Source organism: Streptococcus sp. HMSC067H01 (genome assembly GCF_001814775.1).
Lineage (GTDB): Bacteria > Bacillota > Bacilli > Lactobacillales > Streptococcaceae > Streptococcus.
The window spans coordinates 25342-80864 of sequence record NZ_KV817777.1; the positions used below are offsets into that span (position 1 = coordinate 25342).

Annotated in this window: 70 protein-coding genes and 1 pseudogene (1 of these 71 running past the window's edge); 65 read left to right on the forward strand and 6 right to left on the reverse strand. The window is 40.7% G+C overall.

Annotated features, from left to right (window positions below):
• Together HMPREF2987_RS11190 and HMPREF2987_RS01040 are read right to left on the reverse strand one after the other, a co-directional pair.
• Positions 1 to 616, reverse strand: a pseudogene (locus HMPREF2987_RS11190) (hypothetical protein); the annotation flags it as partial.
• A gap of 212 nt (positions 617 to 828) precedes the next feature.
• Positions 829 to 1995, reverse strand: a complete 1167-nt coding sequence (locus tag HMPREF2987_RS01040; protein WP_075228975.1) for a CynX/NimT family MFS transporter — start codon at positions 1993 to 1995, stop codon at positions 829 to 831.
• A gap of 213 nt (positions 1996 to 2208) precedes the next feature.
• Here HMPREF2987_RS01040 and HMPREF2987_RS01045 point away from each other — a divergent pair, with 213 nt between their 5' ends.
• The 4 genes from HMPREF2987_RS01045 to HMPREF2987_RS01060 all read left to right on the forward strand — a co-directional run bounded on the left by HMPREF2987_RS01045 (position 2209) and on the right by HMPREF2987_RS01060 (position 6168).
• Positions 2209 to 3039 carry a glycosyltransferase gene (locus HMPREF2987_RS01045; RefSeq protein ID WP_045762450.1) on the forward strand — a complete coding sequence of 277 codons (831 nt, stop codon included), beginning with the start codon at positions 2209 to 2211 and terminating at the stop codon, positions 3037 to 3039.
• A gap of 69 nt (positions 3040 to 3108) precedes the next feature.
• The gene (locus HMPREF2987_RS01050) at positions 3109 to 4959 is read left to right on the forward strand and encodes a polysaccharide biosynthesis protein (protein WP_075228976.1); all 1851 of its coding nucleotides are present in this window, start codon (positions 3109 to 3111) and stop codon (positions 4957 to 4959) included.
• A gap of 163 nt (positions 4960 to 5122) precedes the next feature.
• A complete protein-coding gene (locus tag HMPREF2987_RS01055; RefSeq protein WP_075228977.1) occupies positions 5123 to 5563 on the forward strand; it encodes a DUF805 domain-containing protein in 441 nt (146 codons plus the stop codon).
• Positions 5564 to 5754: 191 nt separating this feature from the next.
• Positions 5755 to 6168 carry a DUF805 domain-containing protein gene (locus HMPREF2987_RS01060; RefSeq protein ID WP_075228978.1) on the forward strand — a complete coding sequence of 138 codons (414 nt, stop codon included), beginning with the start codon at positions 5755 to 5757 and terminating at the stop codon, positions 6166 to 6168.
• Positions 6169 to 6260: 92 nt separating this feature from the next.
• Here the strand turns inward: HMPREF2987_RS01060 and HMPREF2987_RS01065 are convergent, their stop codons facing one another.
• Genes HMPREF2987_RS01065 through sdaAB form a run of 3 tightly spaced genes read right to left on the reverse strand, consistent with a single transcriptional unit; the run spans position 6261 to position 8478 of the window.
• A complete protein-coding gene (locus HMPREF2987_RS01065) occupies positions 6261 to 6902 on the reverse strand; it encodes an HAD hydrolase-like protein (RefSeq protein ID WP_075228979.1) in 642 nt (213 codons plus the stop codon).
• 23 nt (positions 6903 to 6925) lie between these two features.
• Positions 6926 to 7798, reverse strand: a complete 873-nt coding sequence (gene sdaAA / locus HMPREF2987_RS01070) for an L-serine ammonia-lyase, iron-sulfur-dependent, subunit alpha (protein WP_075228980.1) — start codon at positions 7796 to 7798, stop codon at positions 6926 to 6928.
• An 8-nt stretch (positions 7799 to 7806) separates the two neighbouring features.
• On the reverse strand, positions 7807 to 8478 hold the full coding sequence (gene sdaAB / locus HMPREF2987_RS01075) for an L-serine ammonia-lyase, iron-sulfur-dependent subunit beta (protein WP_075228981.1): 672 nt from the start codon (positions 8476 to 8478) through the stop codon (positions 7807 to 7809).
• Positions 8479 to 8719: 241 nt separating this feature from the next.
• On the opposite strand from sdaAB, the gene HMPREF2987_RS01080 reads away from it, so the two are divergent.
• Positions 8720 to 9343, forward strand: coding sequence for an aggregation-promoting factor (locus tag HMPREF2987_RS01080; protein ID WP_075228982.1), 624 nt, complete (start codon positions 8720 to 8722; stop codon positions 9341 to 9343).
• Between the two features lie 92 nt (positions 9344 to 9435).
• On the opposite strand, the gene HMPREF2987_RS01085 is transcribed toward HMPREF2987_RS01080, so the two are convergent.
• Complete coding sequence (locus HMPREF2987_RS01085) at positions 9436 to 10263, reverse strand: hypothetical protein (protein WP_075228983.1); 828 nt, start codon at positions 10261 to 10263, stop codon at positions 9436 to 9438.
• A gap of 304 nt (positions 10264 to 10567) precedes the next feature.
• Between HMPREF2987_RS01085 and mnmA the strand changes: the two genes are divergently transcribed.
• From mnmA to gap, 60 genes are all read left to right on the forward strand, one after another.
• Positions 10568 to 11689 (forward strand): tRNA 2-thiouridine(34) synthase MnmA, encoded by a 1122-nt coding sequence (gene mnmA / locus HMPREF2987_RS01090; RefSeq protein WP_075228984.1) that lies wholly within the window; start codon positions 10568 to 10570, stop codon positions 11687 to 11689.
• Positions 11690 to 11829: 140 nt separating this feature from the next.
• The gene (locus HMPREF2987_RS01095) at positions 11830 to 12285 is read left to right on the forward strand and encodes an NUDIX hydrolase (RefSeq protein WP_075228985.1); all 456 of its coding nucleotides are present in this window, start codon (positions 11830 to 11832) and stop codon (positions 12283 to 12285) included.
• 8 nt (positions 12286 to 12293) lie between these two features.
• Positions 12294 to 12725 (forward strand): NUDIX hydrolase, encoded by a 432-nt coding sequence (locus HMPREF2987_RS01100; protein WP_075228986.1) that lies wholly within the window; start codon positions 12294 to 12296, stop codon positions 12723 to 12725.
• Positions 12715 to 14631 carry a tRNA uridine-5-carboxymethylaminomethyl(34) synthesis enzyme MnmG gene (gene mnmG / locus HMPREF2987_RS01105; protein ID WP_075228987.1) on the forward strand — a complete coding sequence of 639 codons (1917 nt, stop codon included), beginning with the start codon at positions 12715 to 12717 and terminating at the stop codon, positions 14629 to 14631. Before HMPREF2987_RS01100 ends, mnmG begins: the two co-directional genes overlap by 11 nt.
• Before the next feature lie 88 nt (positions 14632 to 14719).
• Positions 14720 to 14854, forward strand: a complete 135-nt coding sequence (locus tag HMPREF2987_RS11195) for a hypothetical protein (RefSeq protein WP_257374856.1) — start codon at positions 14720 to 14722, stop codon at positions 14852 to 14854.
• Between the two features lie 44 nt (positions 14855 to 14898).
• A complete protein-coding gene (locus HMPREF2987_RS01110; protein ID WP_075228988.1) occupies positions 14899 to 16452 on the forward strand; it encodes a damage-inducible protein CinA in 1554 nt (517 codons plus the stop codon).
• Between the two features lie 118 nt (positions 16453 to 16570).
• Complete coding sequence (gene nrdD, locus HMPREF2987_RS01115) at positions 16571 to 18778, forward strand: anaerobic ribonucleoside-triphosphate reductase (RefSeq protein ID WP_075228989.1); 2208 nt, start codon at positions 16571 to 16573, stop codon at positions 18776 to 18778.
• Between the two features lie 11 nt (positions 18779 to 18789).
• A complete protein-coding gene (locus tag HMPREF2987_RS10575; protein WP_000521609.1) occupies positions 18790 to 18930 on the forward strand; it encodes a hypothetical protein in 141 nt (46 codons plus the stop codon).
• Positions 18931 to 18967: 37 nt separating this feature from the next.
• Complete coding sequence (locus HMPREF2987_RS01120) at positions 18968 to 19468, forward strand: GNAT family N-acetyltransferase (protein ID WP_075228990.1); 501 nt, start codon at positions 18968 to 18970, stop codon at positions 19466 to 19468.
• Positions 19469 to 19473: 5 nt separating this feature from the next.
• Positions 19474 to 20070 (forward strand): anaerobic ribonucleoside-triphosphate reductase activating protein, encoded by a 597-nt coding sequence (gene nrdG / locus HMPREF2987_RS01125; RefSeq protein WP_075228991.1) that lies wholly within the window; start codon positions 19474 to 19476, stop codon positions 20068 to 20070.
• Positions 20067 to 20690 carry a uridine kinase family protein gene (locus tag HMPREF2987_RS01130; protein WP_075228992.1) on the forward strand — a complete coding sequence of 208 codons (624 nt, stop codon included), beginning with the start codon at positions 20067 to 20069 and terminating at the stop codon, positions 20688 to 20690. Before nrdG ends, HMPREF2987_RS01130 begins: the two co-directional genes overlap by 4 nt.
• Positions 20691 to 20954: 264 nt before the next feature.
• Positions 20955 to 21263: a 30S ribosomal protein S10 gene (gene rpsJ / locus HMPREF2987_RS01135; protein WP_003009585.1), complete on the forward strand. Its 309-nt coding sequence runs from the start codon at positions 20955 to 20957 to the stop codon at positions 21261 to 21263.
• A 216-nt stretch (positions 21264 to 21479) separates the two neighbouring features.
• Entirely contained in the window at positions 21480 to 22106 is a 627-nt protein-coding gene (gene rplC, locus HMPREF2987_RS01140) for a 50S ribosomal protein L3 (protein ID WP_000160197.1), read from the forward strand.
• Between the two features lie 24 nt (positions 22107 to 22130).
• Entirely contained in the window at positions 22131 to 22754 is a 624-nt protein-coding gene (gene rplD, locus HMPREF2987_RS01145; RefSeq protein ID WP_000024549.1) for a 50S ribosomal protein L4, read from the forward strand.
• Positions 22754 to 23050: a 50S ribosomal protein L23 gene (locus HMPREF2987_RS01150; RefSeq protein WP_075228993.1), complete on the forward strand. Its 297-nt coding sequence runs from the start codon at positions 22754 to 22756 to the stop codon at positions 23048 to 23050. Before rplD ends, HMPREF2987_RS01150 begins: the two co-directional genes overlap by 1 nt.
• A 17-nt stretch (positions 23051 to 23067) precedes the next feature.
• Positions 23068 to 23901 (forward strand): 50S ribosomal protein L2, encoded by an 834-nt coding sequence (gene rplB / locus HMPREF2987_RS01155; RefSeq protein WP_075228994.1) that lies wholly within the window; start codon positions 23068 to 23070, stop codon positions 23899 to 23901.
• 104 nt (positions 23902 to 24005) lie between these two features.
• The gene (rpsS, locus tag HMPREF2987_RS01160) at positions 24006 to 24287 is read left to right on the forward strand and encodes a 30S ribosomal protein S19 (RefSeq protein WP_000533766.1); all 282 of its coding nucleotides are present in this window, start codon (positions 24006 to 24008) and stop codon (positions 24285 to 24287) included.
• 11 nt (positions 24288 to 24298) lie between these two features.
• Positions 24299 to 24643: a 50S ribosomal protein L22 gene (gene rplV / locus HMPREF2987_RS01165; protein ID WP_000818137.1), complete on the forward strand. Its 345-nt coding sequence runs from the start codon at positions 24299 to 24301 to the stop codon at positions 24641 to 24643.
• A gap of 12 nt (positions 24644 to 24655) precedes the next feature.
• The gene (gene rpsC, locus HMPREF2987_RS01170) at positions 24656 to 25309 is read left to right on the forward strand and encodes a 30S ribosomal protein S3 (RefSeq protein WP_000529936.1); all 654 of its coding nucleotides are present in this window, start codon (positions 24656 to 24658) and stop codon (positions 25307 to 25309) included.
• 3 nt (positions 25310 to 25312) lie between these two features.
• Positions 25313 to 25726 carry a 50S ribosomal protein L16 gene (rplP, locus tag HMPREF2987_RS01175; RefSeq protein ID WP_000960948.1) on the forward strand — a complete coding sequence of 138 codons (414 nt, stop codon included), beginning with the start codon at positions 25313 to 25315 and terminating at the stop codon, positions 25724 to 25726.
• 9 nt (positions 25727 to 25735) lie between these two features.
• Complete coding sequence (gene rpmC / locus HMPREF2987_RS01180) at positions 25736 to 25942, forward strand: 50S ribosomal protein L29 (protein ID WP_000772918.1); 207 nt, start codon at positions 25736 to 25738, stop codon at positions 25940 to 25942.
• A 24-nt stretch (positions 25943 to 25966) separates the two neighbouring features.
• Positions 25967 to 26227 carry a 30S ribosomal protein S17 gene (rpsQ, locus tag HMPREF2987_RS01185; RefSeq protein ID WP_000440801.1) on the forward strand — a complete coding sequence of 87 codons (261 nt, stop codon included), beginning with the start codon at positions 25967 to 25969 and terminating at the stop codon, positions 26225 to 26227.
• A gap of 25 nt (positions 26228 to 26252) precedes the next feature.
• Positions 26253 to 26621, forward strand: a complete 369-nt coding sequence (gene rplN, locus HMPREF2987_RS01190) for a 50S ribosomal protein L14 (protein WP_000616548.1) — start codon at positions 26253 to 26255, stop codon at positions 26619 to 26621.
• 77 nt (positions 26622 to 26698) lie between these two features.
• On the forward strand, positions 26699 to 27004 hold the full coding sequence (gene rplX / locus HMPREF2987_RS01195; RefSeq protein WP_000497691.1) for a 50S ribosomal protein L24: 306 nt from the start codon (positions 26699 to 26701) through the stop codon (positions 27002 to 27004).
• Between the two features lie 23 nt (positions 27005 to 27027).
• Positions 27028 to 27570: a 50S ribosomal protein L5 gene (gene rplE, locus HMPREF2987_RS01200; protein WP_000013542.1), complete on the forward strand. Its 543-nt coding sequence runs from the start codon at positions 27028 to 27030 to the stop codon at positions 27568 to 27570.
• Positions 27571 to 27587: 17 nt separating this feature from the next.
• On the forward strand, positions 27588 to 27773 hold the full coding sequence (locus HMPREF2987_RS01205) for a type Z 30S ribosomal protein S14 (RefSeq protein ID WP_001085697.1): 186 nt from the start codon (positions 27588 to 27590) through the stop codon (positions 27771 to 27773).
• A 212-nt stretch (positions 27774 to 27985) separates the two neighbouring features.
• The gene (gene rpsH, locus HMPREF2987_RS01210) at positions 27986 to 28384 is read left to right on the forward strand and encodes a 30S ribosomal protein S8 (RefSeq protein ID WP_000245504.1); all 399 of its coding nucleotides are present in this window, start codon (positions 27986 to 27988) and stop codon (positions 28382 to 28384) included.
• 188 nt (positions 28385 to 28572) lie between these two features.
• Positions 28573 to 29109, forward strand: a complete 537-nt coding sequence (gene rplF / locus HMPREF2987_RS01215) for a 50S ribosomal protein L6 (protein ID WP_075228995.1) — start codon at positions 28573 to 28575, stop codon at positions 29107 to 29109.
• 82 nt (positions 29110 to 29191) lie between these two features.
• Positions 29192 to 29548 (forward strand): 50S ribosomal protein L18, encoded by a 357-nt coding sequence (gene rplR, locus HMPREF2987_RS01220; protein ID WP_000624044.1) that lies wholly within the window; start codon positions 29192 to 29194, stop codon positions 29546 to 29548.
• A 17-nt stretch (positions 29549 to 29565) separates the two neighbouring features.
• Positions 29566 to 30060: a 30S ribosomal protein S5 gene (gene rpsE, locus HMPREF2987_RS01225; protein WP_061863917.1), complete on the forward strand. Its 495-nt coding sequence runs from the start codon at positions 29566 to 29568 to the stop codon at positions 30058 to 30060.
• Positions 30061 to 30073: 13 nt separating this feature from the next.
• A complete protein-coding gene (gene rpmD, locus HMPREF2987_RS01230) occupies positions 30074 to 30256 on the forward strand; it encodes a 50S ribosomal protein L30 (protein WP_000057241.1) in 183 nt (60 codons plus the stop codon).
• Positions 30257 to 30402: 146 nt separating this feature from the next.
• Positions 30403 to 30843: a 50S ribosomal protein L15 gene (rplO, locus tag HMPREF2987_RS01235; RefSeq protein WP_000766078.1), complete on the forward strand. Its 441-nt coding sequence runs from the start codon at positions 30403 to 30405 to the stop codon at positions 30841 to 30843.
• A gap of 12 nt (positions 30844 to 30855) precedes the next feature.
• Complete coding sequence (secY, locus tag HMPREF2987_RS01240; RefSeq protein ID WP_075228996.1) at positions 30856 to 32166, forward strand: preprotein translocase subunit SecY; 1311 nt, start codon at positions 30856 to 30858, stop codon at positions 32164 to 32166.
• A gap of 155 nt (positions 32167 to 32321) precedes the next feature.
• Positions 32322 to 32960, forward strand: a complete 639-nt coding sequence (locus HMPREF2987_RS01245; RefSeq protein ID WP_049548845.1) for an adenylate kinase — start codon at positions 32322 to 32324, stop codon at positions 32958 to 32960.
• A gap of 117 nt (positions 32961 to 33077) precedes the next feature.
• Positions 33078 to 33296, forward strand: coding sequence for a translation initiation factor IF-1 (gene infA / locus HMPREF2987_RS01250; RefSeq protein ID WP_001029883.1), 219 nt, complete (start codon positions 33078 to 33080; stop codon positions 33294 to 33296).
• 24 nt (positions 33297 to 33320) lie between these two features.
• Positions 33321 to 33437 (forward strand): 50S ribosomal protein L36, encoded by a 117-nt coding sequence (gene rpmJ, locus HMPREF2987_RS10195; protein WP_001808836.1) that lies wholly within the window; start codon positions 33321 to 33323, stop codon positions 33435 to 33437.
• 17 nt (positions 33438 to 33454) lie between these two features.
• Complete coding sequence (gene rpsM / locus HMPREF2987_RS01255; RefSeq protein ID WP_049510052.1) at positions 33455 to 33820, forward strand: 30S ribosomal protein S13; 366 nt, start codon at positions 33455 to 33457, stop codon at positions 33818 to 33820.
• Between the two features lie 17 nt (positions 33821 to 33837).
• Positions 33838 to 34221 carry a 30S ribosomal protein S11 gene (gene rpsK / locus HMPREF2987_RS01260; protein WP_001118385.1) on the forward strand — a complete coding sequence of 128 codons (384 nt, stop codon included), beginning with the start codon at positions 33838 to 33840 and terminating at the stop codon, positions 34219 to 34221.
• A gap of 42 nt (positions 34222 to 34263) precedes the next feature.
• Positions 34264 to 35199: a DNA-directed RNA polymerase subunit alpha gene (locus HMPREF2987_RS01265; protein ID WP_075228997.1), complete on the forward strand. Its 936-nt coding sequence runs from the start codon at positions 34264 to 34266 to the stop codon at positions 35197 to 35199.
• An 11-nt stretch (positions 35200 to 35210) separates the two neighbouring features.
• Positions 35211 to 35597, forward strand: coding sequence for a 50S ribosomal protein L17 (gene rplQ, locus HMPREF2987_RS01270; RefSeq protein ID WP_000331493.1), 387 nt, complete (start codon positions 35211 to 35213; stop codon positions 35595 to 35597).
• Between the two features lie 479 nt (positions 35598 to 36076).
• Positions 36077 to 36343, forward strand: a complete 267-nt coding sequence (locus HMPREF2987_RS01275; protein WP_075228998.1) for an ACT domain-containing protein — start codon at positions 36077 to 36079, stop codon at positions 36341 to 36343.
• An 8-nt stretch (positions 36344 to 36351) separates the two neighbouring features.
• Positions 36352 to 37689 (forward strand): PFL family protein, encoded by a 1338-nt coding sequence (locus HMPREF2987_RS01280; protein ID WP_075228999.1) that lies wholly within the window; start codon positions 36352 to 36354, stop codon positions 37687 to 37689.
• Positions 37690 to 38020: 331 nt separating this feature from the next.
• Entirely contained in the window at positions 38021 to 38392 is a 372-nt protein-coding gene (gene rnpA / locus HMPREF2987_RS01285; RefSeq protein ID WP_075229000.1) for a ribonuclease P protein component, read from the forward strand.
• Positions 38367 to 39194, forward strand: coding sequence for a YidC/Oxa1 family membrane protein insertase (locus tag HMPREF2987_RS01290; RefSeq protein ID WP_075229001.1), 828 nt, complete (start codon positions 38367 to 38369; stop codon positions 39192 to 39194). The genes rnpA and HMPREF2987_RS01290 overlap by 26 nt, the downstream gene beginning before the upstream one ends.
• Before the next feature lie 20 nt (positions 39195 to 39214).
• Complete coding sequence (gene jag, locus HMPREF2987_RS01295) at positions 39215 to 40171, forward strand: RNA-binding cell elongation regulator Jag/EloR (RefSeq protein WP_075229002.1); 957 nt, start codon at positions 39215 to 39217, stop codon at positions 40169 to 40171.
• A 55-nt stretch (positions 40172 to 40226) separates the two neighbouring features.
• On the forward strand, positions 40227 to 40850 hold the full coding sequence (locus HMPREF2987_RS01300; RefSeq protein ID WP_075229003.1) for a ribonuclease P: 624 nt from the start codon (positions 40227 to 40229) through the stop codon (positions 40848 to 40850).
• A 130-nt stretch (positions 40851 to 40980) separates the two neighbouring features.
• Positions 40981 to 42438, forward strand: a complete 1458-nt coding sequence (locus HMPREF2987_RS01305) for a PTS ascorbate transporter subunit IIC (protein ID WP_049548841.1) — start codon at positions 40981 to 40983, stop codon at positions 42436 to 42438.
• Between the two features lie 23 nt (positions 42439 to 42461).
• On the forward strand, positions 42462 to 42743 hold the full coding sequence (locus tag HMPREF2987_RS01310) for a PTS sugar transporter subunit IIB (protein WP_000241466.1): 282 nt from the start codon (positions 42462 to 42464) through the stop codon (positions 42741 to 42743).
• A gap of 75 nt (positions 42744 to 42818) precedes the next feature.
• A complete protein-coding gene (locus HMPREF2987_RS01315; protein WP_075229004.1) occupies positions 42819 to 43304 on the forward strand; it encodes a PTS sugar transporter subunit IIA in 486 nt (161 codons plus the stop codon).
• 16 nt (positions 43305 to 43320) lie between these two features.
• Positions 43321 to 43986 (forward strand): 3-keto-L-gulonate-6-phosphate decarboxylase UlaD, encoded by a 666-nt coding sequence (locus HMPREF2987_RS01320; RefSeq protein WP_049548839.1) that lies wholly within the window; start codon positions 43321 to 43323, stop codon positions 43984 to 43986.
• A 3-nt stretch (positions 43987 to 43989) separates the two neighbouring features.
• A complete protein-coding gene (locus tag HMPREF2987_RS01325; RefSeq protein WP_075229005.1) occupies positions 43990 to 44853 on the forward strand; it encodes an L-ribulose-5-phosphate 3-epimerase in 864 nt (287 codons plus the stop codon).
• Position 44854: 1 nt separating this feature from the next.
• Positions 44855 to 45562, forward strand: a complete 708-nt coding sequence (locus HMPREF2987_RS01330; RefSeq protein ID WP_006153388.1) for an L-ribulose-5-phosphate 4-epimerase — start codon at positions 44855 to 44857, stop codon at positions 45560 to 45562.
• A gap of 166 nt (positions 45563 to 45728) precedes the next feature.
• Positions 45729 to 47402 (forward strand): BglG family transcription antiterminator, encoded by a 1674-nt coding sequence (locus HMPREF2987_RS01335; protein ID WP_075229006.1) that lies wholly within the window; start codon positions 45729 to 45731, stop codon positions 47400 to 47402.
• Positions 47403 to 47518: 116 nt separating this feature from the next.
• Positions 47519 to 48610 (forward strand): L-ascorbate 6-phosphate lactonase, encoded by a 1092-nt coding sequence (gene ulaG / locus HMPREF2987_RS01340; RefSeq protein ID WP_006153413.1) that lies wholly within the window; start codon positions 47519 to 47521, stop codon positions 48608 to 48610.
• A gap of 114 nt (positions 48611 to 48724) precedes the next feature.
• Entirely contained in the window at positions 48725 to 50701 is a 1977-nt protein-coding gene (gene tkt, locus HMPREF2987_RS01345; protein WP_060956295.1) for a transketolase, read from the forward strand.
• 141 nt (positions 50702 to 50842) lie between these two features.
• The gene (gene yajC, locus HMPREF2987_RS01350) at positions 50843 to 51163 is read left to right on the forward strand and encodes a preprotein translocase subunit YajC (protein ID WP_049548835.1); all 321 of its coding nucleotides are present in this window, start codon (positions 50843 to 50845) and stop codon (positions 51161 to 51163) included.
• 48 nt (positions 51164 to 51211) lie between these two features.
• Positions 51212 to 51667, forward strand: a complete 456-nt coding sequence (locus HMPREF2987_RS01355; RefSeq protein WP_075229007.1) for a low molecular weight protein-tyrosine-phosphatase — start codon at positions 51212 to 51214, stop codon at positions 51665 to 51667.
• Complete coding sequence (locus HMPREF2987_RS01360) at positions 51642 to 52055, forward strand: MORN repeat-containing protein (protein ID WP_075229008.1); 414 nt, start codon at positions 51642 to 51644, stop codon at positions 52053 to 52055. The genes HMPREF2987_RS01355 and HMPREF2987_RS01360 overlap by 26 nt, the downstream gene beginning before the upstream one ends.
• 300 nt (positions 52056 to 52355) lie before the next feature.
• Positions 52356 to 55007 carry a bifunctional acetaldehyde-CoA/alcohol dehydrogenase gene (gene adhE, locus HMPREF2987_RS01365; RefSeq protein WP_060956407.1) on the forward strand — a complete coding sequence of 884 codons (2652 nt, stop codon included), beginning with the start codon at positions 52356 to 52358 and terminating at the stop codon, positions 55005 to 55007.
• Between the two features lie 265 nt (positions 55008 to 55272).
• Positions 55273 to 55523, forward strand: partial view of a type I glyceraldehyde-3-phosphate dehydrogenase gene (gene gap / locus HMPREF2987_RS01370; protein ID WP_049492462.1) — the beginning only. The gene runs 760 nt beyond the window's last position; 251 of the gene's 1011 nt are visible here — the first part of the coding sequence; the start codon lies at positions 55273 to 55275; the stop codon falls past the right edge of the window.

Below are 55523 nucleotides of genomic sequence, written 5' to 3' on the forward strand. Positions count from 1 at the left end.
TTAAAGCTTCTAGTTCAGATATAGTTTCTTTACGTTGTTTGATATCATTTTGCTGGTTTGAAAGATTGAATAAAGCCATAGCATATCGTAAAGCAATGAGTTCTGAATTGTGAAATTTTAAGGTTAAAGCTTCTAGTTCAGATATAGTTTCTTTACGCTTTTTGATGTCCTTTTGTAAGTTTGAAAGATTGAATAAAGCCATAGCATAACGTAATGCAATGTCTTCAGAATGCTTGAATTGGTCAAAGATTTCTTTGACCAATTCAGCGGTCTTCAATCTGTCCTCAACATTTTCTTGCTTAGCTGACAAATTGACTAAAGCCATAGCATAATGTAAAGCAATATCTTCAGAGTGCTTGAAAAACTCAAAAATTTGTTTGACAGAATTAACAGTGTTCAGTACATCCTCAACATTTTCTTGTTCAAACAATAAATTAACTAAAGTCTTAGCATAACGTAAAGCTATCTCTTCAGATTCTGGAAATTGCTCATAAATTATTCTTGCCTTTTCTGCTAGATCTTCACAGGCAGTCTTATCTGTCTGATCTGCTGATAAGTCAAGGAGCTTATCTAACTCCGCTATACTTTGTTCCAAATTGTATTTCTGTTCATCCATACTATGCCCTCACTTTGAAATAGTAATTATTGCTAGTTCAAACTAATCTGCCTTTTCGTTTCATAATTAGTTTCTACATATTTTATTATATCAAAAACCATATTTTTCTCCTAGTATATGTATGATGCTTTTTAAACATATACTCATATAAAAAACCAGACTCAGTCTGGCTTTCAAAGTGTATTTATTTGTGGCAAATCCTAAAAACCTTTTTAGAGGATTTTCTCAGTTTTATCCACCATAAAGAGGGAGATTATCATGATTATATGGATGACGAGGAGGGCCAGAACAGCTGGGATCCAAGAATGGAACATGTCAAAGCTGTAACCAAAGAGAGTTGGTCCAAAGGCTGCTAGGATGTAACCACCTGTCTGGGCAAGACCAGACAATTGGGCTGTTTTTTCAGGAGAGCTGGTTTTGATGGAGAAGCAAACCATGAGATAAGGAAAGAGGGCGCTGCAGGCAGTTCCAATCAAGAGATGCGCTACTAGCCAGTAAAGGAAACTCTTGCTCGGGTATAGGAGCATAGCAATTCCAAGCATTCCAGCAAGAGAGATGACTGTCAGCATGATTTGGCGGTTGTGGTCTGATAAACGAGTTGTGAGACTTGGAATGGTCATCGAGAAGGGAATACTAATCAGTGAAAAGATAGAAGCCAGAAGTCCGGCATCTGTGTGAGAAAGACCAGCACTAATAGCCATGGTTGGTAACCAAGTCATGCTAGTATAAAAGAGGAGGGATTGAAGTCCACCAAAAACGATGATGGCCCAGACATTTTTATTTTTTAAGATATTCTCTTTCTCTTGTTTTTTCTCATGCCCTTCAAGAAAATGATTGTGACCATGGTTGGGTAACCAAACGAAAAAGGTTAGCAAGCAGAGGAGGCTTAGACAAAGGATTAAGCCTTTCCAAGAAGTTGCTTGAGTGATGGGGACAGCGATGTAAGAGGAGAGGGCAGTTGCAATCCCCATGGACGTTACATAAAGTGTTGTCAGAAAACTGATTTTTTGCGGATAGTTGGCCTGAATGGCGCTAGGAAGGAGTACGTTAAAAATAGCGACACTTGCTCCGATGAGTAGGGTTCCCAGATAAAGCAATGGGAGATTGAAGATACGAATGACTGAGCCGATTGTCAAGACAAGGAGGCTGTAGGTAAAAAGGTGCTCGAGTCCAATCTTTTGAGCTAAACGGGTCGCAAAAGAGGAAAAAAGAGCAAACATTAAGAGAGGAAGGCTGGTCAAAACACCAAGTGAGCTGACCTCAACTCCTAAACCTTGAGCAATGTCCCCTAAAATAGTCGGTAAGGCTGTAAAAGGAGCTCTTAAGACCGCTCCGATTAAGACAATTCCTAGAATAAAAAAGAGTGATCGTTTTTTCATGTGAACCTCAATAAACTGATTTTGATAACAGCTTATTTTAAGGCTTTTTCCTATAGATGTCAAGATAGAGAGAATCCGTTACTTAGCTCAGCGAAATCATTGGAAAAAGAAGGATAGATTTACTAGTTTTTTTCTGGGATTCAAATAAAAATAGGAAAGTCTGGAAATTTGTGATAAAATAGTGGAAGAAAATCTATACATTGGAGAAAAACTGTGTCTGAAAATCGGAAATTTAGTGTCTTGATGTCAGTCTATATCAAAGAAAATCCTACCTTTCTAGAAGAAGCAGTAGAGAGCATCTTACATCAAACACTCAAACCTAGCGAAGTGGTAATCGTCGAAGATGGTCCGCTGACACCTGAACTCTATCAAGTTTTGGATAAATTGACAGCACAGTCAAGTATTCCAATTAAACGTTGTCCACTTGAACAAAACCGTGGGCTGGGCTTAGCGCTTCAGTATGGTGTCTTACAGTGCCAATATGACGTTATTGCCCGTATGGATACTGACGATATCGCTGTCGAAGATCGTTTCGAACAACAGTTTGATTTGATGGAAAAGGAAAACTTGGACTTGCTGGGAGGTCATATCGCAGAATTTATTGACCAACCTGATGAAATAGTGTCCTATCGTCGCGTTCCTATCAAGCACGAAGAGATAATCGCCTACCAACGCATGAGAAGTGCCTTCAATCACATGACGGTCATGTTCAAAAAAGAGATGGTTTTAAAAGCAGGCAACTATGAAGATGGCCTTTATATGGAAGATGACCTGCTTTGGCTCAATATGATTAGCGCTGGTGCTCGGACTGGGAATGTGGATCAGATTCTTTGTAAGGTGCGCGTGGGAGCGGGGATGTTTGAACGCCGCGGTGGTCTTCGCTATCTCAAACTCTATCGCCAAGCACGCCAAAGAATGCACGCGCGTGGACAGATTTCTTATGGTGAATATCTGAAAAGTGTTTTAATCCAAGTTGTCGTTGCCCTCTGTCCAGGATTTGTACGACAGTTTATATTTTTAAAACTATTGAGAAAAAGCAAATAGCTCATCAGTTTAAAAAAATGTCTTGTAATTACTAGAAAATGTGATTTTGTGTAGGAGGATTCCATTCACATGAACAAAAAAATGACAGATTATGTAATTGATCTGGTTGAAGTACTAAATAAACAACAAAAACAAGTCTTTTGGGGGATTTTTGATGCTACCAGCATGATTTCCTCTATCATTGTTTCTTATATTTTATTTTATGGATTGATCAATCCAGCACCTGTGGACTATGTCATCTATACTAGCCTGACCTTCTTGTTCTATCAGATTATGATTGGATTTTGGGGGCTCAATGCCAGCATCAGTCGCTATAGCAAAATCACAGACTTTATGAAGATATTCATCGGAGTAAGTGTCAGCAGTGTCTTGTCTTATCTTATTTGCTACGCCTTCTTGCCACTTTTCTCTGTGCGTTTCATTGTCCTCTTTATCTTGCTCAGCACCTTCTTGATCTTACTTCCTCGTATCACTTGGCAGTTGATCTATTCTAGACGTAAAAAGGGTGATGGAGAAGGGGAACACCGTCGTACCTTCTTGATTGGTGCTGGGGACGGTGGAGCTCTCTTTATGAACAGCTACCAACATCCTACGAGTGATCTTGAGTTAGTCGGTATTTTGGATAATGATGAAAAGAAAAAAGGTCAGAAGCTCGGTGGTATTCCAGTTTTAGGTTCCTATGATCAGTTGCCAGAATTGGCCAAACGTCATCAGATTGAGAAAGTCATTGTTGCGATCCCTTCCCTTGATCCGTCAGAATATGAGCGCATCTTGAAAATGTGTAACCAACTTGGCTTGAAGTGTTATAAGATGCCCAAGATTGAGTCGGTTGTCCAAGGTATCCATCCGCAAGTGGGTGGCTTCCAAAAGATTGATATTACGGACCTTTTGGGACGTAAAGAAATTAAACTTGATGAGTCACGCCTAGGGTCAGAAATTACTGGTAAAACTATCCTGGTGACAGGTGCAGGAGGCTCCATCGGTTCTGAAATTTGTCGTCAGGTTAGTCGCTTCAATCCAGAGCGCGTGGTTCTTTTGGGGCACGGGGAAAATTCGATTTATCTGATTTATCATGAATTGATTCGTAGCTTCCAAGGAATTGACTATGTTCCTGTGATTGCAGATATTCAAGACTATGATCGCTTGCTTCAAGTATTTGAGAAGTATGAACCAGCTATTGTTTACCATGCTGCTGCCCATAAGCACGTGCCGATGATGGAACGTAATCCCAAAGAAGCCTTTAAAAATAATATCCTCGGAACTTATAATGTTGCCAAGGCAGTTGACGCCGCTAAGGTGCCGAAGATGGTCATGATTTCGACAGATAAGGCTGTTAATCCACCGAACGTTATGGGGGCTACCAAACGTGTGGCAGAGTTGATTGTTACAGGATTTAACCAGCGTAGCCAGTCTACCTATTGTGCGGTACGTTTTGGGAATGTTCTTGGTAGCCGTGGTAGTGTGATTCCTGTCTTTGAGCGTCAGATTGCAGAGGGTGGTCCAGTGACCGTGACAGACTTCCGTATGACTCGTTACTTTATGACCATTCCAGAAGCTAGTCGTTTGGTTATACATGCAGGAGCTTATGCCAAAGATGGAGAAGTCTTCATCCTTGATATGGGGCAACCTGTTAAGATTTATGATTTGGCCAAGAAAATGGTTCTTCTCAGTGGACGTACTGAAAATGAAATTCCAATTGTAGAAGTGGGGATCCGTCCAGGTGAAAAACTCTATGAGGAGTTGCTAGTGTCAACCGAATTAGTGGATAATCAAGTCATGGATAAGATTTTTGTGGGCAAGGTTAATGTCATGCCACTTGAAGTCATCAATCAAAAGATTGAAGAATTCCGTGCCTTGCGAGGTTCTGAGTTGAAGCAAGCCATTATCGGTTTTGCCAATGAAACAACTCACACTGATTAAAAACAAAACTAAGGTATTATCCCTGGAACTCTTTTTGACAGGAGGGAAGGGATAGTATCTTTTTTTCTAGATTTGGAGAGATTTTCAGAGTTTTTTGAACAAACTTGTTATTAGTGAACAGATATGATAAACTATAGTAAATAAAAAAATTAGGGAGTAACTTATGATTAACGCATATAAAAGTTTCTTTAAAGGTTATGTAGATTTCACAGGCCGTTCAACACGTTCAGAGTATTGGTGGATTTGGCTAACAAACATACTACTTCTTATCCCTCTTTATTCAGCATACTTTAATGCTATATTTAGCGAAGGAGAAGAGGGTGCTTTTCTTGCCTTGGGTGGACTCGCTATTGTCTATATGATTTTCGGTCTTGCCCTAATCTTACCTATGTTAGCTTTGACAGTTCGCCGTCTCCGTGATGCTGGTTTTCACTGGGCTCTGATTTTTGTACATTTTATTCCCGTGGTTGGAGGAATTGCTTTACTAGTCTTGTTAGCTATGCCAAGCAAGGAAGTAGAGGTAGTAACCCTTAATAAAGCTGAAGAAGTTGAAGTTGAAGAAGTTGTGGAAGTTTCACCTTTCGAAGAACCAGACAATAAATAGGATAGCCAAACTTCACCATCTATTTAGCTGACTAGCATTTTAGCTGACTAGCATTCTTCCTACTATTAGGTAAACCACTAACACTCCCATATCCATTTGTGGATTGAGGAGTGTTTTATTTTTTAAATATTTGTGATTTCTAGCAGTATCTGATAGACTAACATATACAACTAAACAATTAGGAGCAACTTATGATTCAGGCATATAAAAATTTCTTTAAAGGCTATGCAGATTTTACAGGTCGTTCAACACGTTCAGACTTTTGGTGGGTTTGGTTGATGAATCATATTTTGTTCCTACCCCTTTATATATTCTGGTTTCAAATGGCCTTGAAGGATGCCGGAGGAACAGATCCTATTTTAGGAGTAGCAATCATAAGTGTTTATATGATTTTAGCTATCGTGCTATTTACACCAAGTCTTGCTGTAAAAGTTCGTCGGCTAAGAGATGCAGGTTTTCACTGGGCCTTCATCTTCCTTCACTTCGTTCCAATGGGTGGTATCGCTCTTTTGGTCTTGCTAGCTATGCCCACTAAGGAAGTAGAAACAGTCGCTATCGATAGATCTAAAGAAGGTGAAGCCGAAGAAGTTTCCCCCTTTGAATAATGTAACCAGTGTGGTGAAAGGCATTTTTCCTAGTCAAGTACAGATAAAAAGACTCCCAAGTCTAGGATGTGCTAGATTTGGGGGTCTTTTGATTAATCTTTCTTCTGTAAATGATTTAAAATATCTTCTGTTTGGTGAGCAATCCAGTCAGGGTGATAGTCCATGAGGTCTTTCTCCTCACCGAATCCCCAGGTTACTGCTAGTTTTTTAAGGCCAGTTTCTTGGGCACCAATCATATCAAACTTGGTATCTCCGATAATAACAACCGTTTCAGGAGCTAGATGATGAGTTTCCAGAGCCTGACGAATGACATCGGCCTTGTGCAGGGCTTGAGGACTTGAACCATAGATGCCGTCAAAGAAGTGGTCAATCTCAAAATTACTAGTCATATCAACTGCTGTTGGTGTATTCTTCGTAGTGGTGATATAGAGAGGAAACTGTTTAGCTAGTTCTACCAGTAAATCTTTGATATGAGGATAAAGCTGAGCTTCGTACACACCTTTTTCCTTATAATAAGAACGATAGAGCTGGATGGCTTGCTCAATCTGCTCAGTTGGTAAGCAAGTGGCAAAGCTGGTTTCTAGCGGAGGCCCCATAAAACCACGAATAGTCTTGGCATCAGGACTTGTCACTCCCAGTTGCTCAAAGGTATAGGTGAAACCATTGTGAATGCCGATAGAACTATCCACGAGCGTTCCATCTAAATCGAAAAAAATAGCAGAAATTGATGACATATACTCTCCTAATGATTTTGAAATTATTCGCCGAAGATTTCTTTTTGAAGGCGACGACCTGTCGGTGTGGCGGCAAGGCCTCCCTCAGCTGTTTCACGGAAGGCAGTTGGTAGGCTAGAACCTACTTGGTACATGGCATCAATGACTTCGTCAACTGGGATTTTGGATTCAATTCCAGCCAGAGCCATATCGGCTGCGATGAAGGCAAAGCTTGCTCCCATAGCGTTACGCTTGACACAAGGAACTTCAACCAAGCCTGCAACAGGGTCACAAATGAGACCAAGCATATTTTTAATGACAAAAGCCAAGGCCTGGCTAGCTTGATAGGGACTTCCTCCAGCAGCTAAGGTCAGGGCAGCGGCACTCATGGCAGAAGCAGAGCCAACCTCTGCTTGGCAGCCTCCTTCAGCTCCTGAGATAGAAGCGTTATTAGCAATGACAAGCCCGAAAGCGCCAGCAGCAAAGAGAAAGTCTAGTTGTTGCTCATGAGTTAAATTCAACTTTTCAATAGCAGCAGTGAGAACGGCTGGAAGACAGCCGGCACTACCAGCGGTAGGGGTTGCACAAACGAGTCCCATCTTGGCGTTGTGTTCATTAACGGCGATAGCATTCCGAGCAGCAGACAAAACAGTGAAGTCTGATAAGGTCTTTCCTTTTTTGATGTAGTGGTCTAGTTTGGCTGCGTCTCCACCTGTTAAGCCACTACGAGATTTTTTTTCACTGAGACCAAGCTCAACTGAGGCTTTCATGACTTCAAGGTTACGCTCCATGAGGAGGAGAACTTCCTCACGCTCACGACCAGTTAGCTCATACTCAGTCCTAATCATGAGCTCAGCAACATTTCCTTGAAAATCTAAGTCGGCTTGTTGAACTAATTCTTTGATAGAATAAAACATAGTTCCTCCTATTGAAAGAAATTGACATTGTGCAGATGAGGAATTTTACGAATTTCTTCAATAGATTCGTCACAGTTGCGACTATCAACTTCGATAATCATAATGGCTTTCTCACCAGCCTTTTCTCGGGTCACATTCATCTGAGCGATGTTGATATCAAAGCGAGAGAGGGCCTCTGTTACGTGAGCAATCATACCAGGAACATCCTGATGGACAATGATGATAGTAGGAGTATTCATATTAAGGGATACCGCAAAACCATTTAATTCGGTAACCTGGATATTTCCACCGCCGATTGAAATTCCTGTTACACTGATAGTCTTACGATCGTTTTTAACAGTGATTTTCGTAGTGTTTGGATGAGGTGCGTTGCTATCTTTTTGGATGGTCCAGACGATTTTGATGCCACGCTTGTGGGCGATTTCTAAACTGTTAGGGATTTCTGGATCATCTGTATCCATTCCTAAGATTCCAGCGACAAGGGCAAGGTCAGTTCCGTGTCCGCGATAGGTTTTTGCAAAAGAGTTAAAAAGTTGGAATTCGACCTCGGTAGGAGTATCGTCAAAGATAGATGAGACGATTTTCCCGATTCGAACAGCTCCTGCTGTATGACTACTAGACGGCCCAATCATGACTGGCCCAATAATATCAAAGACAGATTGAAAACGAAGTGATTGCATCTGTTTCCCCTTCAAAAGATTCTTACCTCTATTATATCAAAGATTAGATGCAAGCGCTCAATTCCATTATCAAATATCTAGAATCCCCATAAAGACTATAAAATCAAGCCTTTTGTAACAAAAAAAGGCTATTTAAGTGAAATAAAACATAGTCTTGTAATATTTCTACATAAAAACGTCAAGAAACAGTAATAATAGTAGGGTATGATGGAAATATAAGAAAGAAGGAGAAACTTTTTAAATGAAATCAACTATTAAAACAAAATTTGCAGGATTGGCAGTCGTACTTGCTTTCCTTGCACCATCACTAACTTTTGCGCAAGAGACAACGACTTACACAGTTAAAGCTGGTGACACTCTTTCAGAAATTGCAGAAACACACAACACAACTGTTGAAAAATTGGCTGAATTGAATAATATTGAAAATACTGACCTTATCTTTGTAGACCAAGTCTTGATTATTGATGGTCCAGCTGCTGCAGTAGCTGCAACGACTTCAACAACCTATGAGGCTCCAGCTACAACAGAGGCAACTACTGAAGCTGTAACTTACGAAGCAGAAGCAACTGAAACAACATATGAAGCACCAGCAGCACCAGTTGTGGAAGAAAGCTACACTGCTCCAGCAGCAACAGTAAGCGGATCAGAATCAGAAGCTAAAGAATGGATTGCTCAAAAAGAATCAGGTGGTAGCTACACAGCTACAAACGGACGTTACATCGGACGTTACCAATTGACAGATTCATACTTGAACGGTGACTACTCAGCTGAAAACCAAGAACGTGTAGCAGATGCCTACGTTGCAGGACGTTACGGTTCATGGACTGCAGCTAAGAACTTCTGGCTTAACAACGGTTGGTATTAAGATGATATAGAAAAGAGCCTTAAACGGCTCTTTTTGTGTGCTTACATCTGATGAGAGGTCATTATAAACATTGGTGATGAGGGCTTACAAGTTTATGGATTTTCTACACCTGAATTAGTAGGTTGATGACTATTTGTATTGCTATTAGACTCTGATTGAGAACCTGAAGAATCAGCAGTTTGTTCTCCTGTATTAGCGCTATTATCTCCTCCACTACTAGTACTACCAGATGAAGACTGCTCAGCTGCAGGTGCTTGGGAATTATTCAGGTTTCCATATGATTCAGAGTAGGTTGGAGTGTAGTTGCTATCTTCTGAATTGTAGGTTTCTCCTCTCTGAACGCTACTAGTCGTTTCAGTCTGGTTAGACTTTTGTTCCTCTTTTTTGGTCAAGACTTCAACTTGTTTTTGAAATTTAGAGATTAGTTCTTGAATTGGTTTAATCTTTTCCTCAAGAGCAGTTTGATCGTTTGCAGAATTGATATTTTTAATGATTTCTAGTATTTTTTGTAAGGAAGTGATGGTCGTTTCAAGTGTTTGTTTATCTTGAAACTGGCTATCAGAATCTTTTATATCTAGTTTTAAAGCTTTTTCACTATAGTGGTTTGTCACTTTATCGGCAGTAGAAGTAAGAAAGTCTGCTAGTGTCTTTTTGCCTTCATCAGTAGTTGGTTTTAATTCTTGAATTTTTTTCCAATCTTCTATAATGGTTTCAGAATCGATATTGAAGTTTTTAATAGCGTTTTTTACTTGTTCAACATCTTGATGATTTTTTTGTTGTTTGATGAGAGCAACGTTCCCTCTCTCTGCTTGGATTTTTTCTTGATGAAGGACTAAGCCTGTCAAAAGTCCAATACCTGCAATAAGTGTAATAATAAAAATAGTATTTTTTGATATTAGAATATCTTTGTAGTTGTTCACATTAGTCCTACGCACATGGATGATGGTGTATATATGGAATCATGTGCGCATTCCTCCTTATTAAAGTATATCATTTTTAGTTGATTTTAAAAATAAGTTTTTAAAGAGAATAGAGATTTAGGGATGAATTGATTTCTTTTGTATCCTGATTTTCATGTATTGACAGAAGAGGTTGGTAGATTATCAGCCTCTTCCTTGTCTTCTCTATCTAAGCATGTTATAATGAAAACTGCTCAAACGACCTTCAATCGTTAAGCACACACGACCTTCAATCGTGAATAAACGAATAGATGGGAGAACTACCATGAGTGATAACTCTAAAACACGTGTTGTCGTGGGGATGAGTGGTGGTGTTGATTCGTCGGTGACGGCTCTCTTGCTCAAAGAACAGGGCTACGATGTGATCGGTATCTTCATGAAGAACTGGGACGACACAGATGAAAACGGCGTCTGTACGGCGACCGAAGATTACAAGGATGTGGCTGCAGTGGCAGACCAACTTGGCATTCCTTACTACTCTGTCAATTTTGAAAAAGAGTACTGGGACCGCGTTTTTGAGTATTTCCTAGCGGAATACCGTGCAGGACGCACGCCAAATCCAGACGTTATGTGTAACAAGGAAATCAAGTTTAAGGCCTTTTTGGACTATGCTATGACCTTGGGAGCCGATTATGTAGCGACTGGGCACTATGCCCGTGTGGCGCGTGATGAGGATGGCATTGTTCACATGCTTCGTGGCGTGGACAATGGCAAGGATCAGACCTATTTCCTCAGCCAACTTTCACAAGAACAATTACAAAAGACTATGTTCCCATTGGGACATTTGGAAAAGCCTGAAGTTCGCAGACTAGCAGAAGAAGCAGGCCTTGCGACTGCTAAGAAGAAAGATTCAACAGGAATTTGCTTTATCGGAGAAAAGAACTTTAAAGAATTTCTCAGCAACTACCTACCAGCCCAGCCTGGTCGAATGATGACTGTGGATGGTCGCGATATGGGTGACCATGCTGGTCTGATGTACTATACGATCGGTCAGCGTGGCGGACTCGGGATCGGTGGACAACACGGCGGTGACAATGCTCCTTGGTTCGTTGTCGGAAAAGACCTAAGTCAGAACATTCTCTATGTAGGCCAAGGCTTCTACCATGATTCGCTCATGTCAACCAGCCTAGAAGCCAGTCAGGTCCACTTTACTCGTGATATGCCAGAGGAATTTACATTAGAATGTACGGCTAAATTCCGCTACCGTCAGCCTGATTCTAAGGTGACCGTCTATGTCAAAGGAGATAAGGCAGAGGTCATGTTTGCAGAACCGCAACGCGCCATCACACCAGGACAGGCAGTTGTCTTTTATGATGGCGATGAGTGTCTAGGTGGCGGTTTGATTGACAATGCTTACCGCGATGGACAAGTTTGTCAGTACATTTAGATTGACAAATTTTCTCAATTTGCTACAATAATAAAAGCAATAGAAATGATGGTCAAAGCTCATGGATGTTGCAGGCTTTTTTGTCCTGCACTTCTTTGGAGTTTTGACTGTTTTTGTGTCGTTTAAGGGAAAGGACAAGAATGACTCAGCAAGACTTTCGGACAAGAGTAGGAAATACGGTTTTTGGAGTTCGGGCGACAGCCTTGATTCTCCAAAATCGCAAGCTTCTAGTCACCAAAGATAAGGGCAAGTATTACACAATCGGCGGTGCGATTCAAATTAACGAAAAAACGGAAGACGCGGTAGTCCGTGAAGTGAAGGAAGAACTGGGTGTCAAAGCTCAAGCTGGTCAGCTAGTTTTCGTAGTTGAAAATCGTTTTGAACAGGACGGTATTTACTATCACAATATCGAGTTTCATTATCTAGTGAATTTGCTTGAAGATGCCCCATTGACCATGCAGGAAGATGAAAAATCGCAGCCCTGTGAATGGATTGACATAGACAAGCTTGAGGGTATCAATCTAGTCCCAGCCTTTTTAAAAACAGCTTTGACAGCTTGGGACGGCCAACTAAGACACATTCATTTTGAGGAATAGGAGAGAAAATGATGGTTAAGCTTATTGCCCATGTGCTTGTTCATAGTGGTGGTGATTATTTGCTCATTCAGCGTTCGGAAATTAAAAGAGGACAACCCAACGTTTATCCAACTTACTGGGATATTCCTGGTGGCGGGGTTGAAAAGGGTGAACTTCCGCGAGATGGAGCTCTTAGAGAATGTGTTGAAGAAGCGGGAGTTAGGCTAGACAGCAGTTCGCTCAAGCTTCTTCACGAAGATAGTCAACTGGATACCTCTAAGGATACTGTCTTTACTCGCTTAGTTTATAAAGCAGAGTGGGTTGGGGAGAAGCCAATTATCAGATTGGATCCTGAAGAGCATACGCTCTTTAAATGGGTTACTATGGCTCAAGCTCTAGAGGAGGAGAAGTTAGTTCCTTATTTGCGAGAAATTTTTGAAAGGTTAAGAAATGACTTATAATTTTACGGAAGAATATGATATTATTGTAATCGGTGCGGGACATGCGGGGGTTGAAGCTTCCCTAGCTGCGAGCCGTATGGGTTGCAAGGTCTTGCTTGCGACTATCAACATTGAAATGTTGGCTTTCATGCCATGTAATCCGTCTATTGGTGGTTCTGCCAAGGGGATTGTCGTGCGTGAGGTAGATGCCCTTGGTGGCGAGATGGCTAAGACCATTGACAAGAGTTACATCCAGATGAAGATGCTCAACACTGGGAAGGGACCAGCTGTCCGTGCCCTTCGTGCGCAGGCTGATAAGGAACTTTACTCTAAAGAGATGCGCAAAACCGTTGAAAACCAAGAGAATCTGACCCTTCGTCAAACCATGATTGATGAGATTTTGGTGGAAGAAGGCAAGGTTGTCGGTGTTCGTACAGCTACCCATCAGGAATATGCTGCCAAGGCTGTTATCGTGACCACAGGAACAGCCCTCCGTGGGGAAATCATCATCGGAGATCTCAAGTATTCATCAGGTCCAAACCACAGTCTGGCTTCTATTAACCTAGCTGATAATCTCAAGGAACTTGGACTTGAAATCGGTCGTTTCAAGACAGGAACGCCTCCACGTGTCAAGGCTTCCTCTATCAACTATGATGTGACAGAGATTCAGCCAGGAGATGAAACACCAAATCACTTCTCTTACACTTCACGTGATGAAGATTATGTCAAAGATCAAGTGCCGTGCTGGTTGACCTATACCAATGGTACCAGTCATGAGATTATCCAGAATAACCTCCACCGCGCGCCTATGTTTACAGGCGTGGTCAAGGGAGTGGGGCCTCGCTATTGTCCGTCGATTGAGGATAAGATTGTTCGCTTTGCGGACAAGGAACGCCATCAACTCTTCCTTGAGCCAGAAGGTCGCAATACAGAGGAAGTTTATGTCCAGGGACTTTCAACTAGCCTTCCTGAGGATGTCCAGCGTGATCTGGTTCATTCTATCAAAGGTTTGGAAAATGCAGAAATGATGCGAACTGGTTATGCCATTGAGTACGACATGGTCTTGCCTCATCAATTGCGTGCAACTCTGGAAACCAAGAAAATCTCAGGACTTTTCACAGCTGGTCAAACAAATGGTACATCTGGATATGAAGAGGCAGCAGGCCAAGGGATTATCGCGGGTATCAACGCAGCGCTGAAAATCCAAGGCAAGCCTGAGTTAATTCTAAAACGAAGTGACGGTTATATCGGAGTGATGATTGATGACTTGGTAACTAAGGGTACCATTGAACCTTACCGTCTGTTAACTAGTCGTGCAGAATACCGACTCATCCTCCGTCATGACAATGCCGATATGCGTTTGACTGAGATGGGGCGCGAGATTGGTCTTGTTGACGATGAACGTTGGGCTCGTTTTGAAATCAAGAAAAATCAATTTGACAATGAGATGAAGCGTCTAGACAGCATCAAACTTAAGCCAGTCAAGGAAACCAATGCTAAGGTTGAAGCGATGGGATTCAAGCCGTTGACAGATGCGGTGACAGCCAAGGAATTCCTTCGTCGCCCAGAAGTCTCTTACCAAGATGTGGTGGCTTTCATCGGACCTGCTGCTGAAGAATTGGATGACAAGATTATCGAACTGATTGAAACAGAGATCAAGTACGAAGGCTATATCTCAAAAGCCATGGATCAGGTTGCCAAGATGAAACGCATGGAAGAAAAACGCATTCCAGCCAACATCGACTGGGATGACATTGATTCCATTGCGACAGAAGCTCGCCAGAAGTTCAAACTCATCAATCCAGAAACCATCGGCCAAGCCAGCCGTATTTCGGGAGTAAACCCAGCAGATATTTCTATTTTGATGGTGTATCTTGAAGGTAAAAATCGTAGTATTTCAAAAAATTTAGAAAAAAAGGCTGACTAAAGACAAAGTGCTGAATTCTCTTTTAGGGAATTCAGTTTTTTTAATAGATTGCTTCTCTTTTTTTCGAATAAAGAGAAAAGGAGAAGAGATGATAACAGTAGAAGAAAAAAATTTTTTAGAAGCCTATAAAAAGGCGTCTTTTCACCGTTTTTATGAGATTGAACGCTTCGCTAGTCTCTATAAAAAGCTGAATAAATGTCCTCAGCAGGCTGACAAGAACTAGACTTTTTGATATACTAGAACAAATCAAAATCTAGGAGAGAATGAATGAACGTATATGGCAGATTAGAAGACGAACCAACTCCAACTTGGACTGGAAATCAAGAAAATTCAGCTGGGGGAGAGGAGCGAGAAGAGTTTGAAACACGACAATCTGCTCGCTTACCATTGTTTAAAATCTTAATTTGGAGCACTTTAGCGGTACTTGTATCTGTAGTTCTTCCTTTTGTGCTAGGATTGACCAGTCCAGAGCAGGCTCAGGATTTCTATATTGGATGGGCCATGCACCAAGGTGGAGAAATCTACACAGACTATTTTGGAACGAGTGGTCTCCTCTATTATTTCCTACAGTATCTAGCTAAAGGTAGCCTTTTATTTGCGACCTTTAATTGGCTTGCTTTAGTGGGCGCTGGAATTTTTCTTTTCCGTTCAACCTATGACTTGACGAAAGAGGACGAGCAGTCTCGACAAGTATTGACGATTTTTTACCTTCTTGCGGGAGGTCTTAGCTTTGGTGGTGGCTATGCCACAATTCTTGCCCTTCCATTTTTATTCTACGCCCTAAACTTCGTCACAACCTATTTGGCAGAATCTAATCATGATAAAGGTTTCTTGCGTATCGGGATGAGTTTGGCGCTTGCCTTCTTCTTGGCGCCTCTAGTCACAGTTCTATATACTCTTGTCTTGTTTTTAGCCTTACTAGCCTTTAATATCGGACGCGGCTACTTGGCTCGTGGCTTTTATCAATTTCTTGCGATTTGTCTAGGATTTTCACTCTTCTTTTATCCAATCGGTTACTACACAGTTTATAAAGGGAGCTTCGGGAGTGCTATTAGTCAAATTCTCTATCCAATTGATAGTTTGAATTTTATGTCCAACCCAGGTCTGCTAGATAATCTCCTCTTTTATGGATTATTAGCAATCGGTCTCGGAGGATTGACCCTTGTGTTTGCAGGCTTTTTCCAGTCTAAACCAAGCAAGCAATACGTCCTATCTATATTTGCTGCGCTTGCTCTTGTACTATCACTAGGCTTGGAAATTTTCTCTACCGAACCGATCCATGGCAGTCGTCTAGCTGAGTTGCTTCCTTTCATGTCCATTTTGTTATTGACTCGAATTCGTGCCAATAATGCAGAGGGAGTGAGTCGTAGTAGAAGATATAGCGAAGCCCCTTCAGTATGGGCAATCTTCCTCAAAGGAAATGTTTACCTGCCTATCTTGGCCCTTGCTTACCTATTCTTGGCCCCTCTAGTAGCGCGCTATGTCCTTCACTCGGAACAATATCAAGAACGAACTCGTATAGAAACTACGGTTAAAGGACAAACACAGGCAACAGATCGTATTTATATATGGGATGATCTTACTAATGGTTATAAGACTAGTGAACGTTTAGCGGCTAGTCAGTTGCTATCACCAAAATTATATACTGGCCTTGATGCAAATCGTAGCAAACTTGTCAATGATTTACGTGATAATCAGCCTAAAGTGATTGTGGTCAATACAAAAACAGCCCTCTGGACGGAAGTAGAACAGCTTCTAGCAGAAAGATATCAACCAGTTCAAAGTGAATTCAAAGACTTTAAACTTTACAAATTAAAATAAAACAATCAATATCTTGTGTAATTTTAAAAAAATTTTATTTTTTAACACAAGATATTGATTTTTATTTTTTTAGTGATATAATACTTTTTAGATACTAGTTTTAGAAAAGAGCCTGGATATGATTGTATTAGAAGAGAAAACAAACCCTGATCCAACCTTATTCGTCGAAAAGCGTGACGGCAGACGCGTCATTTTTGATGTAGACAAGATTGACAAAGCCTTGCATAAGGCTGCGGAAAAAGTCATGGATGTAACCCCCTTGGTAGAAAAGCGTCTTAATACTCTAGTTGAACGTATTGTAGAAGAGATTCATAGTCGCTTTCCTCAAGGTGTAAAAATCTATGAAATCCAAAATATCGTAGAGCACGAGTTATTGGAAGCCAAAGAATATGCCTTAGCAGAGGAATATATCACTTATCGAACTCAAAGGGATTTTGAGCGCTCAAAAGCAACAGATATCAACTTCAGTATCCATAAACTTCTCAACAAAGACCAGGCAGTTGTCAATGAGAATGCTAATAAAGATAGTGATGTTTTTAATACCCAGCGTGATTTGACAGCGGGGATTGTTGGGAAATCAATCGGTCTTCAAATGCTTCCTAAGCATGTGGCTAATGCCCACCAAAAAGGGGATATCCACTATCACGATTTGGACTATAGCCCTTACACCCCGATGACCAACTGCTGTCTGATTGATTTCAAGGGCATGTTGGAAAATGGTTTTAAGATTGGGAATGCTGAGGTAGAAAGCCCCAAATCTATCCAAACTGCGACAGCGCAGATATCACAAATCATCGCCAACGTTGCATCAAGTCAGTATGGAGGCTGTTCGGCAGACCGTATAGATGAAGTTTTGGCTCCTTATGCAGAGAAAAATTACCAAAAACACCTTAAAGATGCTGAGGAATGGGTCCTACCTGACAAGCGTGAGGAGTACGCTTGGAAGAAAACTCAAAAAGACATTTATGATGCCATGCAATCTCTAGAGTACGAGATTAACACCCTCTTTACATCAAATGGACAAACACCTTTTACTTCTCTTGGTTTCGGTCTAGGAACCAATCGTTTTGAACGTGAAATTCAAAAGGCTATCTTGAATATTCGTATCAAGGGGCTTGGTTCAGAACACCGTACAGCCATCTTCCCGAAACTTATCTTTACTCTTAAAAGAGGTCTTAACTTAGAGGAAGGTTCTCCTAACTACGATATTAAACAATTGGCTCTCGAGTGTGCAACCAAGCGCATGTACCCAGATGTCTTGTCTTACGATAAGATTGTCGAGTTGACAGGTTCTTTCAAGGTTCCGATGGGATGCCGTTCATTCCTTCAAGGATGGAAGGATGAAAATGGAGTTGAAGTTAACTCTGGCCGTATGAACCTAGGTGTGGTAACGGTCAATCTTCCTCGTATCGCCCTCGAGTCTGAAGGCGACCTGAACAAGTTCTGGGAAATCTTCAACGAGCGCATGAATATCGCTGAAGATGCTCTAGTTTATCGTGTGGAAAGAACCAAGGAAGCCACTCCAGCTAATGCTCCTATCCTTTATCAATACGGAGCTTTTGGCCGTCGTCTTGGTAAAGAAGAAAGTGTCGACGAGCTCTTTAAGAATAGACGTGCCACAGTTTCGCTTGGCTACATTGGACTTTATGAAGTAGCGACAGTATTCTTTGGCAACAATTGGGAAACCAATCCAGAAGCTAAAGAGTTCACCCTTGATATCATTCGAGACATGAAACATCGAGTAGAAGAGTGGTCAGACCAATACGGTTACCACTTCTCAATCTACTCAACACCATCTGAAAGTTTAACGGATCGTTTCTGTCGTTTGGACACAGAGAAATTTGGTTCTATTCCAGACATCACAGATAAAGAGTACTACACAAATTCCTTCCATTATGATGTGCGTAAAAATCCAACTCCTTTTGAAAAATTGGACTTTGAGAAAGTCTACCCAGAAGCGGGTGCGTCAGGTGGCTTTATCCACTACTGTGAATATCCAGTTCTTCAACAAAATCCAAAGGCCTTGGAAGCTGTTTGGGACTATGCTTATGATCGAGTAGGTTATCTCGGAACTAATACTCCGATCGACCGCTGTTACAAGTGTGATTTTGAAGGAGATTTTGAACCTACCGAGAGAGGATTTGCGTGTCCTAACTGTGGCAATAGTGATCCTAAAACAGTAGACGTGGTTAAACGAACCTGTGGCTATCTTGGGAACCCACAAGCGCGTCCGATGGTTAATGGGCGCCACAAGGAAATTGCTGCGCGTGTGAAACACATGAACGGTTCTACTATTAAAACAGCAGGACATGAAGTAAGAAGTTAGAAAGAAATAGAATGGGAAAATATCAATTAGACGATAAGGGTAAGGCCTTGGTTCAACGGTTCCACGAGAAACATTCAAAAGGTGGAGGAAATAAAAAAGACCGAGTGGCTAGCCTAAGAGAGCAATTTTTAAATAAGAATAAGAAAAAGTGAGAGTCCGCTCTCGCTTTTCTCTTAGTTGGAGGTAAAGATGATACTACGCAGACCAACATTTGCAGACAAAGAAACAGTTTTAGAGATGATGGTAGAGTTTGAACAGACTCAATCAGCCCACGATGGCGGATTTTGGGATGTTGAGAATTTTGTTTATGAAGAGTGGTTGGAAAGTAATCAGAATCATGAAATGGGGATTAATTTGCCTGAAGGGTGGGTGCCTGATATTCAGTTAGTTGCTTTTGCAAAAGATGGTAAAGCAGTTGGATTCCTCAACCTTCGATTGCGTCTCAATGACTATTTGTTGGAGGAAGGTGGACATATTGGCTATTCTATCCGCCCTTCCGAAAGAGGCAAGGGCTACGCCAAGGAAGCTCTCCATCAAGGTCTGCAAGTTGCTAAAGAAAAGAATATCAAACGAGCACTTGTGACTTGTAGCGCAGAAAATCCTGCCAGCCGAGCTGTTATCTTAGCTAATGGTGGAGAGTTGGAGGATGTTCGAAATGGAACGGAGCGCTACTGGATAGAGTTGGAGTAGAAAGCATGACATGGAATACACCAAAACCTGGCGAGTGGAAGAGTGAAGAGCTTAGTCAAGGGCGTATCATTGACTATAAGGCTTTTAACTTTGTCGATGGAGAAGGGGTGCGCAATTCTCTCTATGTAGCAGGCTGTATGTTTCACTGTGAAGGTTGCTACAATGTAGCGACCTGGTCTTTCAATGCAGGAATTCCTTATACGCCAGAATTGGAAGAACAAATCATGGCAGACTTAGCCCAGCCCTATGTTCAAGGCTTGACCTTGCTAGGAGGAGAGCCATTCCTCAATACAGGTATTCTTTTGCCCCTTGTAAAACGCATTCGAAAGGAATTGCCAGAAAAAGACATCTGGTCTTGGACAGGCTACACCTGGGAAGAAATGATGTTGGAGACGCCTGATAAACTAGAATTTTTATCCCTGATTGATATCCTGGTAGATGGTCGCTATGATAAAAGTAAGCGTAATCTCATGCTTCAGTTCCGTGGCTCTTCCAACCAACGGATTATCGATGTGCAAAAGTCTCTCCAAAGTGGAAAGGTAGTCATTTGGGACAAGCTTAACGATGGAAAAGAAAGCTATGAACAGGTGAAGAGAGAATGAAGAAAAAAGACTTAATAGAACAACTGGTTTCAGAGATAGAAACTGGAAAAGTAAAAACACTGGGTATCTACGGCCATGGGACTTCAGGAAAATCAACTTTTGCTCAAGAATTGTACCAAGAACTTGATTCCCAAAAGGTAAATTTACTAGAGACAGATCCCTACATTACTTCGGGACGACATTTAGTGGTACCTAAAAAGACACCAGACCAAAAGGTGACAGCATGTTTACCGGTAGCACATGAGCTGGCAAGTTTACAAAGAGATATTCTTGCTCTGCAAGCGAGTATGGATGTCTTGACAATAGAAGAACCTTGGAAGGCTAGTGAGATCTTATCGGGAGCAAAACCAATTCTGATAGTCGAAGGAATGTCTGTAGGTTTTCTACCCAAGGAACTCTTTGACAAAACCATTTGTTTCTACACGGATGAGGAGACTGAATTAAAGAGACGACTAGCTCGAGATACGACTGTGAGAAATCGCGATGCATCCTTTATATTAGCTAGTCAGCAGATGAGACGAGAGCAGTATCTACAATACTATAAAGAAACCGAGTCAAGAGCTGATATCTTGGTAGATCAATCAGATGATAAATTTCAAATTAAAACTAACATTATATAGAAGAAAAGACAGATAATCTAGCACTTAAATATGAAAATTTATTAAAATGGAATAAGAAAACAGTTTCATCTAAAAAATTTAAAAAAACCTGTCAAATCCCTTGCAATCGCAGGGGCTTTGTGTTATTCTATTATGGTGCTGTAAATTACAGCTTTAGCTTTGATGCAAGAGGTTGCGACACGCTCGGTTGCATTGCCACGCAACGCGCGTCGGTTTTCTTGTGGAGCTAGCCTATTATCTTAAATAGACGAAAAGGAGAAAAAGATGGCAAACAAAAAAATCCGTATCCGTTTGAAAGCTTACGAACACCGTACGCTTGACACAGCGGCTGCAAAAATCGTAGAATCAGCTACTCGTACAGGTGCACAAGTTGCGGGTCCAATCCCACTTCCAACTGAACGTAGCCTCTACACAATTATTCGTGCGACTCACAAATATAAAGACTCTCGCGAACAATTCGAAATGCGTACACACAAACGTTTGATCGACATCATCAACCCAACTCAAAAAACAGTTGACGCTTTGATGAAATTGGATCTTCCAAGTGGTGTAAACGTAGAAATCAAACTTTAATCTAAAATATAAAAGAGCAAAAGCTGGTGTTTCAATTGAATTGAACACGGGCTAAACTCGGTGTGAAAAAGATAAACTTCCTAGTGTCTGCAAGACACTGCGTCAGTTTCCTATTTTCACTTTGAGTTTGACGCCCTTTGTATCTTAGACTTGAGCATAAAAAACGCTCGTTAAAAACTTTTTGAATAAAAAATATAGAAAAGGAACTATTTTCTCATGACAAAAGGAATCTTAGGGAAAAAAGTGGGAATGACTCAAATCTTCACTGAAGCTGGCGAATTGATCCCTGTAACAGTTATTGAAGCAACTCCAAACGTTGTTCTTCAAGTTAAAACTGTTGAAACAGACGGATACAACGCTATCCAAGTTGGTTTCGATGACAAACGCGAAGTATTGAGCAACAAACCTGCTAAAGGACATGTAGCAAAAGCTAACACGGCTCCTAAGCGCTTCATTCGTGAATTCAAAAACGTTGAAGGCTTGGAAGTTGGTGCTGAAATCACTGTTGAAACATTCGCAGCTGGAGACGTTGTTGATGTAACTGGTACTTCTAAAGGTAAAGGTTTCCAAGGTGTTATCAAACGCCACGGACAATCACGTGGACCAATGGCTCACGGTTCTCGTTACCACCGTCGTCCAGGTTCTATGGGACCTGTTGCACCTAACCGCGTATTCAAAGGTAAAAACCTTGCAGGACGTATGGGTGGCGACCGCGTAACAATTCAAAACCTTGAAGTTGTACAAGTTGTTCCAGAAAAGAACGTTATCCTTATCAAAGGTAACGTACCAGGTGCTAAGAAATCTCTTATCACTATCAAATCAGCAGTTAAAGCTGGTAAATAATAAGGAAAGGGGAATACAGTCAAAATGGCAAATGTAACATTATTCGACCAAACTGGTAAACAAGCGGGCGAAGTTGTTCTTAACGATGCAATCTTTGGTATCGAACCAAACCAATCTGTTGTGTTTGATGTCATCATCAGCCAACGTGCTAGCCTTCGTCAAGGAACTCACGCTGTTAAAAACCGTTCAGCCGTTTCAGGTGGCGGACGCAAACCATGGCGTCAAAAAGGAACTGGACGTGCTCGTCAAGGTTCTATCCGCTCTCCACAATGGCGTGGTGGTGGAATTGTCTTCGGACCAACTCCACGTAGCTATGCGTACAAACTTCCTCAAAAAGTTCGTCGCCTTGCACTTAAATCTGTTTACTCAGAAAAAGTTGCTGAAAATAAATTTGTAGCCGTTGATTCTCTTGAATTTACAGCTCCAAAAACTGCTGAATTTGCAAAAGTTCTTGCAGCTTTGAGCATCGATTCTAAAGTCCTTGTTATTCTTGAAGAAGGAAACGAATTCGCAGCTCTCTCAGCTCGTAACCTTCCAAATGTGAAAGTTGCGACTGCTACAACTGCAAGTGTTCTTGACATCGCAAATAGTGACAAACTTCTTGTTACTCAAGCAGCTATCTCTAAAATCGAGGAGGTTCTTGCATAATGAATTTGTATGATGTTATCAAAAAACCTGTTATCACTGAAAGCTCAATGGCTCAACTTGAAGCAGGGAAATATGTATTTGAAGTTGACACTCGTGCACACAAACTTTTGATTAAACAAGCTGTTGAAGCTTCATTCGAAGGTGTTAAAGTTGCAAATGTTAACACAATCAACGTAAAACCAAAAGCTAAACGTGTTGGACGCTACACTGGTTTTACTAACAAAACTAAAAAAGCTATCATCACACTTACAGCTGATTCAAAAGCAATCGAGTTGTTCGCTGCTGAAGCTGAATAATCTAAGGAGGAAATATCGTGGGAATTCGTGTTTATAAACCAACAACAAACGGTCGCCGTAATATGACTTCTTTGGATTTCGCTGAAATCACAACAAGCACACCTGAGAAATCTTTGCTTGTTGCTTTGAAGAAACAGGCTGGTCGTAACAACAACGGTCGCATCACTGTTCGTCACCACGGTGGCGGACACAAACGTTTCTACCGTTTGGTTGACTTCAAACGTAACAAAGATAACGTTGAAGCAGTTGTTAAAACTATCGAGTACGATCCAAACCGTTCTGCAAACATCGCTCTTGTACACTACACTGACGGTGTGAAAGCTTACATTATCGCTCCAAAAGGTCTTGAAGTTGGTCAACGTATCGTTTCAGGTCCTGAAGCTGATATCAAAGTAGGTAACGCTCTTCCACTTGCTAACATCCCAGTTGGTACTTTGGTTCACAACATTGAGTTGAAACCAGGTCGTGGTGGTGAATTGGTTCGTGCTGCTGGAGCTTCTGCTCAAGTATTGGGTCAAGAAGGTAAATATGTTCTTGTTCGTCTTCAATCAGGCGAAGTTCGTATGATTCTTGGAACTTGTCGTGCAACAGTTGGTGTTGTCGGAAACGAACAACATGGACTTGTTAACCTTGGTAAAGCAGGACGCAGCCGTTGGAAAGGTATCCGTCCAACAGTTCGTGGTTCTGTAATGAACCCTAACGATCACCCACACGGTGGTGGTGAAGGTAAAGCACCAGTTGGTCGTAAAGCACCATCAACTCCATGGGGCAAACCTGCTCTTGGTCTTAAAACTCGTAACAAGAAAGCGAAATCTGACAAACTTATCGTTCGTCGTCGCAACGAGAAATAATTTAAAACTAGTCGCTTAAGCAACTAGGACATTCCGCCAGCTCGGTAGCGCTCCTTGAGAGCGCAAGCCGCTGTGGTACAACATTTAAAGGAGAAAACATAAAAATGGGACGCAGTCTTAAAAAAGGACCTTTCGTCGATGAGCATTTGATGAAAAAAGTTGAAGCTCAAGCTAATGACGAAAAGAAAAAAGTTATTAAAACTTGGTCACGTCGTTCAACGATTTTCCCAAGTTTCATTGGTTATACTATCGCAGTTTATGATGGACGTAAACACGTACCTGTTTACATCCAAGAAGACATGGTAGGTCACAAACTTGGTGAATTTGCACCAACTCGTACTTACAAAGGTCACGCTGCAGACGACAAGAAAACACGTAGAAAATAAGGAGAACATAAATGGCAGAAATTACTTCAGCTAAAGCAATGGCTCGTACAGTACGTGTTTCACCTCGTAAATCACGTCTTGTTCTTGACAACATCCGTGGTAAAAGCGTAGCCGATGCAATCGCAATTTTGACATTCACTCCAAACAAAGCTGCTGAAATCATCTTGAAAGTTTTGAACTCAGCTGTAGCTAACGCTGAAAACAACTTTGGTTTGGATAAAGCTAACTTGGTAGTATCTGAAGCATTCGCAAACGAAGGACCAACTATGAAACGTTTCCGTCCACGTGCGAAAGGTTCAGCTTCACCAATCAACAAACGTACAGCTCACATCACTGTAGCTGTTGCAGAAAAATAAGGAGGTAAAATCGTGGGTCAAAAAGTACATCCAATTGGTATGCGTGTCGGCATCATCCGTGATTGGGATGCCAAATGGTATGCTGAAAAAGAATACGCGGATTACCTTCATGAAGATCTTGCAATCCGTAAATTCGTTCAAAAAGAACTTGCTGACGCAGCTGTTTCAACTATTGAAATCGAACGCGCAGTAAACAAAGTTAACGTTTCACTTCACACTGCTAAACCAGGTATGGTTATCGGTAAAGGTGGTGCTAACGTTGATGCGCTTCGTGCTAAACTTAACAAATTGACTGGAAAACAAGTACACATCAACATCATCGAAATCAAACAACCTGATTTGGATGCTCACCTTGTTGGTGAAGGAATTGCTCGTCAATTGGAGCAACGTGTTGCTTTCCGTCGTGCACAAAAACAAGCAATCCAACGTGCAATGCGTGCTGGAGCTAAAGGAATCAAAACTCAAGTATCAGGTCGTTTGAACGGTGCAGATATCGCCCGTGCTGAGGGATACTCTGAAGGAACTGTTCCACTTCACACACTTCGTGCAGATATCGATTATGCTTGGGAAGAAGCAGACACTACATACGGTAAACTTGGTGTTAAAGTATGGATCTACCGTGGTGAAGTTCTTCCAGCTCGTAAAAACACTAAAGGAGGTAAATAACCAATGTTAGTACCTAAACGTGTTAAACACCGTCGTGAATTCCGTGGTAAAATGCGCGGTGAAGCTAAAGGTGGAAAAGAAGTAGCATTCGGTGAATACGGTCTTCAAGCTACAACTAGCCACTGGATCACTAACCGCCAAATCGAAGCTGCTCGTATCGCCATGACTCGTTACATGAAACGTGGTGGTAAAGTTTGGATTAAAATCTTCCCACACAAATCATACACAGCAAAAGCTATCGGGGTTCGTATGGGATCTGGTAAAGGGGCACCTGAAGGTTGGGTAGCACCAGTTAAACGTGGTAAAGTAATGTTTGAAGTTGCTGGTGTATCTGAAGAGATCGCTCGCGAAGCACTTCGTCTTGCAAGCCACAAATTGCCAGTTAAATGTAAATTCGTAAAACGTGAAGCAGAATAAGGAGAAGGCATGAAACTTAATGAAGTAAAAGAATTTGTTAAAGAACTTCGTGGTCTTTCTCAAGAAGAACTCGCGAAGCGCGAAAACGAATTGAAAAAAGAATTGTTTGAACTTCGTTTCCAAGCTGCTACTGGTCAATTGGAACAAACAGCTCGCTTGAAAGAAGTTAAAAAACAAATCGCTCGCATTAAAACAGTTCAATCTGAAGCGAAATAATAGACTAGGGAAGGAGAAATTTCAATGGAACGCAATAATCGTAAAGTTCTTGTTGGACGTGTTGTATCTGACAAAATGGACAAGACAATCACAGTTGTAGTTGAAACAAAACGTAACCACCCAGTCTATGGTAAACGTATTAACTACTCTAAAAAATACAAAGCTCATGATGAAAACAATGTTGCCAAAGAAGGCGATATCGTACGTATCATGGAAACTCGCCCGCTTTCAGCTACAAAACGTTTCCGTCTTGTAGAAGTTGTTGAAGAAGCGGTCATCATCTAATCAAACCTGAAAGGAGAAAACTGAAATGATTCAAACAGAAACTCGTTTGAAAGTCGCAGACAACAGCGGTGCACGCGAAATCTTGACTATCAAAGTTCTTGGTGGTTCTAAACGTAAATTTGCGAACATCGGTGATGTTATTGTGGCATCTGTAAAACAAGCTACTCCTGGTGGTGCGGTTAAAAAAGGTGACGTTGTTAAAGCAGTTATCGTTCGTACTAAATCAGGTGCTCGTCGTGCTGATGGTTCATACATCAAGTTTGACGAAAACGCAGCAGTTATCATCCGTGAAGACAAAACTCCTCGCGGAACACGTATCTTTGGCCCAGTTGCACGTGAATTGCGTGAAGGTGGCTTCATGAAGATCGTGTCACTTGCTCCAGAAGTACTTTAATTTTTAGAAACAAACTAGTCCCCTAGCTTTAAGCTAGGGTGCCCTTATGGGCGTAAGAAAAATCAAGGAGAAACCTAATGTTTGTAAAAAAAGGCGACAAAGTTCGCGTAATCGCTGGTAAAGATAAGGGAACAGAAGCTGTTGTCCTTACTGCCCTTCCAAAAGTAAACAAAGTTATCGTTGAAGGTGTTAACATCGTTAAGAAACACCAACGTCCAACTAACGAGCTTCCTCAAGGTGGTATCATCGAGAAAGAAGCAGCTATCCACGTATCAAACGTTCAAGTATTGGACAAAAATGGTGTAGCTGGTCGTGTTGGTTACAAATTTGTAGACGGTAAAAAAGTTCGCTACAACAAAAAATCAGGCGAAGTGCTTGATTAATCACGAAGGAAAGGAGAAGTATAATGGCAAATCGTTTAAAAGAAAAATATCTTAATGAAGTAGTTCCTGCTTTGACAGAACAATTCAACTACTCATCAGTGATGGCTGTTCCTAAAGTAGATAAGATCGTTTTGAACATGGGTGTTGGTGAAGCTGTATCAAACGCTAAAAGCCTTGAAAAAGCTGCTGAAGAATTGGCGCTTATCTCAGGTCAAAAACCACTTATCACTAAAGCTAAAAAATCAATCGCCGGCTTCCGTCTTCGTGAAGGTGTTGCGATCGGTGCAAAAGTTACCCTTCGTGGTGAACGTATGTACGAATTCTTGGACAAATTGGTTTCAGTTTCACTTCCACGTGTACGTGACTTCCACGGTGTTCCTACAAAATCATTTGATGGACGTGGAAACTACACTCTTGGTGTGAAAGAACAATTGATCTTCCCAGAAATCAACTTTGATGACGTTGACAAAACTCGTGGTCTTGACATCGTTATCGTAACTACTGCTAACACTGACGAAGAGTCACGTGCATTGCTTACAGGCCTTGGAATGCCTTTTGCAAAATAATATAGGAGGTAAATCTAATGGCTAAAAAATCAATGATTGCTAAGAACAAACGTCCAGCGAAGTTCTCTACTCAAGCTTATACTCGTTGTGAAAAATGTGGTCGTCCACATTCAGTTTACCGCAAATTTAAACTTTGCCGTGTTTGCTTCCGTGAATTAGCTTACAAAGGACAAATTCCTGGTGTAACAAAAGCATCTTGGTAATATCATGATACAAAGAGCGTAACAACCCCAGCAAAAATAGGAGATTTGGTGCAGGAGCGATGCTCCAAGACAAATCTATCTTTTTTGCCCAGGTTGTAGCTCGTGTTCAAATGAGATTATCTTGTTTGAATGTGTCAATACTATCTGAGCCCAGCTCAATCATTAACTAGCAAGTGCAACTTGCAAACTACTAGTAAGAGGAGAAAAATAAAATGGTTATGACTGACCCAATCGCAGACTTCCTAACTCGTATTCGTAACGCTAACCAAGCAAAACACGAAGTACTTGAAGTACCTGCATCAAACATCAAAAAAGGGATTGCTGAAATCCTTAAACGCGAAGGTTTTGTAAAAAACGTTGAAATCATCGAAGATGACAAACAAGGCATCATCCGTGTATTCCTTAAATACGGACCAAACGGTGAAAAAGTTATCACTAACTTGAAACGTGTTTCTAAACCAGGACTTCGTGTCTACAAAAAACGTGAAGATCTTCCAAAAGTCCTTAACGGACTTGGAATTGCTATCCTTTCAACTTCAGAAGGATTGCTTACTGATAAAGAAGCTCGCCAAAAGAATGTTGGTGGAGAAGTTATCGCTTACGTTTGGTAATATTTAGTTCCCAATTTCTTTGTGACTCTTCGTTATCGTCTCTTGCCTAACCTAAAGTTATGCCTGCGAGACGATGCCTAGATTCACTTTGAAATTGAAACCTAAATGTTCCTTTAAATCGAGAAATCGATTTAGCCCCCGTGAAAACTGGCCGTTATGGCCTGACAATTTAACAGGAGAATAAAAACATGTCACGTATTGGTAATAAAGTTATCGTGTTGCCTGCTGGTGTTGAAATCATCAATAACGACAACGTAGTAACTGTAAAAGGATCTAAAGGAGAACTTACTCGTGAGTTCTCAAAAGATATTGAAATCCGTGTGGAAGGTACTGAAGTAACTCTTCACCGTCCAAACGATTCAAAAGAAATGAAAACTATCCACGGAACTACTCGTGCCCTTTTGAACAACATGGTTGTTGGTGTATCAGAAGGATTCAAGAAACAACTTGAAATGCGTGGGGTTGGTTACCGTGCACAACTTCAAGGAAACAAACTTGTCTTGGCTGTTGGTAAATCTCATCCAGATGAAGTTGAAGCTCCAGAAGGAATTACTTTTGAACTTCCAAACCCAACAAACATTGTTATCAGCGGAATTTCAAAAGAAGTAGTTGGTCAAACAGCTGCTTACGTACGTAGCCTTCGCTCACCAGAACCTTATAAAGGTAAAGGTATCCGTTACGTTGGCGAATACGTTCGTCTTAAAGAAGGTAAAACAGGTAAATAATCTTGAGTGGTTGAATATCAACCACCAAGCTATTTTCCAACTTTGTGCATAGCACACAATTAAAACTAAAGAGGTGAAAACTGTGATTTCTAAACCAGATAAAAACAAACTCCGCCAAAAACGCCACCGTCGCGTTCGCGGAAAACTCTCTGGAACTGCTGATCGCCCACGTTTGAACGTATTCCGTTCTAATACAGGCATCTACGCTCAAGTTATTGATGACGTAGCGGGTGTAACGCTCGCAAGTGCTTCAACTCTTGACAAAGAAGTTTCAAAAGGAACAAAAACTGAACAAGCCGTTGCTGTCGGTAAACTCGTTGCAGAACGTGCAAACGCTAAAGGTATTTCAGAAGTGGTGTTCGACCGCGGTGGATATCTATATCACGGACGTGTGAAAGCTTTGGCTGATGCAGCTCGTGAAAACGGATTGAAATTCTAATAGGAGGACACTAGAAAATGGCATTTAAAGACAATGCAGTTGAATTTGAAGAACGCGTAGTTGCTGTCAACCGTGTTACAAAAGTTGTTAAAGGTGGACGTCGTCTTCGTTTCGCAGCTCTTGTAGTCGTTGGTGACCACAACGGTCGCGTAGGATTTGGTACTGGTAAAGCTCAAGAAGTTCCAGAAGCAATCCGCAAAGCAGTAGAAGATGCTAAGAAAAACTTGATCGAAGTTCCTATGGTTGGAACAACAATCCCACACGAAGTTATTTCAGAATTCGGTGGAGCTAAAGTATTGTTGAAACCTGCTGTAGAAGGTTCTGGAGTTGCCGCTGGTGGTGCTGTTCGTGCCGTTATCGAGTTGGCAGGTGTAGCTGATGTTACATCTAAATCTCTTGGCTCAAATACTCCAATCAACATTGTTCGCGCAACTGTTGAAGGTTTGAAACAATTGAAACGCGCTGAAGAAGTTGCTGCCCTTCGTGGTATCTCAGTTTCTGATTTGGCATAAGAAAGGGGATAAAATGGCTCAAATTAAAATTACTTTGACTAAGTCTCCAATCGGACGCATTCCATCACAACGTAAAACTGTTGTAGCACTTGGACTTGGCAAATTGAACAGCTCTGTTATTAAAGAAGATAACGCTGCAATCCGTGGTATGATCACTGCAGTATCTCACTTGGTAACAGTTGAAGAAGTAAACTAATTAAATGTTAGGGGATGTGCAGTATACCATCCCCTAAAACTAGATATAGTCATCTTTGATGACAAAGGTATAGGCGAGTTGATAAGAGAGACAACCTTTTCTCTCTTATCGGCGCTAGCATTTTACAAAAGAGGAGAAAATATATAATGAAACTTCATGAATTGAAACCTGCAGAAGGTTCTCGTAAAACTCGTAACCGTGTTGGTCGTGGTACTTCATCAGGTAACGGTAAAACATCTGGACGTGGTCAAAAAGGTCAAAAAGCTCGTAGCGGTGGCGGAGTTCGCCTTGGTTTTGAGGGTGGACAAACTCCATTGTTCCGTCGTCTTCCAAAACGTGGATTCACTAACATCAACGCTAAAGAATACGCAATTGTTAACCTTGACCAATTGAACGTCTTTGAAGATGGTGCAGAAGTAACTCCAGTTGTTCTTATCGAAGCAGGAATTGTTAAAGCTGAAAAATCAGGTATCAAAATCCTTGGTAACGGTGAGTTGACTAAGAAATTGTCTGTGAAAGCAGCTAAATTCTCTAAATCAGCTGAAGAAGCTATCACTGCTAAAGGTGGTTCAGTAGAAGTCATCTAAGAGAGGTGACCTATGTTTTTTAAATTATTGAGAGAAGCTCTCAAGGTCAAGCAAGTTCGATCAAAAATTCTTTTTACAATTTTTATAGTCTTGGTCTTCCGTATCGGGACTAGTATTACAGTTCCATGGGTCAATGCCAACAGCTTGAATGCTTTGAGTGGTCTATCTTTTCTAAATATGTTGAGCTTGGTGTCTGGTAATGCCATGAAAAACTTCTCAGTTTTTGCACTTGGTGTTAGTCCATACATTACTGCTTCTATCGTTGTCCAGCTCTTACAAATGGATTTATTACCAAAGTTTGTGGAGTGGGGCAAACAAGGGGAAGTTGGTCGTAGAAAGTTAAATCAAGCAACTCGTTACATTGCCCTTGTACTTGCATTTGTGCAATCTATCGGGATTACAGCTGGTTTTAATGCTTTATCTGGAGCTAAACTCTTGACTGTTCCTCTAACACCACAAGTTTTCCTTGTGATTGGAGGAATCCTAACAGCAGGTAGTATGATTGTTACTTGGTTGGGTGAACAGATTACTGATAAGGGATATGGGAATGGTGTCTCTATGATTATCTTTGCAGGGATTGTTGCTTCAATTCCTGATATGATCAAGGGCATCTATGTAGACTATTTTGTCAACGTACCAAGTGACCGCTTGACTTCATCCCTCATTTTTGTAGGAATTTTAATCGTAGCTGTCTTGTTGATTATCTATTTCACAACATATGTGCAACAAGCAGAATATAAGATTCCAATTCAGTATACCAAGGTAGCGCAAGGTGCTCCATCTAGTTCATATCTGCCTTTGAAGATTAACCCTGCTGGAGTTATCCCGGTTATCTTTGCAAGTTCCATCACAGCAGCACCAGCAGCAATTTTGCAATTTGTTAGTGCATCTGGACTGGACTGGGCTTGGGTTCGTACAGCTCAGGAGTTGTTGTCGACAACAGCGCCAACAGGTATTGCTCTATATGCTTTGCTGATTATTCTCTTTACATTCTTCTATACGTTTGTACAGATTAATCCTGAGAAAGCAGCAGAGAATTTACAAAAGAGCGGTGCTTACATTCACGGTGTCCGTCCTGGTAAAGGGACTGAAGAATATATGTCAAAACTTCTTCGTCGTCTTGCCACAGTCGGCTCACTCTTCCTTGGTGTGATTTCTATTTTACCGATTGTGGCTAAGGATGTCTTTGGTCTTTCAGAAGTCGTTGCTTTTGGAGGTACCAGTCTCTTGATCATTATCTCAACAGGTATTGAAGGAATCAAACAATTGGAAGGTTATCTATTGAAACGTAAATATGTTGGTTTCATGAATACAACAGAATAATTGTAATAGAAAATAAAATTCACTATTGCTCAGAGAGTGGAGTGTAAAAATCAAAGACCTTGTCAGATTTTTTACTCCTCTCTTCTATTTTGTTCTTAAATAGGAGTTGAAATGAATTTTTGCTTCTATTTAAAAACAAAAAAGGAGTTTGAATCATGAATCTTTTGATTATGGGATTGCCTGGTGCAGGTAAGGGAACACAAGCAGCTAGAATTGTGGAACAATTTCATGTAGCTCATATCTCAACAGGAGATATGTTCCGTGCTGCGATGGCTAACCAAACTGAAATGGGTGTTCTAGCCAAGTCTTACATTGATAAGGGTGAGTTGGTTCCAGATGAAGTTACAAACGGAATCGTTAAAGAACGTTTGGCTCAAGGTGACATTAAGGAAAAAGGATTCCTCTTAGACGGATTCCCTCGTACCATTGAACAAGCCCACGCTTTGGATCAAATTTTGGTAGACCTTGGTCTTGAACTTGAGGGTGTAATCAATATTGAAGTAGATCCATCATGTCTACTCGAACGTTTGAGTGGTCGTATCATTCACCGTGAAACTGGCGAAACTTTCCACAAAGTTTTCAACCCACCAGTTGATTACAAAGAAGAAGACTACTATCAACGTGAAGATGACAAACCAGAGACAGTAAAACGTCGTTTGGATGTCAATATTGCCCAAGGTGAACCGATTATTGCTCACTATCGTGCTAAAGGTTTGGTACATGATATCGAAGGTAATCAAGATATCAATGATGTATTTGCAGATATTGAAAAAGTATTGACAAAATTGAAATAAAAGCGTTTTTCATGCTTGCAAAATGTCTCTACAAATGTTATACTGAGTTAGTCTGACTTATAATTGTTGTCTCTGTGTCTAGAGGCATCAAATCGAAATTTATGGAGGTACTTTTGCGTGGCAAAAGACGATGTGATTGAAGTTGAAGGCAAAGTAGTTGATACCATGCCGAATGCAATGTTTACGGTTGAACTTGAAAATGGACATCAGATTTTAGCAACAGTTTCTGGTAAAATTCGTAAAAACTATATTCGTATTTTAGCGGGAGATCGTGTTACTGTCGAAATGAGTCCATATGACTTGACACGTGGACGTATCACTTACCGCTTTAAATAATCGAAAAACTTGGAGGGATAAGAAATGAAAGTAAGACCATCGGTCAAACCAATTTGCGAATACTGTAAAGTAATTCGTCGTAATGGTCGTGTTATGGTAATTTGCCCAGCAAATCCAAAACACAAACAACGTCAAGGATAAGATAGAAAGGAGAAAACATGGCTCGTATTGCTGGAGTTGACATTCCAAATGACAAACGCGTAGTAATTTCATTGACTTATGTGTACGGTATCGGACTTCCAACATCTAAGAAAATCTTGGCAGCTGCTGGAATTTCAGAAGATGTACGTGTTCGCGATCTTACATCAGATCAAGAAGATGCTATCCGTCGTGAAGTGGATGCAATCAAAGTTGAAGGTGATCTTCGTCGTGAAGTTAACTTGAACATCAAACGTTTGATGGAAATCGGTTCATACCGTGGTATCCGTCACCGTCGTGGACTTCCTGTCCGTGGACAAAACACTAAAAACAACGCTCGCACTCGTAAAGGTAAAGCTGTTGCGATTGCTGGTAAGAAAAAATAATATAGGAGGTAAAAGTCTTGGCTAAACCAACACGTAAACGTCGTGTGAAAAAGAATATCGAATCTGGTATTGCTCATATTCACGCTACATTTAATAACACTATTGTTATGATTACTGATGTGCATGGTAATGCAATTGCTTGGTCATCAGCTGGTGCTCTTGGTTTCAAAGGTTCTCGTAAATCTACACCATTTGCTGCTCAAATGGCTTCAGAAGCTGCTGCTAAATCTGCACAAGAACACGGTCTTAAGTCAGTTGAAGTTACTGTTAAAGGTCCAGGTTCTGGTCGTGAGTCAGCTATTCGTGCTCTTGCTGCCGCTGGTCTTGAAGTAACAGCAATTCGTGATGTGACTCCAGTGCCACACAATGGTGCTCGTCCTCCAAAACGTCGCCGTGTATAATCATAACCTTACACTGCTTTTCGTTTAAGAGGGAGTAACTAAATGATCGAGTTTGAAAAACCAAATATAACAAAAATTGATGAAAATAAAGATTATGGCAAGTTTGTAATCGAACCGCTTGAACGTGGTTACGGTACAACACTTGGTAACTCTCTTCGTCGTGTACTTCTAGCTTCTCTTCCAGGGGCTGCAGTTACATCTATCAATATCGAAGGTGTATTGCATGAATTTGATACAGTTCCGGGTGTTCGCGAAGACGTGATGCAAATCATTCTGAACATCAAAGGTATTGCAGTAAAATCTTATGTTAAAGACGAAAAGATCATTGAACTAGATGTGCAAGGTCCTGCTGAAATTACAGCTGGAGATATCTTGACAGATAGCGACATTGAAATTGTAAATCCAGATCATTATCTCTTTACAATCGGTAAAGGTTCTTCTCTAAGAGCGACAATGACTGTTAACAGTGGTCGTGGATATGTACCTGCTGATGAAAATAAAAAAGATAATGCACCAGTTGGAACACTTGCTGTAGATTCTATTTATACACCAGTTACAAAAGTCAACTATCAAGTTGAACCTGCTCGTGTAGGTAGCAATGATGGTTTCGACAAATTAACCCTTGAAATCTTGACTAATGGAACAATTATTCCAGAAGATGCTTTAGGGCTTTCAGCACGTATCTTGACAGAGCACCTTGATTTGTTTACAAATCTTACAGAGATTGCTAAGTCAGCAGAAGTGATGAAAGAAGCTGATACTGAATCGGACGACCGTATCTTGGAACGTACGATTGAGGAACTTGACTTGTCTGTGCGTTCATACAACTGTTTGAAACGTGCCGGTATCAACACTGTGCATGATTTGACAGAAAAATCTGAAGCAGAGATGATGAAAGTAAGAAATCTTGGACGCAAGAGTTTGGAAGAAGTGAAAGTCAAACTCATTGATTTGGGTCTTGGATTAAAAGATAAATAAAGGAGGAATAAATGGCTTACCGTAAACTAGGACGCACTAGCTCACAACGTAAAGCAATGCTTCGCGATTTGACAACTGACCTTTTGATCAACGAATCAATCGTGACAACTGAAGCTCGTGCTAAAGAAATCCGTAAAACTGTTGAAAAAATGATTACTCTAGGTAAACGTGGTGATTTGCATGCACGTCGTCAAGCTGCTGCTTTCGTACGTAATGAAATCGCATCTGAAAACTATGATGAAGCAACTGATAAGTACACTTCTACTACAGCACTTCAAAAATTGTTCTCAGAAATCGCACCTCGTTATGCTGAGCGTAACGGTGGATACACTCGTATCCTTAAAACTGAACCACGTCGTGGTGATGCAGCGCCAATGGCGATCATCGAATTAGTATAAAATCATCAATTTTGTTGAGTGTTATGATGATGGAGTCTTGTGCTCTTAGTCTAGCTCTGGTCTACCGCTAGGACTTATGTCCTAGCGGGAACACTCATCATAAGATGATAAGGTAGACGCTTGTTTACGAAATTGTTTTTTTCTTAAGAACAATTTCGTAAGCAGGCGTTTTTGAGTATTTTATTAAGAAATATGCTATACTATTGAAAAAGAAAATCAACAATGTTCATTTTTTCAGAAATACTAGTGAAGAAGTTGTGAGTAAAATACTCAATAAAATTTAAAGAGTAAACTAGGAAGCTAGTTACAGAATAGAAAGCATCAAGGGAAGCACCGCTAGAAGGTTTTCAAAGTGTGTCATTTTAAAAGCTTGATTGTCTCTAGGTTAGTTAGGTCTAGCTTGACTAATCCTTGTTTACCCCTGTCCTTGTATTTTAGAAAAAAAGAACAATGTATTATGTTGGAAACGGAGTTTAATCATGAAGGCTATAATTACAGTTGTAGGTAAAGATAAGTCTGGTATTGTTGCGGGTGTTGCATCGAAAATTGCAGAGTTAGGCTTAAATATCGATGATATTTCACAAACAGTTTTAGATGAATATTTTACCATGATGGCAGTTGTTACCAGTGATGAAAAGCAAGATTTTACTTATCTTAGAAACGAATTTGAGGTTTTTGGTCAGACTTTGAATGTCAAAATCAATATTCAAAGTGCAGCTATTTTTGATGCTATGTACAACATCTAGGAGGGGTCATGGATATTAGACAAGTTACCGAAACAATCGCTATGATTGAGGAGCAAAACTTTGACATTAGAACCATTACCATGGGGATTTCCCTTTTGGACTGTATTGATCCTGATATTCATCGTGCTGCGGAGAAAATTTATCAAAAGATTACAACCAAGGCGGCTAATTTAGTGGCTGTTGGAGATGAAATTGCGGCTGAGTTAGGAATTCCCATTGTAAATAAACGTGTGTCCGTAACTCCAATTTCCTTGATCGGTGCTGCTACAGATGCAAGGGACTATGTTCCATTAGCCAAGGCTTTGGACAGAGCTGCTAAGGAAATTGGTGTTGATTTTATTGGTGGTTTTTCTGCCTTGGTACAAAAGGGTTACCAAAAAGGTGATGAGATTCTCATCAATTCCATTCCTCGTGCCTTAGCAGAAACGGATAAAGTTTGTTCATCAGTAAATATCGGTTCTACCAAATCGGGTATCAATATGACTGCAGTAGCGGATATGGGGCGTATTATCAAGGAGACAGCTTCTCTATCTGATATGGGTGCGGCTAAATTAGTTATATTTGCCAACGCGGTAGAGGACAATCCTTTTATGGCAGGCGCTTTTCATGGTGTAGGTGAAGCAGATGTCATCATCAATGTAGGTGTTTCAGGACCGGGTGTTGTCAAACGTGCCTTGGAAAAGGTTCGAGGTCAGAGCTTTGATGTTGTTGCTGAAACTGTTAAAAAAACAGCTTTCAAGATTACCCGTATTGGTCAATTGGTTGGTCAAATGGCTAGTGAGCGCCTCGGAGTTGATTTTGGGATTGTAGATTTGAGCTTGGCACCAACTCCTGCGGTTGGAGATTCAGTAGCACGTGTACTTGAGGAAATGGGACTAGAGATCGTTGGAACACACGGAACGACGGCTGCCTTGGCTCTCTTGAATGACCAAGTTAAGAAGGGCGGAGTTATGGCCTGCAATCAAGTTGGTGGTTTGTCTGGTGCCTTTATCCCTGTTTCTGAGGATGAGGGGATGATTGCTGCAGTGCAAAACGGCTCGCTTAATTTGGAAAAATTAGAAGCTATGACGGCTATCTGTTCAGTTGGTTTGGATATGATTGCCATTCCTGAGGATACACCTGCAGAAACGATTGCGGCAATGATTGCTGATGAAGCTGCTATCGGGGTCATCAATATGAAAACAACAGCTGTACGTATTATTCCAAAGGGTAAAGAAGGCGATATGATTGAGTTTGGTGGCTTGCTAGGAACTGCCCCAGTTATGAAAGTCAATGGAGCTTCTTCGGCTGATTTCATTGCTCGTGGAGGACAGATTCCAGCTCCAATCCATAGTTTTAAAAATTAAAAAGAAATGGAATCTGTTTAAGTTGGGTTTAAGGATAGACAGGTATACTATAATCATTAAATAAAGACCTCCTAACTTTATTTAATAGAAATCCTAAATTTTTCATAATAATCTCCTACAAAAGTCACTCCAAAGGGAGGCTTTTGTTTTTTTCTAATCAGAAATGAGCAGACTTGTATGCCCAAATTTAAGAAATTTTTGAAAAAAGATGATGATTTTAGAGTGAAAATATGTCTTTTTATTAGGTAAACATGGGCTAAAACCTTGCTATTATTGGCTTTTTGAAAAATTATGGTATAATAGTAGTAGTTTTAATAGATGGAGTTAAATTTTGAAAAAACGCTTTCGTGTAAAAAAAGAGAAAGATTTTAATGCAATATTTAAAGAAGGGGAGAGTTTTGCTAATCGTAAATTTGTTATTTATCGATTAGAAAATAATGAGCAGCATTTTCGAGTTGGTCTGTCTGTCAGCAAAAAATTGGGAAACGCTGTCATGAGAAATCAGATCAAAAGAAGAATTCGACATATTCTGATTGAACATAAAAATCAGCTGGTTGAAAACGTAGATTTTGTTGTAATTGCTCGAAAAGGTGTTGAAATCTTGGTCTACGCGGAAATGGAAAAAAATCTGCTTCACGTATTAAAGTTATCAAAGATTTACCAGGAAGGAATTGGGAGTGAAAAAGAAATTACAGTTGACTAGCTTAATGGTGCTTGCTTTGTTTGTGATGAGCGCCTGCACAGCTAGTGGTACGCCGAGTGAGATTACAGCGGAATCAACAGATTTTTGGAGTAAATTTGTTTATTTTTTTGCTGAAACCATTCGCTTTTTATCATTTGATACAAGTATTGGTCTGGGGATTATATTATTTACCCTTCTGATTAGAACGATTCTTCTACCAGTTTTTCAAATACAAATGGTGGCATCTAGAAAGATGCAAGAAGTACAACCACTGGTTAAGGAGTTGCGAGAACGTTATCCGGGACGGGATATGGAGAGCCGTACCAAGTTGGACCAAGAAATGCGTCAGTTGTTCAAGCAACATGGTGTGAAGCAGTCAGCTTCTCTTTGGCCAATCTTAATCCAAATGCCAGTCTTGTTGGCCTTGTTCCAAGCTTTGAGTAGGGTAGAATTTCTAAAAACGGGTCATTTCTTATGGATTAACCTTGGTGGTGTAGATACGACTTTTGTTTTGCCAATTTTGGCAGCTATCTTTACTTTCCTTAGCACTTGGTTATCCAATAAGGCCATGGTTGAGAAAAATGGTGCCATGACAGGAATGATGTATGCAATGCCAGTCATGATTTTCTTCTTTGCTATGTATTCACCAAGTGGGGTTGCCTTATACTGGGCGGTATCCAATGCTTATCAGGTGCTACAAACCTATCTGCTCAATAATCCATTTAAGATTATTGCAGAGCGTGAGGCGGGAGTACAGGCTCAGAAGGATTTAGAAGGTAAGAAGAGAAAAGCTCTGAAGAAAGCACAGAAAAAGAAAAAGTAAAAGTAAGGAGGAATCTTGTAATGGTATTATTTACAGGTTCAACGGTTGAAGAAGCGATCCAGACGGGATTGAATGAAATGGGAATTCCTAGAATGAAGGCGCATATTAAGGTCGTATCAAGGGAGAAAAAAGGATTCTTTGGCCTTTTTGGGAAGAAACCAGCGCAAGTGGATATCGAAGCTATTAGTGAGACAACTGTCGTTAAGGCAAATCAGCAAGCAGTCAAGGGGGTTCCAAAGGAAGTTAATGCCAAGAACGAACCAGTTAAGACTGTTAGTGAAGCAACCGTAGACTTAGGGCATGTTGTTGAAGCGATTAAGAAAATCGAGGAAGAAGGGCAAGGCATCTCTGATGAGGTTAAGGCTGAAATTCTGAAAAATGAAAAAGAAGCGAGCACGATTCTCCAGGAGACAGGTCATATTGCCATTCTAAAAGATTTACTGCCAGAAGAATCTAAAGAGCAGGAAGATGTCGAGCAGAATGATGATTTAGAAAACCTAGGCTTGAAGATTGAGCCGACCTACGATATTGACCAGGTTGTTGAAGAAGTGACCAACTATGTTCAAGGTATTATTGATGATATGGATGTTGAGGGAGCAATCTCAAGCACTTCAAATCGCCGTTCTATCAATATGCAAATTGATACTAATGAACCAGGTCGTATTATCGGTTACCACGGGAAGGTCTTGAAATCTCTCCAACTCTTAGCACAGAATTATCTCTATAATCGCTATTCAAGAACCTTCTATATTACCATCAATGTTAATGACTATGTAGAGCATCGTGCGGAAGTTTTGCAGAGCTATGCACAAAAATTAGCTACACGTGTCCTAGAAGATGGTCGTAGTCAGGTGACAGATCCAATGTCTAGCAGCGAACGTAAAATTATCCATCGTATCATCTCACGTATGGAAGGTGTCACTAGTTATTCAGAAGGTGATGAACCAAATCGTTACGTTGTCGTGGATACAGAATAGTCAAAGCAGAATCAGGGTATCCCTGATTTTTTGCTAGCCAAGGGAGATTGAGCCTATGTTGAATACAATGAGAGACTACCTTGCATACTCTGGCTTACAGTATCAAAAACCAGAGAAGGCAGGACAAGATGCTGAGAAAATGCTATATTTGAGGAGTAAGGGACAGGAAGCTAGAAAGACTTTTACAGAACTGGCTAAAGCTTTTCAAGCAAGGCATCCAGAATGGATACTGCAAAGATCGAGTCAGTGGATGAATCAAGCCCAACGTTTGCGACCCCATTTCTGGGCTTATTTACAGCGTGAAGGGGAAGTGACGGAGCCTATGTTGGCCCTTCGTTTGTATGGAAGCCCTTCTGATTTTGGAGTTTCACTAGAAGTGAGTTTTATTGAACGTAAGAAGGATGAGCGAACATTAGACAAACAAGCCAAGGTCTTAGAAGTTCCAGTGGTAGAAGGGATTTACTATCTAGTCTACTCAGATGGAGAAAGTCAAAAGATGGAGGCTACTGAGGAAAATCGCCAAGTTTTAAGGAAAAAAATCTCCCATCAGGAAGTCCGCAAAGTTTTAGTGAAGGCAGATGTTCCGGTGACAGAAAATTCATCTGAAGAAGAAATCGTAGAAGCACTACTGAAATCTTATGACAAAATTCTTCCATTTTATCTAGCTACAAGAAAATAAGATAATCCGTAAAATATTATAAATCATACAGTCCAAGAGTGAACAGTCCGCTGTGTAATTCTTGGTCTTTTTGTTTCCGTTTTCAAATTATATAATAAACTTACAAAAACAATTCAAAAGGAGAACAATTATGGAAGTCATTTCAAGTGTTCTAAATTGGTTTTCTAGCAATATTTTGCAGAATCCCGCATTTTTCGTAGGTTTATTGGTGCTAATAGGATATGCACTGTTGAAAAAACCTGCTCATGATGTTTTCTCAGGTTTCGTTAAAGCAACAGTAGGGTATATGTTGCTCAACGTGGGTGCTGGTGGTTTGGTTACAACCTTCCGTCCAATCTTGGCAGCCCTTAACTATAAATTCCAAATCGGTGCAGCGGTTATTGACCCTTACTTTGGACTTGCTGCAGCAAACAACAAAATTGCAGCAGAGTTTCCAGATTTCGTTGGAACTGCAACTACAGCTCTCTTGATCGGTTTTGGAGTAAATATCTTGCTTGTAGCTTTACGCAAGATTACGAAAGTAAGAACCCTCTTTATTACTGGTCACATCATGGTACAACAAGCTGCGACTGTATCTCTTATGGTTCTATTCTTAGTCCCACAATTGCGCAATGCTTATGGTACAGCAGCTATCGGTATCATCTGTGGCCTTTACTGGGCAGTTAGTTCAAATATGACTGTTGAGGCAACTCAACGCTTGACTGGTGGTGGCGGATTTGCGATTGGTCACCAACAACAATTTGCAATCTGGTTTGTAGATAAAGTAGCAGGACGCTTTGGTAAGAAAGAAGAAAGTCTAGACAATCTTAAATTGCCTAAGTTCCTCTCAATCTTCCACGATACAGTTGTTGCATCTGCTACCTTGATGCTCGTATTCTTCGGAGCGATTCTTTTAATCTTGGGTCCAGACATTATGTCTAATAAAGAAGTCATCACTTCAGGAACTCTATTCAATCCTGCAAAACAAGATTTCTTTATGTACATTATCCAAACAGCTTTCACCTTCTCTGTTTACTTGTTCGTTTTGATGCAAGGTGTCCGCATGTTCGTATCTGAGTTGACAAATGCCTTCCAAGGTATTTCAAACAAATTGTTGCCAGGTTCATTCCCAGCGGTTGACGTTGCAGCTTCTTATGGATTTGGTTCTCCAAACGCTGTTTTGTCTGGATTTGCCTTTGGTTTGATTGGTCAATTGATTACAATTGTCTTGCTCATCGTCTTTAAAAACCCTATCCTTATTATTACAGGATTTGTACCAGTGTTCTTTGATAACGCAGCAATTGCAGTCTACGCTGATAAACGTGGTGGCTGGAAAGCAGCTGTTATCCTGTCCTTCATCTCAGGTGTCCTCCAAGTTGCTCTAGGAGCTCTCTGTGTAGCCCTTCTTGATTTGGCATCTTATGGTGGTTACCATGGAAACATTGACTTTGAATTCCCATGGCTTGGATTTGGATACATCTTCAAATACCTCGGTATTGTCGGTTATGTACTTGTGTGTCTCTTCTTGCTTGTTATTCCTCAACTTCAATTTGCCAAAGCAAAAGATAAAGAAAAATACTACAAGGGTGAAGTTCAAGAAGAAGCATAGTTTCTAGAAAAGGAGAAAATAAAATGGTTAAAGTATTAGCAGCGTGCGGAAATGGAATGGGTTCATCTATGGTTATCAAAATGAAGGTTGAAAATGCCCTCCGTAAGCTTAATCAAACGGATTTTACAGTCAATTCATGCAGTGTCGGTGAAGCAAAAGGTTTAGCAGCAGGCTATGACATCGTAATCGCTTCTCTTCATTTAATCCAAGAATTGGAAGGTCGGACTAATGGGAAGTTAATTGGGCTTGACAACTTGATGGATGATAAAGAAATCACTGAAAAACTCAGTCAAGCACTACAGTAAAGGTTGGAGGGGGCTGGACAGAAACTGAGAGTTATCGTTTCTGTCCTTCTCCCTCTTTAAATAAAGGAGGCAGATATGAATTTAAAACAAGCTTTAATTGACAATGACTCGATCCGACTAGGTTTAGAAGCTAACGATTGGAAAGAAGCAGTCAAGGTAGCAGTAGATCCCTTGATTGAAAGTGGGGCGATTTTGCCAGAGTATTACGATGCTATCATCGAATCGACTGAAGAGTATGGCCCTTACTATATCTTGATGCCAGGTATGGCTATGCCCCATGCTAGACCTGAAGCTGGAGTGCAAAGAGATGCCTTTTCATTGATTACCTTGCAAAATCCTGTTGTATTTTCAGATGGGAAAGAGGTCACTGTTTTGTTGGCACTAGCTGCAACAAGCTCAAAAATTCACACAAGTGTAGCCATTCCACAGATCATTGCCTTATTTGAATTAGAAGATTCTATCGCACGTTTACAGGCTTGCCAAACTAAAGAAGATGTCTTGGCGATGATTGAAGAATCTAAGGATAGCCCTTATCTCGAAGGATTGGATTTGGAAAGTTAGAAAGAGGAATAAAGAGATGACAAAAAGAATACCTAATTTACAAGTTGCATTAGACCATTCAGACTTGCAAGGAGCAATTAAAGCAGCTGTTTCTGTTGGTCAGGAAGTAGATATTATCGAAGCTGGAACTGTTTGCTTGCTTCAAGTTGGAAGTGAACTGGTTGAAGTCTTGCGAAGCCTTTTCCCAGATAAGATTATTGTAGCAGACACAAAATGTGCTGATGCTGGTGGAACAGTTGCCAAAAATAATGCCGTTCGTGGAGCAGATTGGATGACTTGTATCTGTTGTGCAACCATCCCTACTATGGAAGCTGCTCTAAAGGCTATCAAGGCTGAACGTGGGGACCGAGGAGAAATCCAGATCGAGCTTTATGGTGATTGGACTTTTGAACAAGCTCAGCTTTGGTTAGATGCAGGTATCTCACAAGCTATCTATCACCAATCCCGTGATGCCCTTCTTGCTGGTGAAACTTGGGGTGAAAAAGACCTTAATAAGGTTAAAAAACTCATTGACATGGGCTTCCGAGTTTCTGTAACAGGTGGTCTAGATGTAGATACTCTCAAACTCTTTGAAGGCGTTGATGTCTTTACCTTTATCGCAGGTCGTGGAATTACAGAGGCCGCGGATCCAGCAGGAGCAGCGCGTGCCTTCAAGGATGAAATCAAACGAATTTGGGGGTAAACCATGGCGCGTCCAATTGGAATTTATGAAAAGGCAACCCCGCCCCACTTTACTTGGCTAGAACGTTTAAATTTTGCCAAGGAGTTAGGCTTTGATTTTGTCGAGATGTCTATTGACGAACGTGATGAGCGCTTAGCAAGACTTGACTGGAGCAAGGAAGAGCGCTTGGAAGTTGTCAAAGCGATCTATGAAACTGGTGTTCGTATTCCCTCTATCTGTTTTTCAGGCCATCGTCGTTACCCATTGGGATCGAATGATCCAGTTCTAGAGGAAAAATCTCTGGAACTCATGAAAAAATGTATCGAATTAGCTCAAGATTTGGGAGTTCGTACGATTCAATTAGCTGGTTACGATGTTTACTATGAGGAAAAGTCATCCCAGACACGCCAACGTTTTATCAAAAATTTGAGAAAAGCTTGTGACTGGGCTGAAGAAGCTCAGGTGGTACTTGCTATTGAAATTATGGATGATCCTTTCATCAATAGCATCGAAAAATACTTGGCTATAGAGAAAGAGATTGACTCTCCCTACCTCTTTGTCTATCCAGATATTGGGAATGTATCTGCCTGGCATAATGATGTCTACAGTGAATTTTATCTCGGCCACCATGCTATCGCAGCTCTCCATCTCAAGGATACTTATGCAGTGACAGAAAGTTCAAAGGGCCAATTCCGAGATGTACCTTTTGGGCAAGGTTGTGTCAAATGGGAAGAAGCTTTCGATATTTTAAAGCAAACTAATTATAATGGACCTTTCCTAATCGAAATGTGGTCTGAAAATTGTGAAACTGTAGAAGAAACACGCGCAGCCATTCAAGAGGCCCAAGCCTTTCTCTACCCACTCATTAAGAAAGCAGGTTTGATGTAAGATGAATCAAGTAATTAATGCTATGCGTAAACGAGTCTGTGATGCCAATCAATCATTGCCAAAACATGGACTTGTTAAATTTACCTGGGGCAATGTATCTGAAGTCAATCGCGAACTCGGTGTCATTGTTATCAAACCATCAGGCGTAGATTATGACGAATTGACACCTGAAAACATGGTGGTAACTGACCTGGATGGCAAGGTTCTAGAAGGAGATTTAAGACCATCTTCGGACCTTCCAACTCATGTGCAGTTATATAAGGCTTGGCCAGAGATTGCTAGTGTGGTCCATACCCATTCGACAGAAGCTGTTGGTTGGGCTCAGGCAGGCCGTGATATTCCTTTCTATGGAACAACCCATGCGGATTATTTCTACGGTTCAATTCCTTGCGCCCGTAGTTTGACCAAGGATGAAGTAGAAGTGGCCTATGAAAAAGATACTGGCCTAGTTATCGTAGAAGAGTTTGAACGTCGTGGTCTAAACCCTGTTGAAGTACCAGGGATTGTCGTACGTAATCACGGTCCATTCACCTGGGGCAAAAACCCAGAGAATGCTGTCTATCACTCTGTTGTACTAGAGGAAGTATCAAAGATGAATCGCTTCACAGAGCAAATCAATCCAAGGGTTGAACCTGCTCCCCAGTACATCCTAGAAAAACACTACCAACGTAAGCATGGGCCAAATGCTTATTACGGTCAAAAGAAATAAGAAAATGAATTGAAAAGAGGCTAGGACCTTGCGATCCAAGCCTCGCTTTTGTAGTTGTAAATATCCAATGGTAAGAATTTACAGCATATAATTGCAAAGTCTGTACGAATGTGATACCATTATAAAGTTGTTTTGGAAGCGATTGACAAATAGAGGAGTATGAATTATGGTTTTAGATAAGGCGAGCTGTGACTTGCTTCAATATTTGATGGATCAAGAAACGTCCAAAACGATTATGACGATTTCAAAAGATCTAGCTCAATCTCGAAGAAAAATCTACTATCACATTGATAAAATCAATGATGCTTTGGATGATGAGAAGTTGCATATCATCAGTCTGCCTCGGATTGGTATTCACTTAACCGAGGAACAAAGAGAAGCTTGTCATCAATTATTAGACGAAGTTGATTCTTATGATTACATCATGAGTGCCAATGAGCGGATGCAGCTGATGCTCCTTCTGATTGGTATTTCCAAAGAGAGAATCACGCTTGAAAAACTCATGGAATTAACAGAAGTCTCTCGAAATACAGTCCTTAATGACTTAAATAGCATTCGTTACCAGCTAACCTTGGAGCAGTATCAAGTAACGCTTCAAGTTAGTAAATCTCGCGGTTACTACTTGAATGCACATCCTCTTAATAAAATCCAGTATCTTCAATCCCTTCTCTATCATATCTTTATAGAGGAGAACCCAGCTTTTGTAGCTATTTTAGAGGAGAAAATCAAGGAGCGATTAGAAGATGAGAAGCTTCTTTCTGATGAAGTCAATCAATTCCTCAAAAAACAAGTTCCACTGGTTGAGCAAAATTTAGGGAAAAAAATAAACCATCACGAAGTCACCTTTATGTTACAGGTCCTTCCCTATCTTCTACTAGGGTGTGATACCGTTACTAGAAATCAAGATAAACATCAAGAAATTGATCAAGAATTTTCATTGATTCGAAAGAGGATAGAATACCAGGTGTCTAAGAAACTAGGAGAACGCTTGTTTGAAACATTTGGCATCTCGTTTTCAGAATTAGATACATCTCTCTTGGCCATTCTTTTGTTATCCTATCGAAAAGATCGAGACATCCATGCAGAAAGTAAAGATTTTCAACATTTGAGAAGAGCTTTAGAAGAGTTTATTTGGTATTTTGAATCCCAAACCAGAATGGAGATTGAACAGAAAGAAGACTTGTTGAGGAATCTCGTGATTCATTGTAAGGCGCTATTATTCAGAAAAAACTATGGTATTTTCTCAAAAAATCCTTTGACACGTCAGATTCGTTCCAAGTATAGTGATCTTTTCGTAATTACAAAAAAATGTGCTGAAGTACTAGAAGAAGCTTGGCAGATTCGATTGACGGATGATGAGATTGCCTATTTGACCATTCATGTTGGAGGTTTTTTAAAGTATACTCCATCGATTCAAAACAATACCAAGAAGATTTATATTGTGTGTGATGAAGGAGTGGGCGTTTCTAAACTCTTACTTAAACAATGCCGCTTCTATCTTCCAAATGAACAGATAGGGGCAGTCTTTACCACTGAGCAGTTCAAAAGCGTGGAGGATATTACTCAGGTTGATTTGCTACTTACAACAAACGATGAACTTGAGAGTCGCTTCCCAGTGCTAAAGGTAAATCCTATACTTGAGGCAGAAGATATTTTACGCATGACAGACTTTATGAAAAACAAGGTCCTTCGAAAAGATGGTCGCACTTTTAAGGATAATCTCTCAACTATTATTGCTACCTATATAACTGATAAACACGCTGCAGCAAAATTACAAGAAGAAATTCAACTTTTAATCAACCAAGAATTAGTCATCCAAGCTTTTTTAGATGAATCATAAACATCACAGTCCAATGATGAACACAAGCCTGTGTTTTTCTTGGTCTTTTTTAATATATCGGTCGGTGTTATACTAAGTATGAAATAAATACTTGAACAAAATATGGAGGATTTCAAATGCCAAACGTAAAAGAAATTACAAGAGAATCATGGATTTTAGCTACTTTCCCAGAGTGGGGAACATGGTTGAACGAAGAAATCGAAGAAGAAGTCGTTCCTGAAGGCAACTTTGCCATGTGGTGGCTAGGCAACTGTGGTACTTGGATTAAAACACCAGGTGGTGCTAACGTTGTCATGGACCTTTGGTCAAACCGTGGAAAATCAACTAAAAAAGTGAAAGATATGGTTCGCGGACACCAAATGGCAAATATGGCAGGTGTTCGTAAATTGCAACCAAACTTACGTGTTCAGCCAATGGTTATCGATCCATTTGCTATCAATGAACTCGACTACTACTTGGTTTCACACTTCCATAGTGACCATATCGACCCATACACAGCTGCAGCAATTCTCAATAATCCTAAGTTAGAACATGTTAAGTTTATCGGCCCTTACCATTGTGGACGAATCTGGGAAGGATGGGGTGTTCCAAAAGAACGCATCATCGTTGTCAAACCAGGTGATACTATTGAACTAAAAGACATGAAGATTCATGCGGTAGAATCATTTGACCGTACTTGCTTGGTAACGCTACCAGTGAACGGTGCTGATGAGACAGGTGGCGAACTTGCTGGTTTAGCTGTTACAGATGAAGAAATGGCTCAAAAGGCTGTTAACTATGTCTTTGAAACACCAGGTGGAACCATCTATCATGGTGCTGATTCTCACTTCTCAAACTACTTTGCGAAACATGGCAAAGACTTCAAAATTGATGTTGCTTTGAATAACTATGGTGAAAACCCAGTAGGTATCCAAGATAAAATGACCTCTATCGACCTACTTCGCATGGCAGAAAATCTACGTGCTAAAGTCATTATCCCAGTTCACTATGATATCTGGTCTAACTTCATGGCTTCTACGAATGAAATCCTAGAACTTTGGAAGATGAGAAAAGATCGTTTGCAATACGATTTCCATCCATTTATCTGGGAAGTTGGTGGTAAATACACTTATCCTCAAGACCAACACTTAATAGAATATCATCACCCGCGTGGTTTTGATGACTGCTTCGAACAAGACTCAAATATCCAATTCAAAGCCTTGCTTTAATATAAAAATTTTTTCTGGAGGTTATCCGTATGTTGCACGATACGGATAATTTTCATATAATAGTACAAATAGAATATGTGATAGACCTATCACCTCAAAGAGAAAGGAAATTCTATGTCAAATCTATCTGTTAATGCGATTCGTTTTCTAGGTATTGACGCTATCAATAAAGCCAACTCAGGTCACCCAGGGGTAGTCATGGGTGCAGCACCGATGGCATACAGCCTATTCACTAAAGAACTTCGTATCAATCCAGCTCAACCAAACTGGATTAACCGCGACCGTTTCATTCTTTCAGCTGGTCACGGATCAATGCTTCTTTATGCCCTTCTTCACCTTTCTGGTTTTGAAGATGTGAGCATGGATGAGGTAAAGAACTTCCGTCAATGGGGCTCTAAAACTCCAGGTCACCCAGAATTTGGTCATACAGCAGGGGTTGATGCAACAACAGGCCCTCTAGGACAAGGGATTGCGACTGCGACAGGTTTTGCACAAGCAGAACGTTTCCTTGCAGCTAAGTACAACCGTGAAGGTTATAACATCTTTGACCACTACACTTACGTTATCTGTGGAGATGGTGACTTGATGGAAGGTGTCTCAAGTGAAGCTGCTTCTTATGCAGGCTTGCAAAAGCTTGACAAGTTGGTTGTTCTTTATGATTCAAATGATATCAACTTGGATGGTGAGACAAAAGATTCTTTCACAGAAAGTGTCCGCGATCGTTACAATGCTTATGGTTGGCATACAGCCTTGGTAGAAGATGGAACAGACTTAGAAGCTATTCATGCTGCTATTGAAGAAGCTAAGGCTTCAGGAAAACCATCTTTGATCGAAGTGAAAACTGTTATTGGTTATGGTTCTCCAAATAAACAAGGGACTAATGCCGTACACGGTGCTCCTCTTGGAGCGGATGAAACTGCAGCAACTCGCCAGGCACTTGGTTGGAACTATGAACCGTTTGAAATCCCAGTAGAAGTTTATGATGATTTCAAAGAAAATGTTGCAGACCGTGGCGCATCAGCCTATGAAGCATGGACAAAACTAGTCGCAGATTATAAAGAAGCTCACCCAGAACTGGCTGCAGAAGTGGAAGCAATTATCGAAGGACGCGATCCAGTTGAGGTGACTCCAGAAGACTTCCCAGCTTTAGAAAATGGCTTCTCTCAAGCAACTCGTAACTCAAGTCAGGATGCTTTGAATGTAGTGGCTGCTAAATTGCCAACCTTCCTTGGTGGATCAGCAGACCTCGCTCATTCAAATATGACTTACATCAAAACTGATGGACTTCAAGATGATGCAAATCGCTTAAATCGTAACATCCAATTTGGTGTTCGTGAATTTGCAATGGGTACTGTCTTGAATGGAATGGCTCTTCACGGTGGACTTCGAGTTTATGGTGGAACTTTCTTCGTATTCTCAGACTACCTTAAAGCAGCAGTTCGTTTGTCAGCCTTACAAGGTCTTCCAGTGACTTATGTCTTCACTCACGATTCAATCGCAGTTGGTGAAGATGGACCAACTCATGAACCGATTGAGCACTTGGCAGGTCTTCGTGCGATTCCAAACCTTAATGTTTTCCGTCCTGCTGATGCACGTGAAACACAAGCAGCTTGGTATCAAGCAGTTAAGAGCGAGAAAACACCGACTGTTCTTGTCTTGACTCGTCAAAACTTGACTGTTGAGGAAGGAACAGACTTTGACAAGGTTGCGAAAGGTGCTTATGTCGTTTATGAAAATGCAGCAGACTTCGACACTATCTTGATTGCGACTGGTTCAGAGGTTAATCTGGCTGTTGCAGCCGCTAAAGAATTGGCAAGCCAAGGTGGAAAAGTTCGCGTAGTCAGCATGCCATCTACAGATGTCTTTGATGCACAAGATGCAGCATACAAAGAAGAGATTTTACCAAATGCAGTTCGTCGTCGTGTAGCAGTTGAAATGGGAGCAACTCAAAACTGGTATAAATACGTTGGTCTTGATGGAGCGGTTCTCGGTATTGATACCTTTGGAGCGTCTGCGCCAGCACCAAAAGTTTTAGCAGAGTATGGATTTACAGTTGAAAACTTAGTAGAACTTGTAAACAACTTGAAATAATATAGAGGCATATTGCTAAAAAAGTCGAGGTTGGGAATTTTTGTCCTAGCCTCTTTCTTGATATAAAAGCATGGCCTAATCTTGTAAAAACACTTAAAATTTGTTATAGTAGTTTTATCTAATTACAAAGGAGTAAAAATAATGGGTGGGAATTTAACATTTTTAATTATGCTTGTCTTGATGTTGGGCTTGATGTTCTTCATGCAACGTTCTCAAAAGAAACAAGCGGAAAAACGTATGGAGAGCCTCAATAAGCTTCAAAAAGGCTACGAAGTAATCACTATTGGTGGTCTCTACGGTACAGTCGATGAAGTAGACACAGAAAATAGAACAATTGTTCTTGATGTTGATGGCGTATACTTAACCTTCGAACTGGCAGCAATTCGAACTGTTTTGCCAGTCAAAGAAGCTGTGACACCTGAAGGAGCTGTTATTGAAGACAGCAGTGCTATTGAAGAATAAAACGGGGTGGATCACATTCCCGTTTTTCTATAAGTGAGAGGAAGAGTAATGAAAAAAATTGCCTTTGTCTGTCTTGGTAATATTTGTCGCAGTCCTATGGCGGAATTTGTGATGAAATCCTTGACCGATAAGTATGAGGTTCAAAGCCGAGCGACTTCTTCCTGGGAACATGGCAATCCGATCCACAAAGGGACACAAGGAATCTTTCGAATCCATGGCGTTCCTTATGATACTTCGAAAACTTCCCAACAAATTTCTAAAAAAGACTTTGAGTATTTTGACTATATCATTGGTATGGATGAGTCTAACCTTGCTGACTTATATCAGATGTGCCCGCAAGATCAACAAGATAAGATCCAAGCGTTTGCAGCTGAAAGCGTCCCAGACCCATGGTATACAGGTGATTTTGAAGAAACTTATGATCGGATTTCAACTGGTTGTCGAGCTTGGTTAAGTCGCTTAGAAAATGAGAGTGAAAATGGAAAATATAAAGAAACTCTATGAAAAATACAGTGTCTATTTGACACGCCCTCGACTAGAAATTGCGACAGTAATCGTCATTGTTGTCTGCGCAGGTTTAGTATTTCTGACAAATCTTCCCAAGCAAGGAGTTCTCAAACTGGATGGGGATACCATTGTTTACGATGGAAGCCTAGTTCGTGGTAAGATGAATGGTCAGGGAACTGTTACCTTTGCAAACGGTGATAGCTATACTGGAGAATTCAGTAATGGAGCCTTCAATGGTAAAGGTACCTATCAAGCCAAAGCAGGCTGGGTATATGAGGGTGATTTTGTAAATGGCCAAGCTGAGGGAAAAGGAAAATTGACTACTGAACAAGAAGTAGTTTATGAGGGAGACTTCAAGCAAGGTTTGTTCCAACAACCACAGTAACCTCCTCCTAGAAGGAGGTCTTCTTTCAGAGGATAGGAAAACGCTTACATGGAAACAAGAGGCATTTCCAACCCTTCTTTACAATTAAGTTTGTGAAAAATAAAACTTTTTTAAAAACATTCACAAACTATCGGTTCAAAAGCATCTGCAGAAGGGTGTTTGACATCATTTTCACAAACAAACAAAAAAAGTTTGTGAAATGCTCATGAAACTGTTTACAAATTTTAAAAAAAGAGTTATAATAAACTTGTGAAAAAATTAACAAAGGACTTACAATCCTTGAAAGCTATGGAGGAAAATATGGCTGATAAAAAAACTGTAACACCAGAAGAAAAGAAACTCGCTGCTGAAAAGCATGTCGATGGTTTGGTGCAAAAAGCTTTAGTTGCCCTTGAAGAAATGCGTAAACTCGACCAAGATCAAGTCGATTATATCGTAGCAAAAGCTTCAGTTGCAGCACTTGATGCTCACGGAGAATTGGCTTTACATGCCTTTGAAGAAACAGGACGTGGAGTATTTGAAGATAAAGCAACTAAGAACCTATTTGCTTGTGAGCACGTAGTAAACAACATGCGCCACACTAAAACAGTTGGTGTTATCGAAGAAGACGATGTAACAGGATTGACTCTTATCGCTGAACCAGTTGGTGTTGTTTGTGGTATCACTCCAACAACTAACCCAACTTCAACAGCAATCTTTAAAGCTTTGATTTCATTGAAGACTCGTAATCCTATTGTCTTTGCATTCCACCCATCAGCTCAAGAATCATCTGCTCACGCTGCTCAAATCGTGCGTGATGCAGCGATTAAAGCAGGAGCTCCTGAAAACTGTGTACAGTGGATTACTGAACCATCTATGGAAGCAACTAGCGCGTTGATGAACCACGAAGGTATTGCAACAATCCTTGCAACAGGTGGTAATGCCATGGTTAAAGCCGCATACTCATGTGGTAAACCAGCTCTTGGGGTAGGTGCCGGTAACGTTCCAGCTTATGTTGAAAAATCAGCTAACATCCGCCAAGCTGCTCACGATATCGTCATGTCTAAATCATTTGATAACGGTATGGTCTGTGCATCTGAACAAGCGGTTATCATTGACAAAGAAATTTACGATGAATTTGTAGCAGAGTTCAAATCTTATCACACTTACTTTGTAAACAAAAAAGAAAAAGCTCTTCTTGAAGAGTTCTGCTTCGGCGTGAAAGCAAACAGCAAAAACTGTGCTGGTGCAAAATTGAACGCTGACATTGTTGGTAAACCAGCAACTTGGATTGCAGAACAAGCAGGATTTACTGTTCCAGAAGGGACAAACATTCTTGCTGCAGAATGTAAAGAAGTTGGTGAAAACGAGCCATTGACTCGTGAAAAATTGTCACCAGTTATCGCAGTTTTGAAATCTGAAAGCCGTGAAGATGGTATTGCTAAAGCTCGTCAAATGGTTGAATTTAACGGTCTTGGGCACTCAGCAGCCATCCATACAGCTGATGAAGAATTGACTAAAGAATTTGGTAAAGCTGTTAAAGCTATTCGTGTTATCTGTAACTCACCTTCTACTTTCGGTGGTATCGGGGACGTTTATAATGCCTTCTTGCCATCATTGACACTCGGATGTGGTTCTTACGGACGTAACTCAGTTGGGGATAACGTTAGCGCCATCAACCTCTTGAACATCAAAAAAGTCGGAAGACGGAGAAATAACATGCAATGGATGAAACTTCCTTCAAAAACATACTTTGAACGTGATTCAATTCAATACCTTCAAAAATGTCGTGACGTTGAGCGTGTCATGATCGTTACTGACCACGCTATGGTAGAGCTTGGCTTCCTTGATCGTATCATCGAACAACTTGACCTTCGTCGCAATAAGGTTGTTTACCAAATCTTTGCAGATGTAGAACCAGATCCAGATATTACTACAGTTGAACGTGGTACTGAGATCATGCGTGCCTTCAAACCAGATACAATCATCGCTCTTGGTGGTGGATCTCCAATGGATGCTGCTAAAGTAATGTGGCTCTTCTATGAACAACCAGAAGTGGACTTCCGTGACCTTGTACAAAAATTCATGGATATCCGTAAACGTGCCTTCAAATTCCCATTACTTGGTAAGAAGACTAAATTCATCGCTATCCCAACTACATCTGGTACAGGATCTGAAGTAACTCCATTTGCCGTTATCTCTGATAAAGCAAACAACCGTAAATACCCAATCGCTGACTATTCATTGACACCAACTGTGGCAATCGTAGACCCTGCTTTGGTATTGACAGTTCCTGGATTTGTAGCTGCTGATACTGGTATGGACGTATTGACTCACGCAACTGAAGCTTACGTATCACAAATGGCTAGCGACTACACTGACGGTCTTGCGCTTCAAGCTATCAAACTTGTATTCGAAAACCTTGAAAGCTCAGTTAAGAATGCAGACTTCCACTCACGTGAGAAAATGCATAACGCTTCAACAATCGCTGGTATGGCCTTTGCCAATGCCTTCCTAGGTATTTCTCACTCAATGGCTCACAAGATTGGTGCGCAATTCCACACAGTTCACGGACGTACAAATGCAATCTTGCTTCCATATGTTATCCGTTACAACGGTACTCGCCCAGCTAAGACAGCTACATGGCCTAAGTACAACTACTACCGTGCAGATGAGAAATATCAAGATATCGCTCGTATGCTTGGACTTCCAGCTTCTACACCAGAAGAAGGGGTTGAATCTTTTGCAAAAGCTGTTTACGAACTCGGTGAACGCGTAGGTATCGAAATGAACTTCAAAGCACAAGGTGTTGACGAAAAAGAATGGAAAGAACATTCACGTGAATTGGCCTTCCTTGCTTATGAAGACCAATGTTCACCTGCAAACCCACGTCTTCCAATGGTTGACCATATGCAAGAAATCATCGAAGATGCTTACTATGGTTACAAAGAAAGACCAGGACGCCGTAAATAATTGATTATCAGCCAAAACCGAGGGGAACCTCGGTTTTTTATGGTTAGAGAGTGTATTTTCATAAAAAATTGCAAGGATGAGAGTCAGATGCAAGGCTAAGTAAAGAAATGAAAATATTACCAAAGCTTATCAGAAAAACAAGGCCAGCGCTTGCAATTAAACTCAAATAGTTATATAATAGGTTTGTTGAAAGGTGATTTGTAGTGATTCAAGTTACTCTTTTCACAATAAAATTTTCATGATTTTCATAAGGAGGAAATCACTAATGGTAGTTAAAGTTGGTATTAACGGTTTCGGACGTATCGGTCGTCTTGCTTTCCGCCGTATCCAAAACGTAGAAGGTGTTGAAGTTACTCGCATCAACGACCTTACAGATCCAGTTATGCTTGCACACTTGTTGAAATATGACACAACTCAAGGTCGTTTCGACGGAACTGTGGAAGTTAGAGAAGGTGGATTTGAAGTTAACGGTAAATTCATCCGTGTTTCTGCTGAACGTGATCCAGAACAAATCGA

Bases quoted from the DNA above. Each gene is read 5' to 3' on its own strand.
- HMPREF2987_RS01040 (WP_075228975.1), bottom strand. From the start codon at position 1,995: ATGAAAAAACGATCACTCTTTTTTATTCTAGGAATTGTCTTAATCGGA.
- HMPREF2987_RS01050 (WP_075228976.1), top strand. From the start codon at position 3,109: ATGAACAAAAAAATGACAGATTATGTAATTGATCTGGTTGAAGTACTA.
- HMPREF2987_RS01055 (WP_075228977.1), top strand. From the start codon at position 5,123: ATGATTAACGCATATAAAAGTTTCTTTAAAGGTTATGTAGATTTCACA.
- HMPREF2987_RS01060 (WP_075228978.1), top strand. From the start codon at position 5,755: ATGATTCAGGCATATAAAAATTTCTTTAAAGGCTATGCAGATTTTACA.
- HMPREF2987_RS01065 (WP_075228979.1), bottom strand. From the start codon at position 6,902: ATGTCATCAATTTCTGCTATTTTTTTCGATTTAGATGGAACGCTCGTG.
- sdaAA (WP_075228980.1), bottom strand. From the start codon at position 7,798: ATGTTTTATTCTATCAAAGAATTAGTTCAACAAGCCGACTTAGATTTT.
- sdaAB (WP_075228981.1), bottom strand. From the start codon at position 8,478: ATGCAATCACTTCGTTTTCAATCTGTCTTTGATATTATTGGGCCAGTC.
- HMPREF2987_RS01080 (WP_075228982.1), top strand. From the start codon at position 8,720: ATGAAATCAACTATTAAAACAAAATTTGCAGGATTGGCAGTCGTACTT.
- mnmA (WP_075228984.1), top strand. From the start codon at position 10,568: ATGAGTGATAACTCTAAAACACGTGTTGTCGTGGGGATGAGTGGTGGT.
- HMPREF2987_RS01095 (WP_075228985.1), top strand. From the start codon at position 11,830: ATGACTCAGCAAGACTTTCGGACAAGAGTAGGAAATACGGTTTTTGGA.
- HMPREF2987_RS01100 (WP_075228986.1), top strand. From the start codon at position 12,294: ATGATGGTTAAGCTTATTGCCCATGTGCTTGTTCATAGTGGTGGTGAT.
- mnmG (WP_075228987.1), top strand. From the start codon at position 12,715: ATGACTTATAATTTTACGGAAGAATATGATATTATTGTAATCGGTGCG.
- HMPREF2987_RS11195 (WP_257374856.1), top strand. From the start codon at position 14,720: ATGATAACAGTAGAAGAAAAAAATTTTTTAGAAGCCTATAAAAAGGCG.
- HMPREF2987_RS01110 (WP_075228988.1), top strand. From the start codon at position 14,899: ATGAACGTATATGGCAGATTAGAAGACGAACCAACTCCAACTTGGACT.
- nrdD (WP_075228989.1), top strand. From the start codon at position 16,571: ATGATTGTATTAGAAGAGAAAACAAACCCTGATCCAACCTTATTCGTC.
- HMPREF2987_RS10575 (WP_000521609.1), top strand. From the start codon at position 18,790: ATGGGAAAATATCAATTAGACGATAAGGGTAAGGCCTTGGTTCAACGG.
- HMPREF2987_RS01120 (WP_075228990.1), top strand. From the start codon at position 18,968: ATGATACTACGCAGACCAACATTTGCAGACAAAGAAACAGTTTTAGAG.
- nrdG (WP_075228991.1), top strand. From the start codon at position 19,474: ATGACATGGAATACACCAAAACCTGGCGAGTGGAAGAGTGAAGAGCTT.
- HMPREF2987_RS01130 (WP_075228992.1), top strand. From the start codon at position 20,067: ATGAAGAAAAAAGACTTAATAGAACAACTGGTTTCAGAGATAGAAACT.
- rpsJ (WP_003009585.1), top strand. From the start codon at position 20,955: ATGGCAAACAAAAAAATCCGTATCCGTTTGAAAGCTTACGAACACCGT.
- rplC (WP_000160197.1), top strand. From the start codon at position 21,480: ATGACAAAAGGAATCTTAGGGAAAAAAGTGGGAATGACTCAAATCTTC.
- rplD (WP_000024549.1), top strand. From the start codon at position 22,131: ATGGCAAATGTAACATTATTCGACCAAACTGGTAAACAAGCGGGCGAA.
- HMPREF2987_RS01150 (WP_075228993.1), top strand. From the start codon at position 22,754: ATGAATTTGTATGATGTTATCAAAAAACCTGTTATCACTGAAAGCTCA.
- rpsS (WP_000533766.1), top strand. From the start codon at position 24,006: ATGGGACGCAGTCTTAAAAAAGGACCTTTCGTCGATGAGCATTTGATG.
- rplV (WP_000818137.1), top strand. From the start codon at position 24,299: ATGGCAGAAATTACTTCAGCTAAAGCAATGGCTCGTACAGTACGTGTT.
- rplP (WP_000960948.1), top strand. From the start codon at position 25,313: ATGTTAGTACCTAAACGTGTTAAACACCGTCGTGAATTCCGTGGTAAA.
- rpmC (WP_000772918.1), top strand. From the start codon at position 25,736: ATGAAACTTAATGAAGTAAAAGAATTTGTTAAAGAACTTCGTGGTCTT.
- rpsQ (WP_000440801.1), top strand. From the start codon at position 25,967: ATGGAACGCAATAATCGTAAAGTTCTTGTTGGACGTGTTGTATCTGAC.
- rplN (WP_000616548.1), top strand. From the start codon at position 26,253: ATGATTCAAACAGAAACTCGTTTGAAAGTCGCAGACAACAGCGGTGCA.
- rplX (WP_000497691.1), top strand. From the start codon at position 26,699: ATGTTTGTAAAAAAAGGCGACAAAGTTCGCGTAATCGCTGGTAAAGAT.
- rplE (WP_000013542.1), top strand. From the start codon at position 27,028: ATGGCAAATCGTTTAAAAGAAAAATATCTTAATGAAGTAGTTCCTGCT.
- HMPREF2987_RS01205 (WP_001085697.1), top strand. From the start codon at position 27,588: ATGGCTAAAAAATCAATGATTGCTAAGAACAAACGTCCAGCGAAGTTC.
- rpsH (WP_000245504.1), top strand. From the start codon at position 27,986: ATGGTTATGACTGACCCAATCGCAGACTTCCTAACTCGTATTCGTAAC.
- rplF (WP_075228995.1), top strand. From the start codon at position 28,573: ATGTCACGTATTGGTAATAAAGTTATCGTGTTGCCTGCTGGTGTTGAA.
- rpsE (WP_061863917.1), top strand. From the start codon at position 29,566: ATGGCATTTAAAGACAATGCAGTTGAATTTGAAGAACGCGTAGTTGCT.
- rpmD (WP_000057241.1), top strand. From the start codon at position 30,074: ATGGCTCAAATTAAAATTACTTTGACTAAGTCTCCAATCGGACGCATT.
- rplO (WP_000766078.1), top strand. From the start codon at position 30,403: ATGAAACTTCATGAATTGAAACCTGCAGAAGGTTCTCGTAAAACTCGT.
- secY (WP_075228996.1), top strand. From the start codon at position 30,856: ATGTTTTTTAAATTATTGAGAGAAGCTCTCAAGGTCAAGCAAGTTCGA.
- HMPREF2987_RS01245 (WP_049548845.1), top strand. From the start codon at position 32,322: ATGAATCTTTTGATTATGGGATTGCCTGGTGCAGGTAAGGGAACACAA.
- rpmJ (WP_001808836.1), top strand. From the start codon at position 33,321: ATGAAAGTAAGACCATCGGTCAAACCAATTTGCGAATACTGTAAAGTA.
- rpsM (WP_049510052.1), top strand. From the start codon at position 33,455: ATGGCTCGTATTGCTGGAGTTGACATTCCAAATGACAAACGCGTAGTA.
- HMPREF2987_RS01265 (WP_075228997.1), top strand. From the start codon at position 34,264: ATGATCGAGTTTGAAAAACCAAATATAACAAAAATTGATGAAAATAAA.
- rplQ (WP_000331493.1), top strand. From the start codon at position 35,211: ATGGCTTACCGTAAACTAGGACGCACTAGCTCACAACGTAAAGCAATG.
- HMPREF2987_RS01275 (WP_075228998.1), top strand. From the start codon at position 36,077: ATGAAGGCTATAATTACAGTTGTAGGTAAAGATAAGTCTGGTATTGTT.
- HMPREF2987_RS01280 (WP_075228999.1), top strand. From the start codon at position 36,352: ATGGATATTAGACAAGTTACCGAAACAATCGCTATGATTGAGGAGCAA.
- jag (WP_075229002.1), top strand. From the start codon at position 39,215: ATGGTATTATTTACAGGTTCAACGGTTGAAGAAGCGATCCAGACGGGA.
- HMPREF2987_RS01300 (WP_075229003.1), top strand. From the start codon at position 40,227: ATGTTGAATACAATGAGAGACTACCTTGCATACTCTGGCTTACAGTAT.
- HMPREF2987_RS01305 (WP_049548841.1), top strand. From the start codon at position 40,981: ATGGAAGTCATTTCAAGTGTTCTAAATTGGTTTTCTAGCAATATTTTG.
- HMPREF2987_RS01310 (WP_000241466.1), top strand. From the start codon at position 42,462: ATGGTTAAAGTATTAGCAGCGTGCGGAAATGGAATGGGTTCATCTATG.
- HMPREF2987_RS01315 (WP_075229004.1), top strand. From the start codon at position 42,819: ATGAATTTAAAACAAGCTTTAATTGACAATGACTCGATCCGACTAGGT.
- HMPREF2987_RS01320 (WP_049548839.1), top strand. From the start codon at position 43,321: ATGACAAAAAGAATACCTAATTTACAAGTTGCATTAGACCATTCAGAC.
- HMPREF2987_RS01325 (WP_075229005.1), top strand. From the start codon at position 43,990: ATGGCGCGTCCAATTGGAATTTATGAAAAGGCAACCCCGCCCCACTTT.
- HMPREF2987_RS01330 (WP_006153388.1), top strand. From the start codon at position 44,855: ATGAATCAAGTAATTAATGCTATGCGTAAACGAGTCTGTGATGCCAAT.
- HMPREF2987_RS01335 (WP_075229006.1), top strand. From the start codon at position 45,729: ATGGTTTTAGATAAGGCGAGCTGTGACTTGCTTCAATATTTGATGGAT.
- ulaG (WP_006153413.1), top strand. From the start codon at position 47,519: ATGCCAAACGTAAAAGAAATTACAAGAGAATCATGGATTTTAGCTACT.
- tkt (WP_060956295.1), top strand. From the start codon at position 48,725: ATGTCAAATCTATCTGTTAATGCGATTCGTTTTCTAGGTATTGACGCT.
- yajC (WP_049548835.1), top strand. From the start codon at position 50,843: ATGGGTGGGAATTTAACATTTTTAATTATGCTTGTCTTGATGTTGGGC.
- HMPREF2987_RS01355 (WP_075229007.1), top strand. From the start codon at position 51,212: ATGAAAAAAATTGCCTTTGTCTGTCTTGGTAATATTTGTCGCAGTCCT.
- HMPREF2987_RS01360 (WP_075229008.1), top strand. From the start codon at position 51,642: ATGGAAAATATAAAGAAACTCTATGAAAAATACAGTGTCTATTTGACA.
- adhE (WP_060956407.1), top strand. From the start codon at position 52,356: ATGGCTGATAAAAAAACTGTAACACCAGAAGAAAAGAAACTCGCTGCT.